48 protein-coding genes are annotated in these 45,834 nt (G+C 63.8%); 21 read left to right on the top strand and 27 right to left on the bottom strand.

Annotated elements, in window-relative coordinates:
• Positions 1-157: 157 nt before the first annotated feature.
• The 7 genes from ACVOLI_RS08450 to ACVOLI_RS08420 form a co-directional block, all read right to left on the bottom strand.
• Positions 158-1,231, bottom strand: a complete 1,074-nt coding sequence (locus tag ACVOLI_RS08450) for a serine hydrolase domain-containing protein (protein WP_481534260.1) — start codon at positions 1,229-1,231, stop codon at positions 158-160.
• A gap of 134 nt (positions 1,232-1,365) precedes the next feature.
• Entirely contained in the window at positions 1,366-2,184 is an 819-nt protein-coding gene (locus ACVOLI_RS08445) for an alpha/beta fold hydrolase (RefSeq protein ID WP_481534259.1), read from the bottom strand.
• Positions 2,185-2,502: 318 nt separating this feature from the next.
• Complete coding sequence (locus ACVOLI_RS08440) at positions 2,503-2,952, bottom strand: nuclear transport factor 2 family protein (protein WP_481534258.1); 450 nt, start codon at positions 2,950-2,952, stop codon at positions 2,503-2,505.
• Between the two features lie 59 nt (positions 2,953-3,011).
• A complete protein-coding gene (locus ACVOLI_RS08435) occupies positions 3,012-3,911 on the bottom strand; it encodes a type 1 glutamine amidotransferase domain-containing protein (RefSeq protein ID WP_481534257.1) in 900 nt (299 codons plus the stop codon).
• Between the two features lie 84 nt (positions 3,912-3,995).
• Positions 3,996-5,018 (bottom strand): AraC family transcriptional regulator, encoded by a 1,023-nt coding sequence (locus tag ACVOLI_RS08430; RefSeq protein WP_481534256.1) that lies wholly within the window; start codon positions 5,016-5,018, stop codon positions 3,996-3,998.
• A gap of 130 nt (positions 5,019-5,148) precedes the next feature.
• Positions 5,149-6,348, bottom strand: a complete 1,200-nt coding sequence (locus ACVOLI_RS08425) for an MFS transporter (RefSeq protein WP_481534255.1) — start codon at positions 6,346-6,348, stop codon at positions 5,149-5,151.
• 32 nt (positions 6,349-6,380) lie between these two features.
• Entirely contained in the window at positions 6,381-7,586 is a 1,206-nt protein-coding gene (locus ACVOLI_RS08420) for an MFS transporter (protein ID WP_481534254.1), read from the bottom strand.
• 133 nt (positions 7,587-7,719) lie between these two features.
• On the opposite strand from ACVOLI_RS08420, the gene ACVOLI_RS08415 reads away from it, so the two are divergent.
• The 6 genes from ACVOLI_RS08415 to ACVOLI_RS08390 all read left to right on the top strand — a co-directional run bounded on the left by ACVOLI_RS08415 (position 7,720) and on the right by ACVOLI_RS08390 (position 14,079).
• Positions 7,720-8,304 carry a TetR/AcrR family transcriptional regulator gene (locus ACVOLI_RS08415; protein ID WP_481534253.1) on the top strand — a complete coding sequence of 195 codons (585 nt, stop codon included), beginning with the start codon at positions 7,720-7,722 and terminating at the stop codon, positions 8,302-8,304.
• Between the two features lie 227 nt (positions 8,305-8,531).
• The gene (locus ACVOLI_RS08410; RefSeq protein WP_481534252.1) at positions 8,532-9,053 is read left to right on the top strand and encodes a sigma-70 family RNA polymerase sigma factor; all 522 of its coding nucleotides are present in this window, start codon (positions 8,532-8,534) and stop codon (positions 9,051-9,053) included.
• A 3-nt stretch (positions 9,054-9,056) separates the two neighbouring features.
• Complete coding sequence (locus ACVOLI_RS08405; protein ID WP_481534251.1) at positions 9,057-10,025, top strand: FecR domain-containing protein; 969 nt, start codon at positions 9,057-9,059, stop codon at positions 10,023-10,025.
• Between the two features lie 136 nt (positions 10,026-10,161).
• The gene (locus ACVOLI_RS08400; protein ID WP_481534250.1) at positions 10,162-12,684 is read left to right on the top strand and encodes a TonB-dependent siderophore receptor; all 2,523 of its coding nucleotides are present in this window, start codon (positions 10,162-10,164) and stop codon (positions 12,682-12,684) included.
• A gap of 76 nt (positions 12,685-12,760) precedes the next feature.
• The gene (locus ACVOLI_RS08395; RefSeq protein WP_296248383.1) at positions 12,761-13,909 is read left to right on the top strand and encodes a PepSY-associated TM helix domain-containing protein; all 1,149 of its coding nucleotides are present in this window, start codon (positions 12,761-12,763) and stop codon (positions 13,907-13,909) included.
• Positions 13,906-14,079 carry a hypothetical protein gene (locus ACVOLI_RS08390; RefSeq protein ID WP_296248381.1) on the top strand — a complete coding sequence of 58 codons (174 nt, stop codon included), beginning with the start codon at positions 13,906-13,908 and terminating at the stop codon, positions 14,077-14,079. Before ACVOLI_RS08395 ends, ACVOLI_RS08390 begins: the two co-directional genes overlap by 4 nt.
• An 81-nt stretch (positions 14,080-14,160) precedes the next feature.
• On the opposite strand, the gene ACVOLI_RS08385 is transcribed toward ACVOLI_RS08390, so the two are convergent.
• Together ACVOLI_RS08385 and ACVOLI_RS08380 are read right to left on the bottom strand one after the other, a co-directional pair.
• On the bottom strand, positions 14,161-14,988 hold the full coding sequence (locus ACVOLI_RS08385) for a hypothetical protein (protein ID WP_481534249.1): 828 nt from the start codon (positions 14,986-14,988) through the stop codon (positions 14,161-14,163).
• On the bottom strand, positions 14,985-15,689 hold the full coding sequence (locus ACVOLI_RS08380; protein ID WP_481534248.1) for an aspartate/glutamate racemase family protein: 705 nt from the start codon (positions 15,687-15,689) through the stop codon (positions 14,985-14,987). The genes ACVOLI_RS08385 and ACVOLI_RS08380 overlap by 4 nt, the downstream gene beginning before the upstream one ends.
• Positions 15,690-16,119: 430 nt before the next feature.
• On the opposite strand from ACVOLI_RS08380, the gene ACVOLI_RS08375 reads away from it, so the two are divergent.
• From ACVOLI_RS08375 to ACVOLI_RS08365, 3 genes are all read left to right on the top strand, one after another.
• Positions 16,120-16,569: a hypothetical protein gene (locus ACVOLI_RS08375; RefSeq protein ID WP_481534247.1), complete on the top strand. Its 450-nt coding sequence runs from the start codon at positions 16,120-16,122 to the stop codon at positions 16,567-16,569.
• A 118-nt stretch (positions 16,570-16,687) separates the two neighbouring features.
• Positions 16,688-17,230, top strand: a complete 543-nt coding sequence (locus tag ACVOLI_RS08370; protein ID WP_481534246.1) for a hypothetical protein — start codon at positions 16,688-16,690, stop codon at positions 17,228-17,230.
• Between the two features lie 191 nt (positions 17,231-17,421).
• Entirely contained in the window at positions 17,422-17,871 is a 450-nt protein-coding gene (locus tag ACVOLI_RS08365) for a hypothetical protein (RefSeq protein ID WP_481534245.1), read from the top strand.
• A gap of 127 nt (positions 17,872-17,998) precedes the next feature.
• On the opposite strand, the gene ACVOLI_RS08360 is transcribed toward ACVOLI_RS08365, so the two are convergent.
• From ACVOLI_RS08360 to ACVOLI_RS08350, 3 genes are read right to left on the bottom strand one after another with little or no spacing between them, the layout of a single operon-like run.
• Entirely contained in the window at positions 17,999-19,207 is a 1,209-nt protein-coding gene (locus ACVOLI_RS08360; RefSeq protein WP_481534244.1) for a low temperature requirement protein A, read from the bottom strand.
• A complete protein-coding gene (locus ACVOLI_RS08355) occupies positions 19,204-19,473 on the bottom strand; it encodes a hypothetical protein (protein WP_282268735.1) in 270 nt (89 codons plus the stop codon). Before ACVOLI_RS08355 ends, ACVOLI_RS08360 begins: the two co-directional genes overlap by 4 nt.
• A 2-nt stretch (positions 19,474-19,475) precedes the next feature.
• Entirely contained in the window at positions 19,476-20,918 is a 1,443-nt protein-coding gene (locus tag ACVOLI_RS08350; protein WP_481534243.1) for an aldehyde dehydrogenase family protein, read from the bottom strand.
• On the opposite strand from ACVOLI_RS08350, the gene ACVOLI_RS08345 reads away from it, so the two are divergent.
• Positions 20,917-21,069 carry a hypothetical protein gene (locus ACVOLI_RS08345; RefSeq protein WP_481534242.1) on the top strand — a complete coding sequence of 51 codons (153 nt, stop codon included), beginning with the start codon at positions 20,917-20,919 and terminating at the stop codon, positions 21,067-21,069. The two genes, ACVOLI_RS08350 and ACVOLI_RS08345, sit on opposite strands and share 2 nt — an antisense overlap.
• On the opposite strand, the gene ACVOLI_RS08340 is transcribed toward ACVOLI_RS08345, so the two are convergent.
• From ACVOLI_RS08340 to ACVOLI_RS08330, 3 genes are all read right to left on the bottom strand, one after another.
• Complete coding sequence (locus ACVOLI_RS08340) at positions 21,054-21,827, bottom strand: SDR family oxidoreductase (RefSeq protein WP_481534241.1); 774 nt, start codon at positions 21,825-21,827, stop codon at positions 21,054-21,056. The genes ACVOLI_RS08345 and ACVOLI_RS08340 overlap by 16 nt on opposite strands.
• A gap of 96 nt (positions 21,828-21,923) precedes the next feature.
• Positions 21,924-22,517 (bottom strand): hypothetical protein, encoded by a 594-nt coding sequence (locus tag ACVOLI_RS08335; protein WP_481534240.1) that lies wholly within the window; start codon positions 22,515-22,517, stop codon positions 21,924-21,926.
• 43 nt (positions 22,518-22,560) lie between these two features.
• The gene (locus ACVOLI_RS08330) at positions 22,561-22,923 is read right to left on the bottom strand and encodes a hypothetical protein (protein ID WP_481534239.1); all 363 of its coding nucleotides are present in this window, start codon (positions 22,921-22,923) and stop codon (positions 22,561-22,563) included.
• A gap of 104 nt (positions 22,924-23,027) precedes the next feature.
• On the opposite strand from ACVOLI_RS08330, the gene ACVOLI_RS08325 reads away from it, so the two are divergent.
• Together ACVOLI_RS08325 and ACVOLI_RS08320 are read left to right on the top strand one after the other, a co-directional pair.
• On the top strand, positions 23,028-23,357 hold the full coding sequence (locus ACVOLI_RS08325) for a hypothetical protein (protein ID WP_481534238.1): 330 nt from the start codon (positions 23,028-23,030) through the stop codon (positions 23,355-23,357).
• A gap of 125 nt (positions 23,358-23,482) precedes the next feature.
• Entirely contained in the window at positions 23,483-24,991 is a 1,509-nt protein-coding gene (locus ACVOLI_RS08320; RefSeq protein WP_481534237.1) for a sensor histidine kinase, read from the top strand.
• A 12-nt stretch (positions 24,992-25,003) separates the two neighbouring features.
• On the opposite strand, the gene ACVOLI_RS08315 is transcribed toward ACVOLI_RS08320, so the two are convergent.
• Both ACVOLI_RS08315 and ACVOLI_RS08310 read right to left on the bottom strand, forming a co-directional pair.
• Positions 25,004-25,741, bottom strand: a complete 738-nt coding sequence (locus ACVOLI_RS08315; protein ID WP_481534236.1) for a response regulator transcription factor — start codon at positions 25,739-25,741, stop codon at positions 25,004-25,006.
• A 121-nt stretch (positions 25,742-25,862) separates the two neighbouring features.
• On the bottom strand, positions 25,863-26,006 hold the full coding sequence (locus tag ACVOLI_RS08310) for a hypothetical protein (RefSeq protein WP_481534235.1): 144 nt from the start codon (positions 26,004-26,006) through the stop codon (positions 25,863-25,865).
• Between the two features lie 58 nt (positions 26,007-26,064).
• Here ACVOLI_RS08310 and ACVOLI_RS08305 point away from each other — a divergent pair, with 58 nt between their 5' ends.
• The 4 genes from ACVOLI_RS08305 to ACVOLI_RS08290 all read left to right on the top strand — a co-directional run bounded on the left by ACVOLI_RS08305 (position 26,065) and on the right by ACVOLI_RS08290 (position 30,292).
• The gene (locus ACVOLI_RS08305; protein ID WP_296251374.1) at positions 26,065-26,340 is read left to right on the top strand and encodes a metal/formaldehyde-sensitive transcriptional repressor; all 276 of its coding nucleotides are present in this window, start codon (positions 26,065-26,067) and stop codon (positions 26,338-26,340) included.
• A 49-nt stretch (positions 26,341-26,389) separates the two neighbouring features.
• On the top strand, positions 26,390-27,499 hold the full coding sequence (locus tag ACVOLI_RS08300; RefSeq protein ID WP_481534234.1) for an S-(hydroxymethyl)glutathione dehydrogenase/class III alcohol dehydrogenase: 1,110 nt from the start codon (positions 26,390-26,392) through the stop codon (positions 27,497-27,499).
• A 94-nt stretch (positions 27,500-27,593) separates the two neighbouring features.
• On the top strand, positions 27,594-28,421 hold the full coding sequence (gene fghA / locus ACVOLI_RS08295) for an S-formylglutathione hydrolase (protein WP_481534233.1): 828 nt from the start codon (positions 27,594-27,596) through the stop codon (positions 28,419-28,421).
• A gap of 452 nt (positions 28,422-28,873) precedes the next feature.
• Positions 28,874-30,292 carry a GGDEF domain-containing protein gene (locus tag ACVOLI_RS08290; protein WP_481534232.1) on the top strand — a complete coding sequence of 473 codons (1,419 nt, stop codon included), beginning with the start codon at positions 28,874-28,876 and terminating at the stop codon, positions 30,290-30,292.
• 289 nt (positions 30,293-30,581) lie between these two features.
• Here ACVOLI_RS08290 and ACVOLI_RS08285 read toward each other — a convergent pair whose 3' ends face one another.
• From ACVOLI_RS08285 to ACVOLI_RS08275, 3 genes are all read right to left on the bottom strand, one after another.
• Positions 30,582-31,259 carry a Dph6-related ATP pyrophosphatase gene (locus ACVOLI_RS08285; protein ID WP_481534231.1) on the bottom strand — a complete coding sequence of 226 codons (678 nt, stop codon included), beginning with the start codon at positions 31,257-31,259 and terminating at the stop codon, positions 30,582-30,584.
• A 3-nt stretch (positions 31,260-31,262) separates the two neighbouring features.
• Positions 31,263-31,601, bottom strand: coding sequence for a hypothetical protein (locus ACVOLI_RS08280; protein ID WP_282272304.1), 339 nt, complete (start codon positions 31,599-31,601; stop codon positions 31,263-31,265).
• 72 nt (positions 31,602-31,673) lie between these two features.
• Complete coding sequence (locus ACVOLI_RS08275; RefSeq protein ID WP_481534230.1) at positions 31,674-32,618, bottom strand: DegV family protein; 945 nt, start codon at positions 32,616-32,618, stop codon at positions 31,674-31,676.
• 249 nt (positions 32,619-32,867) lie between these two features.
• Between ACVOLI_RS08275 and ACVOLI_RS08270 the strand changes: the two genes are divergently transcribed.
• Positions 32,868-33,407, top strand: coding sequence for a DUF924 family protein (locus ACVOLI_RS08270; protein WP_282272308.1), 540 nt, complete (start codon positions 32,868-32,870; stop codon positions 33,405-33,407).
• A 375-nt stretch (positions 33,408-33,782) separates the two neighbouring features.
• On the opposite strand, the gene grxD is transcribed toward ACVOLI_RS08270, so the two are convergent.
• Entirely contained in the window at positions 33,783-34,709 is a 927-nt protein-coding gene (gene grxD, locus ACVOLI_RS08265; protein WP_481534229.1) for a Grx4 family monothiol glutaredoxin, read from the bottom strand.
• Positions 34,710-34,769: 60 nt separating this feature from the next.
• On the opposite strand from grxD, the gene ACVOLI_RS08260 reads away from it, so the two are divergent.
• Entirely contained in the window at positions 34,770-35,549 is a 780-nt protein-coding gene (locus tag ACVOLI_RS08260) for a polysaccharide deacetylase family protein (protein ID WP_481534228.1), read from the top strand.
• A gap of 41 nt (positions 35,550-35,590) precedes the next feature.
• Positions 35,591-36,850 (top strand): DEAD/DEAH box helicase, encoded by a 1,260-nt coding sequence (locus tag ACVOLI_RS08255; RefSeq protein WP_481534227.1) that lies wholly within the window; start codon positions 35,591-35,593, stop codon positions 36,848-36,850.
• A 282-nt stretch (positions 36,851-37,132) separates the two neighbouring features.
• Here ACVOLI_RS08255 and ACVOLI_RS08250 read toward each other — a convergent pair whose 3' ends face one another.
• The 4 genes from ACVOLI_RS08250 to ACVOLI_RS08235 all read right to left on the bottom strand — a co-directional run bounded on the left by ACVOLI_RS08250 (position 37,133) and on the right by ACVOLI_RS08235 (position 40,159).
• On the bottom strand, positions 37,133-37,462 hold the full coding sequence (locus tag ACVOLI_RS08250; protein ID WP_481534226.1) for a DUF6172 family protein: 330 nt from the start codon (positions 37,460-37,462) through the stop codon (positions 37,133-37,135).
• A 79-nt stretch (positions 37,463-37,541) separates the two neighbouring features.
• A complete protein-coding gene (locus ACVOLI_RS08245) occupies positions 37,542-38,240 on the bottom strand; it encodes a class I SAM-dependent methyltransferase (protein WP_481534225.1) in 699 nt (232 codons plus the stop codon).
• Positions 38,237-38,878, bottom strand: a complete 642-nt coding sequence (locus tag ACVOLI_RS08240; RefSeq protein WP_481534224.1) for an SGNH/GDSL hydrolase family protein — start codon at positions 38,876-38,878, stop codon at positions 38,237-38,239. Before ACVOLI_RS08240 ends, ACVOLI_RS08245 begins: the two co-directional genes overlap by 4 nt.
• Before the next feature lie 9 nt (positions 38,879-38,887).
• Positions 38,888-40,159, bottom strand: coding sequence for a pyridoxal phosphate-dependent aminotransferase (locus ACVOLI_RS08235; RefSeq protein WP_481534223.1), 1,272 nt, complete (start codon positions 40,157-40,159; stop codon positions 38,888-38,890).
• A gap of 323 nt (positions 40,160-40,482) precedes the next feature.
• Here ACVOLI_RS08235 and rsgA point away from each other — a divergent pair, with 323 nt between their 5' ends.
• Positions 40,483-41,580 (top strand): ribosome small subunit-dependent GTPase A, encoded by a 1,098-nt coding sequence (gene rsgA / locus ACVOLI_RS08230; protein WP_481534222.1) that lies wholly within the window; start codon positions 40,483-40,485, stop codon positions 41,578-41,580.
• Positions 41,581-41,812: 232 nt separating this feature from the next.
• Positions 41,813-43,069, top strand: a complete 1,257-nt coding sequence (locus ACVOLI_RS08225) for a flavohemoglobin expression-modulating QEGLA motif protein (RefSeq protein WP_481534221.1) — start codon at positions 41,813-41,815, stop codon at positions 43,067-43,069.
• A gap of 6 nt (positions 43,070-43,075) precedes the next feature.
• Here ACVOLI_RS08225 and ACVOLI_RS08220 read toward each other — a convergent pair whose 3' ends face one another.
• Together ACVOLI_RS08220 and gltS are read right to left on the bottom strand one after the other, a co-directional pair.
• A complete protein-coding gene (locus tag ACVOLI_RS08220) occupies positions 43,076-44,317 on the bottom strand; it encodes an FAD-dependent oxidoreductase (protein WP_481534220.1) in 1,242 nt (413 codons plus the stop codon).
• Between the two features lie 88 nt (positions 44,318-44,405).
• Positions 44,406-45,611 carry a sodium/glutamate symporter gene (gene gltS, locus ACVOLI_RS08215; protein ID WP_481534219.1) on the bottom strand — a complete coding sequence of 402 codons (1,206 nt, stop codon included), beginning with the start codon at positions 45,609-45,611 and terminating at the stop codon, positions 44,406-44,408.
• Between the last annotated feature and the right edge of the window lie 223 nt (positions 45,612-45,834).

The raw sequence follows: 45,834 nt of genomic DNA, 5'->3' as shown, positions 1-45,834 counted from the left end.
CCCCTTGGCTGCGCCAAAGGGAGGGGGCTGAAGCGGTAGTGGCGCGCCCAGCTCGGCGGGGGGGTTTAAGGCCACCGCCCAAACCGGGCCCCCCCCCCCCCCCCCACCCCCCACCCCGGTTTACACGTACGCCACCAGCTGCACAAGCGACCGACACCTACTTTATGGTCGGCAATGCGACGTCACGTCCATAGACAGTAGCGACGATGGCTTCCAGGAAAACATTGGTCGGGATGCGCTCGCCATTGGTCGAGTACGCGATCGCCACGTCATCCTTCGGGTTGTAGATGACCCGTGAATGAGAGCCGAGCACGTCTCCGCCGTGGCCAAGAAATCGTTCCTCCCCGTACGTGAACTCCGCAAGGCCCATGCCCCAGCCCTTGCCCACGACCGGCTGCATCTGCTCCACGGTGTCCCTACGCAGGATCCGGTATTGAAACAGGTTGGTAATCAGTGTGTTCAGATCGCGCGTGGTACTTGCGATATCACCAACGCCGATCACATTGGAATAGTCGACATCCTTGATCTCTCCCCACTGGTCCTTGAACGCATAGGACTTGAAGACATTGCTGGGATGAGACTCAAATGACGCGAAGTTTTCGAGGCCCAGCGGCTCTGCAATCTCCTGAGCAACGATCTCGTGATATCCACGTCCATGTACTTTCTCAAGGATCATCCTCAGCAGGAAGTACGCGGAGTTGGAGTACGCGACACGTTCACCTGGCTCGAACGTCGCACCCTGCCTCTTGATCTCCTCCAGGATCTCGCTCTGGCCAAGTGGGTCAAGCACCCAAAGCGAGCCATCCTTTATCGCGAAGTTTCCCAGCCCGCTTGAATGCTCCAGCAGGTTCCTGATGGTGATCTTCTGCGCAGACGGCATATCGGGATAGAAGTCGGACAACCTGTCATCTAGACGCAGACGCCCGTTTTCTATCAGTTTGAACGCCAGAATCGCCGTGACCATCTTGGTTACCGAGGCTATCTGGTACTTGCTGTTCCCATCGTGAGCAACACCAGGTAGATTCCGCTGCCCGAAGCTCCTGGCATAGACCTCGCGGCCGCCCTTGAAGATGGACACACCGCCGATGCCGCCATTGTTGTCCTCGACATGGTTGATGAAGTCATCGAGCCTTTCCGCATGCACTGCTTGTGACGATCGCGGTTGCGCCTGCGCCACTAGCGGAAGCGCCAAAGCCGGAAGAAGCATCAACACGGTAGCCAGTCTCTTCATTTCGGTCGCGTCTCTTCAATCATTCAAGGCGGTGGCGGCACGGCACTGCGATCAATGCCCGCTGCGTGCCGGTGATGGTGAGGTGTTACCTGCGCTTCGCTGTGTACTGGCAGTAGTCCCACGGAGCCGGCAGTTCAACGCCTGCCTGCAATGTCCCTGATCGCGTCGGCAACCGCTGCCGGGTTCTCGCGGTGGATGTTGTGGCCGATGACGAAGTAGCGGTGGAAGCCACGGTCGAAGGCACTGAACAATGCGGCGTGCTGCGCCTTCCACAGCGCTTTGCCGGCAGCTGTTTCCTCGAAAACGAAGGGTTCGGCGGCGACCTGCGTGGCGGTGAGCAGCGCGACCGGAAGGTCCGGCATGACGTTCGGCGTCTGCGCGCCACGCGCATCCAGCTGGGTGATCAATGCCCGGTAGTCGGCGGCCATGGGCGGCGGGAGCATGCCCAGCAGGGCGGCATCATCGACCAGTACGCGTGCTGCATCGGCCTGCTTGAACGCGTGTCGCTGGCCCAGCGTGGCCGGGTCTACGAGGACCAGCGCCTGCAGTTGGTGCGGATGGCGGCGTGCGAACTCGGTGGCCAGCAGTCCACCATACGAATGGCCGACCAGCACGACCTTCTGTCCACCGGCGAGGTCACTGATCACGGCGCCGAGGTCAACGAGGTGGGCGTCGATGTCCTTGGGCTTGCCATCGCTGCCCGACTTGCCAAGCCCCGCGCGGGAATAGCTGATGCTGCGGTAGTCGGGGCCGAGCGCAGCGATCACGTCCTTCCAGGTGTCCTTGCCCTGGCCGAAACCTGACTCGAAGACCACCGTGACCGGTCCGGTTCCCGACTGCTCGGCGCTCAGCTTGTAGGCGCCGCGGTCCACCATCCCTTCGCTGGCCTGGGCCAAGCTGGCGGCGGCCAGTAAGGTTGCCAGCAGCCATACCTGCAATTTTCCTGTGCTCATCGGTTCCCCTGGATGCTGATGTTGTTGGCCCCGCCGCGCTCATGAAGCAGGGGCGGGGGGCGCGTGCGTCGGTCCATACCGTCTCTGGCGGGCGGTGTGTTGATACTATAGTTAGGTATAACACCTATCATCCCTGCCAGAAGTCATGCCGGTCCGCATAGGCAGGGGCGGCCTCGCTGGGCGGGGAGTTGGGCGACGCAGGAAGGGGCGTCCCGCGTGCTGGTTCACGTATCCGGATCCATCGGCAGCACATGGACGAAGCGGCCGGTTTTCACCGGGCGCTTCACCATGCAACTCAGGCGAACAGCAGCGCGCTGCTCAGCTTGCCGGTGTCTTGCGCTTCCCGCTCCACGACTTGCTGACGATCATCCAGTTGCCGTCGATCTTCGCCAATGCCAGGTAGTCCGAGCCGTCCCATGTCGGATAGTCGAGGGTGAGCTTGACCACGGCCGCGCTGTCGGTGACATCCAGGATTCGGTATTGGCGATGACGTTGCGCCTCATCCGGCGCTGGCTTGCCGGGAAACCCTTTGGCCCATTCTTCCGTGGTCTCCATCACGACGGCGCCGCGATTGGACGAATAGCCGATAACCACGCCGTCCTTCCGCAGTACGCCGCTGAGCAGCTTGGCGTCGCCTGCTTCGAAGCCGCGCAGCAGGGTCTGCATGGCGCGATCAACTTCGGCATGTTCGTTGTTTTGTGCCATCAGCGAGGTGGGGAGCAGAAGCAGCGCTGCGGCGAGAACGGTGGATCGGATTGAAGTGTTCATGGGTTTCCTGGGGAGTGTGGATTGTTGATGTGCGTGGAGTTGGACGGGGTTCTGACCGCTCAGTCCCTCCTGGCCGGGCTGGTTTGCGGGTTGGGAAGCTTGCGCAGCGCATCGACCACGGCTGCAGCCAACGGCGCGGCGGAGGCATAGTTCTGGCCCGTCATCACGCGGCCGTCGACTTCGATGTAAGGCGCGTAGCCGTCCACCGCATGGAACAGGCCGCCACGGGCTTGCACGGTCTGCCGGATCAGGAAGGGGAATTCCTTGAAGTAGGCGGCGTCGCGATCCTCGTGTTCTTCCGGGTAGCCGGTGATGCGCTTGCCGGCGAGCAGGCTTTGGCCGCCGGTGAGTTTGAGGTTCACGATTCCGGCCGTGCCATGGCACACGGCCGAGACCACCCCGCCATTGCGTTCGTAGACATGCATGGCGATGTCCTGCAGGACGGGGTTCTCGGCAACCCCGTACATTGCGTTGCTGCCACCGACGTAATAGACGGCGCGGTACAGGCCGGGGTCGATCTGCGCCGGTGTGGCGGTGTTGCGCAGGCCGCGCATGACGCGCTCGTCCTGCAGGCGCGATTCCACTTCCTTGCCCACGTAGGGGTCGAGGATGGGCACGTCGCCGCCGTCGGGGGTGACGAAGTCCACTGCATAGCCGGCTGCCTGGAACGTATCCCAGGCATGGATCACCTCGCCGAAGCTGATGCTGGCCGGGATGCTGGAGCTGCCGTGCACCTTGCTGCTGGCAAGGATGAACAGGATGCGTTGTTGCCCGGCCCGGTTGGTGTCGCCGAGGCCGCTGCTGGCGACAAGGTGATTGCTGCCGGCCTGTTGCGTCGACGGGTCAGTCGAGGACCGCCCCAGGGCGGACCCGGCGCTCGCGGCGGCGTCGGAAATGCCGCCCTGCCATGCGCACAGCAGCAGGATCAGCAGCGGTTTGAGGAGTCGATGTAAGGGCATGGCGCCGGCTCGTTGGGGTGAGCCTGCAGCCTATGTCTTCCCTTTTAAATCAATGTCTTGCTATGCAATTCCGGAGTGCTGGAATCAATTCCAGGAGTTTCCGGCAGCGGTGCGGAACGCCCCCGGCGGCAGGCCCTCCAGCTTTTTGAAGGCGGCGTGGAAGGTGGACATCGATTGGAAGCCAGCCTCCTCGGCGACCCGCTCAAGTGGTTTTGGCGGCAGTTGCAGCAGCAGTGATTTCGCTTCGATGACACGCAGTTGTGCCAGGTATTGCTTGAAGGACGTCTGCTTGTTGTCGTTCAACAGCTGCGACAACCGGGTCTGCGGAATGCCGAGCCGGCGAGCGAGGCGAGGCAGGGTCAGCCCCGGATCGAGGTAGAGGCGCTCGCGTGCCATCAGGTCGGCCAGCGCCTGCAGCTGGGGTGCGGCTTCGTCGTCGGAAATCCGCCGGTCCTGGTAGGGCTCGATCGGCGCCTGGCCGGAACGCAGGCGCAGGTAGACCAGCACGCTCGCGGCCAGGAGGAAGGTGAAGGACAGCGCGCCGACGATGTAAGAGGTGTAGCCCGCGGTGAAATAGGCGGCCCAGATCAGCCACACGCCGAGCAGCGTTCCCAGCAGCAACGCGCCGGAAGGTGTGCCCTTGAGCTGGGCGCGGTGCCGGTACAGCAGTCCACTGGCCAACAGCAGGTAGCCCAGCCAGACATATTGGATGGCCGGGGTGATGGTATGCAGCCACAGCTCGGGATGGCCGGTGTAGGGCAGGAAGACGTTTACCCCGATGGCAACGGCCAGCAATGCGGTGAGGTGCCAGCGGTCTGCCAACCGTGGACCGGGAGTGCCGGCCAGGCTCGAACGCAGTAGAAAGAACAGGCACGGCCCGATCATGAAGCAGGCGGTCAAACCCAGTTGCAGGAACACCCGGGGAATGTCCGGCCAGAAGTAATAAGCAACCGATTTTCCTGTGCGCATGCCCACGACCAGAATCAGCAGCGCCAGCCAGCGCTGGCTGGGCTCACCCTTGGCCCGCCACCACAGGAACGATGCGAGGACGGTGCCAATGAAGGCGCCGAGCATCGCAAAGAAGAACAGGAAGTGTTGGCTCAGCATTGGCGAAGTATTGAGAAAACCAATCCTTCGTCAAGTTGCGGAGGTCATGCGCGAGGCCAGTTAACGCCAGCAGGAGTGTGGGCCGGTCTTGCGTCGCAGGCCACAAGCAGCAGCCTGCGCGGTTGCCCATTCAATCGCCGTCATCGGCTTCTGGATGGTTGTGGCGATCAATGCTGATGGCGCACAGCAGCAGCGCAACGGCTGCGAGCAGCGAGGTCGCCCAGAGCGTTCCGCTGAGGCCAAGCTGGTCCAGCACTCGTCCGCCTCCCCAGGCGCCAAGTGCGATGCCGGTATTGAAGACCCCCACATACAGCGCGCTGTTTACCTCAACGGCGCGTGGCGCTGCCTGCATCATCCAGGTCATCAGCCCAACCGATACCCCGCCGTAGGCCAGGCCCCAGAGCAACAGCAGCGCACCTCCCATGATCGGGGTGTCGCCGATGCAGAGGAACAGGACAGCCGTGGCCAGCAGGCCTGCGGCAACGGCCATTACCGTGGCGGATACGTTGCGAGGAGCGAGGACGCCCACCAGGAAATTGCCGCCGATGCCGGCGACGCCATAGGCAAGCAGCAGCGCACCGATCCATGTGGCGCTCACGCCAGATACCAATTCAAGCAGTGGCCGGACAAAGGTAAAAGCCGCGAAGTGGCCGGCGACCAGCAACAGCGTCAGGACCAACCCACGCTGCACGCGTCGATTGCGCAGCTGCTGGGCGAAGTGGCGCAGCTGCACCGATGCCGAGACGGGTAGCGAGGGAATCACGGCAAGCTGAAGCAACAGCACCGCCGTGCTCAGCAGCGCCATACCGACGAATGCCTTGCGCCAACCGAACATCTCCCCAACCCACGCGCTCAACGGAACCCCGAGCACGGAGGCGGCGGCGACGCCGCCGAAGATGATCGAGGTGGCCAGTCCAATACGTTGTGCGCAGACCAATCGCATTGCCAGGCCACCGGCGATTGCCCAGATCCCGCCCATGCACAGGCCTACCAGCAATCGCGCAGCCAGCATCCACTGCATGGTCGGTGCCAACGCCGAGGCGGCGTTGGCCGCGGCAAGCAGGGCCAGCAGCGCGCAGAGGATGTAGCGGCGGTTGATGCCGCCTGCGGCAATCACCACCAATGGCGCGAACAGTGCTGCCAGCAGGGCCGGTACGGAGATCAGCAATCCGGCGTTGCCGGTGGACGTGCCAAGGTCTTGGGCGATGGGTGTAAGCAGGCCGACCGGCAGCATCTCGGTGGTCACCACCGAAAAGGTTGCCAGGGCGACGGCCACAACGGCCAACCAAGGATGGGCCACGGCGGTTGCCGTCGGGGATTGGGTTTGCATGGTCTGTTCCGGAAGGTAAGGTGTTGGCGGCATCAACAAACGCAGGTGGACTGCTGCTGGCATGGCCTTAGGCGTCGGCTAACCCAGATCGACAGCAGCAGTACCGCCGCACCAGCACCTACGCTGATGGCGAAGCCTGCTTGGGCACCGGCCAGATCCACGAGTTGCCCGGTTGCTGCGGCGCCGAGCGCCACGCCGATATTCAATCCGGCCAACAACCAGGTCATGCCCTCGGTGAGTTGCTGGTCCGGCACGGCGCGCTCGACCAGCGACATCACCACGATCATCGTCGGCGCGAAAAACATGCCGGCCAGCAGCACGCTTGCCGCAAGCGCTGGCAGGCTGGCCACCAGCAGCAAGGGCAGGGTGGTCAGTGCCGTTGCTGCGCCGCCCCATAGCAGTAGGCGATGCAACGGTGCATCGAATTTCAGCGCACCAAAAGCCAGTCCCGCCGCGCAGGAACCCAGGGCATAGGCCGACAACACGATGCTGGCGGCCAAGGGCTGGCCGAGCAGTTCGGCGAAGGCCACGCTGGTGATGTCGATGGTTCCAACGATCATGCCCATTGCGACCATCAGCAGCGCAAGTAACCGCACTTCCGCCAGCGCCATCACCGATCGATTGGGCTGGCCTGCGGCATGCGCGACCAGCTGCGGTTGTGTCGCCTGCTGCATTGCAAGTGCAGCGGTGCCCACGGCCAGCAGCAGCGCGGCCAGCAGCACGCCGGCCTGCGGGAACAGGCCAACGCAAAGGCCAACCGACAGCGGTGGCCCGGCGATGAAACTCATTTCGTCGAACACCGTTTCCAGCGAGTAGGCCGTCTGCAGTTGTGGCTGCCCACGGTAGAGAGCCGTCCAACGGGCCCGGACCATCGCTGACATGCTGGGCATGCACCCGGCTAGCGCGGCGCAGGGAAACAGCAGCCAATCCGGCGCCTGCCAGTAGCTGGCAAGGAGGAGCAGCAGCATGCCGACAACGCTGGCGGCCGACGCCAACGGCAAAACCGTTGCCTGGCCGTGGCGGTCCACCCAACGCGAGATCTGCGGTGAGGCCAGCGCATAGACCAGCACAAAGGTGGCCGATACCGCGCCGGCCAGTGCGTAACTGCCGCGCAGCTGCGCCAGCAAGGTGATGATGCCGATGCCGGTCATGGGCAATGGCAGCCGGGCCAACAGGCCGGCCAGAGCGAAGCCGGAAGTACCGGGTGCAGCGAAGAGGGCGCGATAAGCGTTGGCCATTGGGGTCTCCGGAGCGCTGCGGCTTGCCAAGGTGTCGGCCGGCCACAACAATACATACGAGGTGTATGTAAAAGGCTACATACATACGCCATGAATGTAAATAAACATACGAAGCGTATGAAAGGAGATTGCCGTGGTCCGCCGCACACGCGTTGAAATGGAGGCAACCCGCGCCTTGCTATTGGTCACTGCCCGCCGCGTTTTCGCCGAAAGCGGCTATGCGGATGCATCGATGGATGAGCTGACTGCACAGGCTGGGCTAACCCGAGGCGCGCTGTATCACCACTTCGGGGACAAGAAGGGCCTGCTGGCCGCGGTGGTCGAGCAGATCGATGCAGAAACCGATGCGCGGCTGCAGGCCATCAGCAACGCCGCAAGCGATCCCTGGCTGGGCTTCCAGCAGCGCTGCCGGGCCTATCTGGACATGGCGCTTGAGCCGGAGATCCAGCGCATCGTCCTGCGCGATGCGCGCGCTGTGCTTGGCGGGGCATCGCTGGATTCACAGCGGCACTGCGTGGACTCGATGCAGCGGCTGATCGAGGATCTGGTTCGCCACGGCGTGATTGCCGAGGTGGATGCGCAGGCCCTGGCATCGCTGATCTACGGCAGCCTGGCCGAGGCTGCGTTCTGGATAGCGGAAGGGGCTGATGCCGATGTCCGCCTGCGCAAATGCGCGGCTGCACTGGAACTGATGCTGCGCGGATTGACGCAGCGCTAGCGGAATGCCGGCAGTGGCAACACGGGCCGGGCGGGGGGACCTGCACAGGCGTTGGCCCGCAATGCCGACGTGACGCTGGATGAAGCTGGTTCGGTGAGCCGGCCAATGTTCCCGGCTGATCCGGCCCGGTGATTTGCGCCGGCGAGGCTGCTTGACCATAATGCGAACTATTCTCATTTGTGGGGCGACCTCGTCACAGAGGCGTTCCGTGTGCCGGGCAGGGGTCCGTGGCTGCAATCGAGTTCACCGCACATCGACAGATTGAAACCCTGTATGCCGATCACCATGGCTGGCTGAGCGGCTGGCTTCGGCGTCGGCTGGGCAACAGCGCCGATGCCGCCGATCTCGCGCAGGATGCTTTCGTGCGCCTGCTGACGCGGCCGGTGCCGCTGGCCAGTGCGCCGCAGGCCCGCCAGTACCTGCGCGCCATGGCCAATGGCATGTGCATCGACCTGTGGCGGCGACGCGAGGTCGAGCAGGCGTGGCTGGACGCGTTGGCGGCGAATCCCGAGGCAGTGGAACCATCCGCCGAGGAGCGCGCCATCGTCATTGAAACCCTGTGCAGGGTCAGCGCGATGCTGGAAAAGTTGCCGGAAAAGGTCGCTTCGGCCTTCCTGCTGTCGCAACTTCATGGCCTGCGTTACCGCGAGATAGCCGAACGCCTGCTGGTGTCCGAGCGCATGGTGAAGAAGTACATGGCGCGGGCGATGCTGCATTGCGTGCTGCTTGAAGCCGGCAACGGTTGCTGAGGCATGCCATCGCCTTCTGCTGCTGCCGATCATGCCGCGCTGGAACAGGCCGCCTTGTGGTACGCCACGCTGCTTGATGCCGAAGACGACGCCGACCAGCAGGCGCGGTGGCGGCAATGGTTGCTCGAACCCCGCCACGCCCGCGCCTGGGCGCAGGTGGAAGCCGTCAGCAGCCAGTTCGCGCCCCTGCGCGGCGAGCATCAGCGCGGTGCAGCCGATGCTGGTTTGAAGGCGGCGCGTCGGGTGAGCAGCAGCCGCCGTCGGGTGTTGTCTGGGTTGGCATCGCTGGCCACGCTCGGCGTCATCGGCTGGCAGTATCCGCGCATCCGCCACGAATGGTCGGCGCGTACCGCCGACTACCGTACCACTACCGGGGAAATCCGTGACACCGGCCTGGCCGATGGCAGCCATGTCTGGCTTGCCCCCGGCAGTGCGCTGGACGTGGACTACAGCCCAGAGCTGCGTCGCTTGCGGCTGCACGAAGGCGAGATCCATGTGCAGACCGCTGCCGACACACGGCGTGGCTTCGTGGTCGAAACCGCCGCGGCCCGACTGCGTGCGCTGGGCACGCGCTTCAACGTGCGCTTGCAACAGCAGGCGCTGCAGTTGGCCGTGTTTGAAGGCGCGGTGGAAGTGAGGGCGGCGGGTTTGGTCAGCGTGGTCGAGGCCGGGCAACAGCTGCGCGTCGATGCAGCCGGGTTCGGCCCGACCCAGCTTGCCGACCCGGGCATTGATGCATGGACACGCGGCATCCTGATGGCCGACCAGATGCCGCTTGCCGAACTGGTTGCCGAGCTGTCGCGCTACCGCCCCGGCCATCTGGGCGTCGCACCGGAGATTGCCACTTTGCCGGTGGCCGGCGTATTCCCACTGCGTGACCCGGACGCCGCCCTGGCAATGCTCGAACGCAGCCTGCCGGTGCGCGTAAGCCGCAGTTTGCCGTGGTGGACGACGCTGGAACCGCGGCACTGATACCGGCTGCGGCGGCGTGCTGATGCCGGACCGAGCCGGGGCCGTTTTTTTCAGAAAGTGGTTCCCCTTTTTTCGCCCTCGTCCGATCAACAGGGAAAGCATCGCTATTTCCTGTCCCCACGTTCGAGAGAAACCCATGCATCGCCTTCATCACTCCCTGGCGCCGATCCGCCGACAGCTGACGCTGGCGGTCTGCCTTGGCCTTGCCGTCGCCACCCTCGCTCCGCAGCAGGCAAGCGCGCAGCAGGCGTCGACCAAGCTGCAGCAGGCCAGGTCGTACACCATCCCGGCCGGGCCACTGACCAGCACGCTGAACCGCTTCGCGGGCGAGGCGGGCATCTTCCTGTCTGCTGCCGGCGAGCTGACTGCCGGCAAGCGCAGCCCTGGCTTGAATGGCAGCTACAGCGTGCCGCAGGCCTTGGATGCGCTGCTGGAAGGCAGCGAACTGGACTGGCGTATCGACGGTGACCGCGTCACCCTGCAGCGACGCGCGGTTGCAGCGGCTGGCGGCACCGCAATCCCGGCTGGCACGACTGCGCCGCAGACATCGACGCTGGCGGCACTGCAGGTCAACGGCACCTATCTGGCCCGCAACAGCACCGCCACCGGCTTGAACCTGGACCTGCGCGAAACCCCGCAGTCTGTCAGCGTGATCACTTCGGCGATGATGGAAGACCGCAGGATCGAGAACCTGGCCGATATCGTCGAGCGCACCACCGGCCTGTCGATCAGCCGCTACGAAAGCAACCGCGGCAGCATGTTCTCGCGTGGTTCCAAGATCGAGAGCTACCTGATCGATGGCGTACCCACCACCATCGACGAGCAGTGGAGTGCCGGCGAAATCCTCAGCAATACCGCCATCTACGACCGCGCCGAAGTGCTGCGTGGCTCGGACGGCCTGATGGTCGGTACTGGCAGCCCCTCGGCGGTCATCAACCTGATCCGCAAGAAGGCCGACAGCCGCGAATTCACCGGCAGTGCCGCCATTGAATACGGCCGCTGGGACAAGCGTGGCGTGACTGTCGACCTTGGCGGGGCGCTGTCGCCCAGTGGCTCCACCCGCATGCGCGTGGCCGCCGACTACGACGAAGGCGACAGCCACATTGATCGCCTGCGTAACCGCAACCATGTGGTGTACGCCACGCTCGAGCAGGATATCGGCGAAAACACCCTGATCGCGGCGGGCATCAGCCAGCAGGACAACCATACCGACAGCCCGAGCTGGGGCGGCGCCCCGGCCTGGGCGCTCGGCGCCGACGACAAGGTCGAGCGCATCCGTGGCCTGCACCGCGGCCTCAACACCTCGCCGGACTGGTCGTACTGGGACAGCAGCTACCGCAACTGGTTCATCGACGCCGAGCACCGCTTCAACGCCGACTGGAAGGCCAGCGTGCGGGTCAGCCGTGGCCAGCGTGAGTCCGAGTCCCGGCTGGCGCTGTTCTATCCGTACCCGATCGACCCGAGCAACGGCAAATCGGTGATGGCGATGGAGCTGATGCCGGGCTTCGTCTACAAGTTCCCGGTGCCGGGTTATGCCGGTGTCTACTGGGTGGACAGCGACAAGGATGCCGCCAGTGCGCGCGTCGATGGCGGCTTCGATCTGTTCGGTCGTCATCACGAAGTGCTGGTGGGCTACGACCACTGGAAGGAGCGGGTAGTGGCCGACGGTGCGCCGGGTACCGTCACCATCGCCACCACGCCGAATGTCTACGACTACAACGGCAGCGCGCCGTTGCCGAGCTTCATCGCCCGCCAGAACTACAACAAGCGCGAGGTCACCCAGAACGCGGTGTACGCGGTGGGCCGCTTCTCGCTGGCCGATCCGCTGAAGCTGATCCTCGGCGCGCGCATGGTCGACTACGAAGTGGTCGACCTGAAGACGCCGGCCAACAGCTATTCGCTGGACAACGAAGTGGTGCCCTACGCCGGCCTGGTGTACGACATCAATCGCCAGATTTCCGCGTATGCGAGCTACACCAGCGTCTTCCAGCCGCAGAACTACCGTGATGCCGGCAACCGCCTGCTGTCGCCGATCGAAGGCAATACCTACGAAGTCGGTTTGAAGAGTGCTTTCCTGGACGGTCGCCTCAGCGCCACGCTGGCGCTATACCGCATGCAGCAGGAAAACGTCGCCACGTATGCCGGGCAGGTGCCGGAAGATCCGTCCAACCCGGGCGGTCCGATGCGTTCCAGCTACACCGGCATCGATGGCACGGTCAGCAAGGGCTTTGAAGCCGAAGTGGTGGGCGAGATCCTCGACGGCTGGCAGCTCAGCGCCGGCTACAGCCGCTTCAAGGCCGAACAGGCCAATGGCAGCGACGTGAATACGGTGATCCCGCGCAAGCAGTTCAACCTGTTCACCAGCTACCAGTTGCAGGGCGCATTGCAGGGGCTGACCGTGGGCGGCGGCGTGCGCTGGCAGAGCCGCACGTTCGCCTGGCAACCGGCAGCGCAGGCGCTGGGCATTCCGGCATTGGAACAGTCTTCCTATGCCGTGGTGGACTTGATGGCGCGCTATCAGTTCACCCCGCAATGGTCGGCGCAGCTCAACATCGGCAATGCATTGAACAAGTCCTACTTCGCACCGACCGATGACGGCATGCAGTTGTTCTGGCAGGCACCGCGCAACGCCACCATCAACGTCCGCTATACGTTCTGACCGTGCGCCGCCATCCGGCAGAGGTGCCGGATGGCGGCGTGTGCAGTGACCTCCTGCAGCAACGAGCCCTACATACGTGACTGGCACTTCCCGCACCTACCGTCTGAACCTGTGGCTGCACCGTTGGTGCAGCCTGCTGGCAACGCTTCCCTTCCTCGTGCTGTGCCTGACCGGTACGGTGCTGATCTTCCACGAGGAGATCGACGCGGCGATGGGGGTGATGCCTGCCGCGCCGGGATTGTCCGCTTCGCAGCGGCCCTTGGCCGAATCGGTGGATGCGGTGCTGGCTGCCAGCCCGGACGAGAAGGTCATCTACCTAGGCCTTGATGCGGATCATCATCCGGGTTTGCTGCTGCTCAACACGGTCCCGCACGGTGACAGCGGTTTCGAGCGGGCGAAGCTGCAGTTCACCGATCTGGCAACCGCTGAACGCATGGATGCCAGCGCAGGGGATGGAACAACCTTGACCGGCTTCCTGCTGGAGCTGCACGCACAGTGGTTCCTCGGGCCGTTCGGCGAACTGCTCGGCGCCTTCTTCGCGTTGCTGGTGCTGGTGTCGTTGCTGTCCGGGTTGGTGGTGTATTGGCCGCATGCCAAGAAGGTGGCATTCGGCCTGCTGCGGCGGGGCAAGGGGCCGAGGCTGCGTCAACTGGACCTGCACAACACCATCGGTGCGATCGTGCTGGGCTGGGCATTCGCCGTCAGCCTGACCGGCTTCCTGCTTGGCTTCGGTACCCTGGCGACCGGGCTGTGGTCGCAACAGCAGCTTGCACGTGTGCAGAGCATGCACACGGGCGCGCCCGTCGATCCACGCCATCCGCCCATCGATGCCGACCAGGCGCTTGCATCGGCGTTGACCGCAGCACCAACAGGCTGGCAGGTCAGCTCGATACTGTGGCCGGCCACGGACTTTTCCACGCCGCGCCATTACACCGTATTGGTGGCCGGCAGCGGCCTGGACGAGCGGCTGGTGCGGGTAGTGCTGGTGGATGCTGCCAATGGCGAGGTAGCGGGGACCGCCGAACTGCCGTGGTACCTCAAGGCCATCACCTTGTCCGAGCCACTGCATTTCGGTGACTACGGTGGCATGCCGCTGAAGATACTGTGGACCGCCTGCACCTGGTTGACCTTGTTCATCACCCTCAACGGTGCATGGCTGTGGTGGGACCGTAGGCGCAAGCGGAAGGTAAAGGCACGCGGCGATTTGAAGGAGGTGGCGCCATGACCGGCAAGCGCACGATCATCGTGACCACGGTGCTGGCGATCCTGAGCATGGTTGGCCTGATCGGCATGCTGGTGGTTGAAGGAGGCTGGGACCTCTTCTTCTTCCTGCTGTCGATCCTGCCCTTGCTGGTCGGCGTGTTTGCCTTGTGGCGAAGAAGAACCGTCCGTTGAAGCAGCACCAGACCGGCATCGTACCGGTTGCCGATCAAAGCGAAGTGCGGATGTGTCGCACCGACACCTGCCATGCACGAGCTATCTTGATGCCGTCTCCAGGCTCAGCAATGCCTTGGACTTCTCATCTCCCTGCGCGGCAGCCTGTTCCAGCAGCGCAAGTGCAGCAGTCCGATCGCCTGCGTGGCCACGCTCCATGCGCATGACCGCTGCATTGTAGGCGGCAATCGCGCTACCGATGCCTGCTGCATGTTCAAAGCCTGCCAGTGCTTCGTCTGGGCAGAGCAGGAAGATGTCCTTGCCCGCGGCGGCCAGCATCTGCAGGTTCGCATCGTTTTCGGGGAGGACGTCCTGCGCCTGTGCAAACCAGCCAGCAGCCAGGGACACCAGCAACGCTTCGTCCTTCGGCAGGTAGTAGGAGCCGCCACCCTCGCGCAGCGTGAACGCCTGGCGGGTAGTGCGGCGCGAGCCGTCGCTGCTTAGCCAGAGGAACCCATCCTCACCACTGACGGGAACGCCGCCAAGCGCAGTGGACAGGCGCTGCGCCAGGGAAGGCGTACCAGGCGCGGGCGAAACGGCTGTCCACGAACCGATGAGTTCGACACGCTCCACTTTCCCATTGAGTGACGCCCGGCTTGAGGTTGCAAGTTCCTCAATGGTGAGGATCCGCATATCACCGTCATACACCCGCCACGGACTGGCATGCAGGCCGATGGTGAGGACATCATCGTTGTCGGGTATCGCGCCCATGTACTGATACAGCGCCTTCCCGGCGTAAATGCAGTGCTCCGGGTCCTGCTGCGGTGAACAGGTGGGCACCGTTACCGTACCGGATAGCGGAAGGTGGCTGTTCTCGCAGGCCTGCGCGGCCGGCACAAGCAGGCACAGCAGCAAGGCGGTGACCCTCATGCTGGCGTCCCCAGCGCGAAGTCGACCGCCGCATCAACATGGATCGCGGTTGAATCAAAGCCTGGAAGCGGCAGCTTGTCGGTCTCGAGGATCATGCAGATCTCGGTGCAGCCGAAAATCACCGAGTCGGCTCCCGAGGCCTTGGCCGCTTCCACCAGGGAGATCAGGGCTGCCCGCGATGCATCGAGCACCTTGCCAGCGCAGAGTTCGTCGAAAATGATGTTGTGCGTCAGCGTGCGGCCCGCATCGTCAGGAACCATGACGGATATCCCATGGGTCTGCATGCGAGCCTGGTAGAAGCCATGTTCCATCGTATAGCGGGTGGCGAGCAGCAGCGGCTTGCGGCAGCCGGCATCGAGCAGCCTGCGTGCAGTCTCATCGACGATATGCAGGAAGGGAATGCCGATGGCCTGTTGAACGGCCGGGGCGACCAGATGCATGGTCACCGCGCCGATCATGATGCAGTCGGCGCCGGCCGACTCCAGGCGTCGGGCGATGGCTGCCAGATGGTCGCCGGCCTCCTCCCAGCGGCCTGCCTTCTGCAGGTCTACGATCTTCTGGAAATCGACCGAATACAGCAGGATCTGCGCTGAGTGCAGTGATCCCAAGCGGGTGCGGACCGCTTCGTTGATCAAGCGGTAATAGACCGACGATCCTTCAAAACTCATCCCGCCCAGCAAGCCGATCGTGCGCAGTTCCATTGGGTCACGTTTCCATTCAAGTTCAAAAGGGGGCATGCAGGTGCATTCGCGCGCCGCGGTCATCTGGATAGTAGCGTCTTCACAGCGAATGCATGCCGAGGCTGCCGGCTGGCAGGGCTGGGGGCCGACAGGGAGTGCCTTGAATCATTGCGGGACGCACACTGCATCAGCTACTGGTCTCGGCGCCGCCGATTGCGTTGCCTGGTTTGCGTTGCACGCCGTTTCGAGAGTGCGGGGCTTGGCATCGCATCCAGCGTAGCCAGCGCTGCGGGCGGGATGAGGGTGGACAAGCTTCTCCCATGCGCAGAATAATCCTCGCCTGTACCAGGCTGGGACGAACATGATACGGAAGTCGATCATTGCGGGATCGTTGGCGGTTCTTGCGTCATCTGCAACGTGGAATGGCGGCGCACAGGCGGCGGAGCCGCCGTTGAATGCGACGCAGGCAAGCACGCAAGGCAGTGCCGAGGTGGCACCGCTGGCGCTCCCTGATCTGCAAGGGGTAATGAAAGCGGTCCTGCGCCAGCAGGCGGATGTCGACGCACACCTGGCAACCAGCCGCATGCCGCTGTATGTGTCCATCAGCGACCATGCAGGGCAGGGCATGATCGATCTGTCGTCGGAATCGATCCTGGCGCTCGAACATACCGGTTTCCTGCTCTTGCCTGGCTCAACCTGGCAGCCTCCATCGGACGACACGCGCGTCGGAACTGCGATGCGGTTGAGCTTGGATACGCCTGCAAAGCGCCCCGATGGCGACTACGACGTAGCCTTTGGGTACTGGTGTGGCAAGGCGTGCTCATCGCAGTACGATGCCGTGTTGCGCCACGATGCCTCAGGTTGGCATGTGCTTTCCTCGGCGATGCGCTCGGTACCCTGAGATGGCTGGGCCACATTGAGGTTTCCGCATTGGCTGCATGGACATATCCACATGGCCCGCATGGCCAAGGCCGCTGCATTCGCTGCGGCGCTTGGGCCAGCCCAGGAGTTGATCGATCATGAGAATCCGCAGCCTGTGGCTCGTCGGCCTGCTTCTCTTGCCCCTGCCATCTGTCGCGCAGAGTGGATGGGTGGACATGAAGGGAAAGCCGGTTCCCGAGACGGACTCGGCAAAGTCCCGTGAGGGCTTCAGCGCCACCTTGGTGATTACCCCGGACCAGGACTGGCGGCAGAAGTGGGACACGCCACCCGAGACCATTCCACGCTTTTCCGAAGCGGATGAGGTTGGCGCCGATGGCGAGCTCTTCATCCTCACGTTCCTGGCAAATCCGAAAGTCGACTCCGCGTCCGGAATGACCGACGTTGCGTGCGACTTCGTCATTCTTCGCCCGGATGGGTCTTATTCGACCAGGGAACGCGATCTGCCGTGCTTCGCAGTGAAGCTGCAGGGTGACCCCAGGAACGTCTACCTGTCGACCGCAGCGTTGAAGTACGTGGCCGAACCCACGGACCAGCGTGGCGAGTGGGCCGTTTCGGTGACGGTGAAGGATCGGCTTCGTGGCGTTGAAATACCGCTGAATGCGTCTTTTGTCGTGCGCTGATCACTGGTGTTTCATTTGCGGCTGATGCTGCGTGGAACCTGGGCCAGCCCGGACACTACGAACGGCTGCCGTTGTTTGCATGCCCGACCTTATCGGGATCGCGCCTTTGCAAGGACGCAAGCCACCCTGCAGTGTGCATCGCACAAGGTGCATAGCCTGCCTGAATCCGGGCATCGGCTAGGGTCACACAGATGGAGGTACCAGTCGTGCTGAAGTACGGACCACCGGAACGAGTCCATGTGGAGAACGAGTGGTACGACGGGCCGCGGGCAGGCGTAGCGGACGTCGGCGGTATTTCCCATCGTTTCAAGTCCATTTTCGACGAGGCAGAGGGCAGGTACCTCGAGACGTTCCTGGTGTGGCCAATAGACGAGAAGCTGGTAGCGCTCGAGGTTGAGCAGTGGCGCATTTTTGTGGAATGGAATGTGCTCTACGAGGCAGATGAGGTTGGTGTGGACTCACATCCAGGGCATGGCGGTCGTAGCAGGAGATGGGACGAGATTGAGGCACTGCTGGCGTCAAATCGATCAGAAGTTCCCGCGTTGGCCAGACGAGCCATTGCACAGCTCAGCTACATCAACGGAACAGCACGATATGGACTGGCCGGGCCGGCGTACATGTTGGCTTGGTGCCTGCTTTGAGGCTTGCCAGCTGTTGGCGATACCCTGGCCAAGCGGCCGAGCAGGGCCCGACAAGTGCTTCCAGTCGAACCCATGATCGCTGATCGGTTCGGTTCAGGTGTTCCCTATCGGCTACTGGCCGGATCTTTCATGCCGCATCGCCGTTGCGGCGTGAAAGAAGCAGGCGTGCTTCCCAGAAGCTGACGATCAGCACGACCGCCGTGGTCAGCCAGCCCATCAGCAGCATGTCTGCAACCAGGCCAACCGGCACCAGCGCCAGCAACAGCAATGCGCCAACCAGGTGGGACATCGGTATGGCGCCATAGACAATTCGCTTGTAGGCGGCACTGCCGAGCAGATAGATCGCGGGCCCGGCCAGCAGGATTGCGATCTGTGCGGTGGCCGGATGGGCATGCGGATGTGCCAGCACCAGATCGTTGCCGACCGCCGAGGCGATGACACCTGCGATGAGAATGGCGTGGACGTAGTGGAAGTATGCGCCGATGCGGCCGGGGTCTTCCGAGTGCGAAATCGCGTTGGTCGCATCCTTGCTCGATGTGCCGAAGTACAGCCACCACATGGCTAAGGTGCCGAGGAAGGTGGCCAGCAATGCGAGCACGACCGGGACATCCCATTCGGGGGCACCGGCAAGCGTGGCGCCGCTGGCAAGCAGGGTTTCGCCAAGCGCCACGATCACGAACAGCTGGCAGCGTTCGGCCAGGTGGCCGCCTTCGATGGTCCAATCCCGCGTGTGCGAGCGGCCCATGCCAGGCAGGGCAAAGCCGAACATCGGCGATACGTATTCGCATAGCACGGCGAGCAGCCATAGCAGTGCGCGTGCCTCATGCTGCACCATCGCCCCGGACAACCAGAACACTGTCGAGATCAGCAGCCAGCCCAGCATGCGCCGGTAATTGGGCGCCAGCGGATGGCCGGCCGGCAACTGCAGTGCAATGAAGGCGGTTCGACCCACCTGCATCGCCACATAGGCAGCGGCGAATACCAGGCCTCTGTCGGCGAACGCCATGGGAATGCTCGCGGCCATCACCAGCCCCAGCAGCATGGTCACGAACATCAAGCCGCGGATGCGCGGCGTCTCCGGGTCGAACCAGTTGGTGACCCAGCAGGTGTACTGCCAGCCCAGCCACACCGCGAACCACAGGATCAGCGTTTCGACCGCGCCGGCAACGGTGAGGTTGTGCAGCAGCTCATGGCTGAGTTGCGTCACCGCGAACACATAGACCAGGTCGAAGAACAGCTCTTCGTAGGTCACGCGCGCGTGGTGCCCGTCGCGACGACGCAGCAGCGGATGGCAGGGAAATTGTGCGCCAGGCACGTCGGTCGTCGCGGGCTTCATGACAGTGAAAGCCGCCATGCCACGACGCAGGCGATGATCGCGGGTACGGCGAAGACCAGCACCAGGATGGGCAACTCTTCACGGAAGCTGTACCCGGCATGGGCAACGCCCACCCACATGTTGATCGCTGCAACCACCAGCCAGACCGGAATGAATGCCTTGGCTGCCAATGCCATGCCGGCGGTGGTGGCGGCCCACAGCCAGCCAAACAGGAGGAACAGGCCAAGAAGAACCAGGCCACCGACGATTACCAGAACGACATGCATGCTCACTTCTCCCTGTAACCGGGTTCAGGCGTGGCCGGGCTTGGCCCCGCCTGGCGGTGCGTCTGCGCTGATGAGAATACGCTCAGACTTCCTGCGACGTCCTTGCCACCGTACGGTGGAAACACATCCAGTTCGAGGTCGGGATTCCCGATCAGCATGGCCTTGGTGTTGCTCAATGCATCGAACCCGGCCTTGCCGTAGTACTTGCCCATGCCGCTGTAGCCGACCCCGCCGAAAGGCAGGCTGTCGATCCAGCAGTGCAGGTTGGTCTGGTTCACACAACCGCCCCCGAACGCGAGGCTGCCAAGTACATGGTCGATGTGAGCCTGGTTCTTGCTGAAGATATAGGCGGCCAGTGGCTTGGGTTTGCGCTTGATGGTGGCGATGACCTGTTTCAGGTCGGTGTAGGGCAGGACCGGCAGGACCGGGCCGAAGACTTCCTGCTGCAGTGCCGGGTCGTCCCAGCTCGACGGGTACAGGATTGTCGGCTCCACATAGCGCTCCGGAATGTCGAACCGCCCGCCGTGTACCACCTTGTCGGGCAGGATGTAGGACGCCACCCGTTGCGCTTCGTGTTCGCTGATCATGCGGGCGAAATCGGGGCTTTGTCGCGGATCGTCGCCGTACATCCTGACGGTGGCTGCCTTCAGCTTCTCGATGAACGCATCGGCTACGCTTTCGTGCACCTGGACATACCCCGGCGCGATGCACCATTGGCCGGATATCGCGTTGTGTCCCCAGGCGATCCGGTCGGCGGCAATGTCGAGATTGGCGGTCTCGTCGACGATGGTCGGGTTCTGTCCGCCCAGTTCCAGGATCACCGGCGTCAGGTTCTCGGCCGCCGCGCGCATCACGACCTTGCCGACGGTCGAGCTGCCAGTGAAGAAGATGAAGTCGAAGGGAAGTTCGAGCAGGGCCGCGATTTCCTCGCGCCCGCCGGTGACGATGGCGACGTTTTCTGCTTCAAAGTAGTCCGGTATCAGTCGCTGGAACAGCGCGGCGGTGGCTGGCGTGGTGTTGGCAGGCTTCAACACGACGGGGTTGCCGGCGGCCAAGGCGGCAATGGCCGGATCGAGCAGCAGCAGGATGGGGGCATTGAATGGGCCGATCACCAGGGTTGGCCCGTAGGGCTCCTTCAGGATCAGCCCGCTGTTTCCGGTTGCTTCCAACCCCGCCGGGATCGCGACCCTGCGTGGCGCCATCAGCTCCGTGAGGTTTTCCCGGTAGTAGTTGATGTTGCCAAGCGGAACGGTGATCTCGAACAGCTGCTCGAATGAGGGCTTGCGAAAGTCCTCGTAGAGCGCGGCGCAGAAAGCATCCTGGTGGTCGCGCAGCATGCGCTCCATGCGCTCAAGCTGGTCGATGCGCCAGCCGCGCGGCTTGGTCGCGTCGGTAAGGAAATGCTGTTGCTGTGTATCCAGGATTGATTGGAATCTATTGGCCATGAGCGTGTCACTGGTGATCGTGTCCGTACTGGGCCCGTTCCGGCCAGCCATCCGGCATTACGTCGGTCGCGGAGCAGAAGCGGTGCTGCAGCGTCCCGTGCTTCCGTCTCCGCAACCGCCTTCTTCGCTGAAGGCTTACCGCGTCGTGTAGCCGCCGTTGGCGAAGATCGTCTGCCCGGTGATCCACCAACCGTCCGTCACCAGGAACCTGACGATGGGGGCGATGTCCTCGATATCGGTAAGCCCGGTCTTGCTGTACTTGCTCAGTGCAGCCGCGGACTTGTGATAGGCCACTGCATCGGGCTTCTCCTGGCCGTAGAAGAAGGGGGTATCCATCGGCCCTGGCCCAATGGCATTGACCGAGATTCCTCTGTCGCCGAACTCTTTGGAGGCCGCGCGCGTGTAATGTTCAACCGCTGCCTTGCTGCCGGGATAGATCGCATAGAACGGCGTGTAGGCGGCCAGCAGCGAACTGACGATGGTGACGATGTTGCCGCCATCAGCCAGTACCCGGCCTGCCTGCTGGATGAAGAAGAACGCGGCTTTGGCGTTGGCGTCAAAGCTCTTGTCGTAGTCCGCCTCGGTGATCTCGGCGATAGGTTTCTTGATCACCACGCCAGCGGTGTTGACCGCGATGTCGACCTGGCCAAAATGCGCCTTGGCCTGGTCGAACAGCTGCACATTGTTGGCGACGACCGCCAGGTCACCCTGGAACAGGATGGCGTCCGCCCCCTTGGCTTTCAGTTCGCCGGCCGTTCTCTCCGCATCCGTTCTCGAGGAGTCGCTGTTGTAGTGGATGGCGATCCCACGGGCCCCTGCATCGACAAACTGGTGGGCGACCAGGGCACCGAGGTTCTTGCCGCCGCCTGCGATAACCGCGACTTTGTTTTTCAGGGAATGGTCAGTCATGTGGATGGTCCTCTGATCTGGGAACTGGCTTCGACCTTGGTCGGGGGATTTCACGCGCGGGCTTTCCCTGAAAGGCGGGAGATGCGCGTGGACTCGTCAACGGTTGTTGCACCGTCGATGAATACCTTTGGCGTTGCTCAATGCCGCACGCATCCGTAGAAGCTGCGCGCGGCTTTCCTTGGAGACATCCAGACGGCTGGCGCCGGCATGGGTCTCGGCGGCGCTCAGCCAGGGTCCGGCAGCCGCTCCCAGCGCAGCAGTAGCTGCTTCCCTGATGCATCGTTCCCTGAGTGCGGTCAGCACCGGTTGCAGCTCATGCATGGTTCTCACGCGCAATGGCGGGCATGGCCGTTGCGAAGGATCGGCGAGCAGGGCCTGTTGCAGATGAGTGGCCACATCCTCAAGCAATGCGGACGTTGCAGGGTCCAGCTGCCTGGCTTCGGCAAGGTGTCGGCTGATCCTGTCGATGAGGAGGTTCGCTTCGCTGTCCAGACGCGGATTCTTGGGCATGGCCGACCGGGAGTTCGTTCCTGCAGGTTGGGGTGCCTGGGCGCGGAAGTCGGCAGGCTGTGATGGGAGATCGCAGGTTCGGCTGCCTGTTTCCGGATGATGGAGCGTCCAGTTCTGCCGGCGCACCTGACACGGATCGCCGGAATCCTGGCGTTGCTTGGCCGTGGTCAGGATGCTCATCATTTATCACCGGTTTCATGAGAAAGCATGCGTGTCACCTGCGCTATGGCTGGATATATTCCGCAGCGGGGAAAGGGTCGGCGCAGGAATGGCCAAACGGCTCCGGTTCGAAAGGGAGCAATGCAACTTCAATCGCTTCCAGCACCATCGCGTCGATCCGGTCGCAATGGTCGACGGAGTTGTTCGAGCCATTGATGTAGAGGCTCGCAGCCGATTGCCTGATCTTCTGGAGGATTTCAATTCGACTGCTTGCGTTCAGCGAAATATCGTCCAGGGAATCAATCAGGGTTTTCAATTCATCGATGCTTGCGTGCTTCATCAGGGTGATCCGGAGCGTGAACGTGATGCGGCAATTGGCGAGGAGATGCCGGGCCTGCAGTCCTGGCAACTCGGCAAGAAAATCCAATATCCATGGATGCGGCAGGGCATATGCTTATCTATCCAGTTAGGTCGCTTGGAACGCCTTTCAGTTACCAGCTCCAGCTCGCGGATTGGCCGGAGGTGTGTGTAATGGGGCCGACATTCTCGGAAGAGAAAATCAACGCTGCCCTGAGAGTGGCTGTGCAGGAGCGCACGGCCTCCTCCAGGCCTGTGCCGTTGCCGCGTGGCAAGCTGCGTGGTGAGATGGCTGCACGCTTGTCACTGGATGAATCCTTGAAGGTCATTGTTCTGAACGAGATGATCAAAAAGGATGTCTCGTATCAGTCCCTGTCGCGACGGTTGGACATGCCTGCGGAGTTTGTCAGGCAGCGTTTGGATATCCTGGGCGCGACGGACCTTGAGTTCCTGGAGAAGGTCGCAGGCGTCCTTGGGAAACGTTGGTTCGTGTATATCGCATGAGGCAGTGTCCAGCTGTGGCGTTGCCGCTGTAAAAGCGTCAATGTCTGCGGCAACCCTTGTTCCTCGTATGGGTTACTCCTCCGCGACAGGAAGGAGGTCTTGGACGTAAGCTACAAAAGCGGTTCGTGGAATACACGCATCGTTCTTCACCGGGCCAGGTGAGAAACGATGAGGAATGCCGGAAGGGGACGGACGCCGGTGTCGGTTGCTCCGCGCGTAGGCCAGGTGTCAGGAGATTCCTTATCAAGCAGCTAGCTATTTTCAGGCCGGTGCAGCGCTGGCTTTCAGACATCCCGGTGCAGGATCCGGTCGACCGGCGCAATGCGCCGTTCCTGCAGGTATTGCTGATCTTCCTTGGGGTGTTCATCCCGCTCAACAAGTCGCTGTATCTCTATGCGGTGCTGAGCGGTCGTTGGTCGGCTGATCTGCCGCCACGCAGCGCCATGCTCGCCGACCTGACGACAGACGTGTTGATGACGTCGGCAGCGTGGGCCTGTGTCTGGTTGATCCGAACGGGGCGTTTCCGTCGTGGCATGCACCTGTTCCTCGGCGTGGTGTTGTTGTCGATGGCGGTCATCTACACCGCGACCGGCATGCTCGGTCTGCGCTTCGATCCGATGCCGATGATCCTGCTGGCGCTCGCAGGCCTGGTCCTGGGGCGGCGGACCTTGTGGATCACCTACGCGACCTGCGTTGCCATCCTGGCGGCGACACTGCTTGCGGACTACCTGCGGGCAACGCTCGGAGGTGGCGTGGCGTCGGTCGCGGGGGTTGGCAAGGCGGTGTCGTTGGCCGGGATCTGGTTGATCATTGCGATCGCCCTGGATCGGACCGTGGCTGCATTGCGCAACAGCCTGGAAGAATCCAACGCCCGTGGTCGCGAATTGGAGTTGGCCTACAGCCGGCTCCAGGAGGAGGTCGCCGAGCGTGAACGCACGCGTGAGCAGCTGATTCATGCGCAGAAGATGGAAGCTGTCGGACGCCTCGCCAGCGGTGTGGCACATGACTTCAACAACGTGCTCGGGATAGTCCTCGGTCAGGCCGGGCAGCGGGAGCGACTGGCAGACAAGGGAGCTCCCGCACTCTATGGCGCGCTGGAGGACGTTGAGCTCGCTGCCAAGCGAGGCCTGGCCATCAGCAGGAAGCTGTTGAACTTCAGCAGGCAGGATGTGGCCCGCCCGCAGGTCTTCGATGTGCGCGTTTCGCTCGGCGAGCTGTCGCCGATGCTGAAGCAACTCTTCGGCGGTCGCGTGCAGCTGCAGCTCGACTGCGGTGAGGATGCCTTGCCGGTGCGCATGGATGCTGATCGCTTCGGGCTGGTCATTCTCAATATTGCAGCCAATGCGCGGGATGCGATTCCCGGAACGGGTATTTTCCTGGTCAAAGCCGAGCGGGAAGGAGACGCGTGGGTCTCGCTCACCCTGCAGGATGACGGCCACGGCATGACAGAGGCCATTCGTGCAAGGGCGTTCGATCCGTTCTTCACCACCAAGCCCGTTGGCCTGGGAACCGGCCTGGGCTTGCCGGTTGTGATGGACATGGTCCTTGAGGCGGGTGGAAACGTTGAGCTTGCTGCCCGGCAACCACAGGGCAGCACGGTGAAGATACTGCTTCCGCTGGTCTCTTCGCCCTGATGTCCGGCGGGATCAGGTAGCGAGCAGGTAGCCCTTTCCGCGGACAGACAACAAGGGCAGGGGCGGTGACCCGGGCGCCGAAGTGGCGGCCTTGCGGCGGATCCGGTGCACCAGGGCTTCCAGGCGGTGCGGATCGAAGTCCGAGGCATTGTCTGTCAATGCCTCGATCAAGCGCTCCTTCTCGACCGTCTGGCCACGGTTGGCATTGAGTAGGCCCAGGAGTGCCCGTTCCGGGGTCGTCAGGGCGATGATCCGCCCGGACGGCGGCACAAGGCACCAATCATCGGATGCCAAGGCCCAGCGCGTATTGCCGTTCTGGGCATCGGTGCTGTCCGCGCCCTTTGCTGTGCGCTCAAGGCGGCGTGACAGGCTGTGCAGCGTGGCCGCAATGATGTCGATGTCGACCGGCTTTGACAGGTAGGCATCCGCGCCGTGGCGCATCGCCCGGAGGTGGTTGTCCCGGCTCTCGGTACCCGTCAGCATGACCAGGCCAAGCCCGGGCTGTATCTGGCGGAGGTGCGCCGCAATGCTCAAGCCGTCCTCGCCTGGCAGGGCGATGTCCAGGATCACCACGTCGAACTGTTGGGTCAGCAGGCTGCGGTAGAGCGCGGTGGCGTCATTGAAGCCGTCCACCTTGAAACCATAGTCACGCAGGCCGGGAAGCAGGATGCGTTCAAGCAGCACCGCGTCGTCTTCGGTAATGGCCACCTTCAATGGAAGGGCGGGACTTTTGTCGACTTGTTGGCTCAAGTTGGTGATGCCTGGATTGTCCTGCCAAGACTACTTGAGTGGCGCGGGAATCATCCAGCGGTTCGTGGTGGGGAAGGCGCGGCAACTGACCATGCGCGGCGTTGTGGACATCGCGTGACAGTCAGGTCAGGTTGGTGGGGCGCAGTGACTGGCCCGCCCAGCCTGAATCGGCAGTTTTGAGCAGGTAATGGCCTGTAAAGCCACGGTGGGTGGTGGTGTTCACGTAAGGCGGGGTGGCCCCCAATCGCCGGGGAAACCGCTCCATTGGCATTTTCCAGAGCTGCAAAATATACTATCCCCCAGTACAGGATATTGGCGCCGCCATGCCGCATTCCCCAGAAGAGAAGAAGAAGGTCCTGGCCCGGGTCAAACGCATCCGCGGCCAGTGCGATGCGTTGGAGCGTGCCCTGGAAGCCGGCGCCGACTGCAATCCGGTGCTGCAGCAGATCGCGGCCATCCGCGGTGCAGTCAACGGACTGATGTCCGAGGTGATGGAGGCGCACCTGCGCGAGGAGTTCGGCCAGCCGGCGCGCTCCGAGGCGCAGCGCGCTGCACGCGTTGCCGAGATGTCCAGCCTGATCCGTTCCTATCTCAAATAATTCCGGCGTCGCCTTGCGCCGCCTTCATCATTCCCGCAGGAGAAAATCCATGAAATCACGTGCCGCCGTTGCCTTTGGTCCGGGCCAGCCTTTGCAGATCGTCGAGATCGATGTCGCACCGCCGAAGGCGGGCGAAGTACTGGTCAAGATCACCCATACCGGCGTCTGCCATACCGATGCCTTCACCCTGTCCGGTGACGATCCGGAAGGCCTGTTCCCGTGTGTGCTGGGCCACGAAGGCGCCGGCATCGTGGTTGAAGTGGGCGAGGGCGTCACTTCGGTGAAGGCCGGTGATCACGTCATTCCGCTGTACACCGCCGAATGCGGCGAGTGCCTGTTCTGCAAGAGCGGCAAGACCAATCTGTGTACCTCCGTGCGCGCCACCCAGGGCAAGGGCGTGATGCCGGACGGCACCAGCCGCTTCTCGTACAACGGCGAGCCGATCTATCACTACATGGGCTGCTCCACCTTCTCCGAGTACACCGTGGTGGCCGAAGTGTCGCTGGCCAAGGTCAACCCGGAAGCCAACCCGGAGCACGTCTGCCTGCTGGGCTGCGGCGTCACCACTGGCATCGGTGCCGTGCACAACACCGCCAAGGTCGCCGAAGGCGACAGCGTCGCGGTGTTCGGCCTGGGTGGTATCGGCCTGGCGGTGATCCAGGGCGCGCGCCAGGCCAAGGCTGGCCGCATCATCGCCATCGACACCAACCCGTCCAAGTTCGAGCTGGCCAGGCAGTTTGGTGCCACCGATTGCGTCAACCCGAAGGACCACGACAAGCCGATCCAGCAGGTCATCGTGGAGATGACCGGTTGGGGCGTGGATCACAGCTTCGAGTGCATCGGCAACACCAACGTGATGCGTGCCGCGCTGGAATGCGCCCACCGTGGTTGGGGCCAGAGCGTGATCATCGGCGTGGCCGGTGCGGGGCAGGAGATTTCCACCCGCCCGTTCCAGCTGGTGACCGGCCGCAAGTGGATGGGCACCGCGTTCGGTGGTGTGAAGGGTCGCAGCCAGCTGCCGGGCATGGTCGAAGATGCGATGAAGGGCGACATCGAGCTCGCGCCGTTCGTGACCCATACGATGGAACTGGACAAGATCAACGAAGCCTTCGACCTGATGCACGAAGGCAAGTCGATCCGCTCGGTCATCCATTACTGATCACAGCCCCTCTTGTAGGAGCGGCGTAAGCCGCGAAGCTGGCATTTTCTCAGTCGCAAACATCACGCAACTCAACACCAGGGATTCAAAAACCATGCAACGACTCGAACACCGCGCCTGCTTCGGCGGCTGGCAGGACGTTTACCGGCACGAATCCAAGGTGTTGGGTTGCGAGATGACGGTAGGCGTCTACCTGCCGCCGCAGGCCGAGTACGGCCCCTGCCCGGTGCTGTACTGGCTGAGCGGCCTGACCTGCACCGAGCAGAACTTCATCACCAAGTCCGGCGCACAGCGCTATGCGGCCGAGCACGGCATCATCCTGGTGTCGCCGGACACCAGCCCACGCGGTGATGCAGTGGCCGATGCCGAGGGCTATGACCTGGGCAAGGGCGCCGGTTTCTACCTCAACGCGATCCGTGAACCGTGGTCGCGGCATTACCGCATGTACGACTACATCGTCGATGAGCTGCCGGCCTGGGTTGAAGCTGACCCGGCCGCCAGCGATGTGCGCGCGATCAGCGGGCATTCGATGGGCGGCCACGGTGCCCTGACCATCGCCCTGAAGAACCCCGGGCGCTATCGCAGCGTGTCGGCGTTCTCGCCGATCGTGGCACCCTCGCAGGTGCCATGGGGACAGAAGGCGTTTGCTGCCTATCTGGGTGAAGACCGCGAAGTATGGAAAGCCTATGACGCGACCGAGCTGGTCGCGCATGCGCAGGAGAAGCTACCGTTGCTGATTGATCAGGGCGGCGCCGATGAATTCCTGGAAAACCAGCTGCGCCCGCAGTTGTTGCAGGCCGCCTGCGAGGCTGCCGGGCATCCGCTGCAGCTGCGCATGCAGCCGGGGTATGACCATAGCTACTACTTCATCAGCAGCTTCATCGGCGATCACATCGCGCATCACGCCAAGGCGATGCGCTGAGGAGGTTTTGGTAGAGCCGAGCCATGCTCGGCTGGGGCTCTACCGGTAACGCCTCTGCCGAGCATGGCTCGGCTCTACGCTCTGCTCCCTCCCTTTCGCGTAGCGAAGGGGAGGGCTGGGGAGGGGTTGGCGTTTGCTGGTAATGCCCCTGCCGAGCATGGCTCGGCACTACGCTGTGCTCCCTCCCTTTCGCGTAGCGAAGGGGAGGGCTGGGGAGGGGTTGGCTTTTGCTGGTAATGCCCCTGCCGAGCATGGCTCGGCACTACGCTGTGCGCCCTCCCTTTCGCGCAGCGAAGGGGAGGGTTGGGGAGGGGTTTGTTTTTCGCTTGTGAAGCCCTTGCCGAGCATGGCTCGGCACTACGGGTTGGGTTTCCGTGCCGGGGTGTGGGTCACGTTGTCGTAGCGGCCGTCGCGTTATCGTGCGGGCATAGCGCCTGTCCGATGGGGAATGCATGCCGGTAGTGCTGATCCTGCTGTTCATCGTCTGCCATGCTCTGGTCCTCGCCATCGGCTCAGGTCCCGCTGGCATTGGTTCCTTCATCTTCCTGGTCGCGGCGCCGTTGCTTGCTGCCTGTTGCTGCGTGTGGCGTGCCAGGCGTGACCGGGCGGCATTGGGTTGGTACGCGATCGCGCTGGCGATGCTGCTGTGGTCTGGCGGCATGGCGCTGAACCTGGTCGATGCGCTGGGAGCGGGCCGGGCCGACGTCACGCCGCGCGCCAGCCTTCTGTTGTATGTGCTTTACGCCGTGCCGCTGGTGTTCATCCTTGCCCGCGCGCGCCGCGAGCGCGCCAGCATCAGCCTGATCGATGCGGCGATGGCGGCATTGTTGGGCGTGTTGTTCTTCGTGCATACCAGCTTTTTTGCCGACCGCATCGATGTTGACGAGCAGGCAATGGGCAACATGCGCTACATGTTCGATGTCCAGAACCTGTGCATTGCCAGCTTCGCAACCGTGCGCTGGCTGGCCGGCGATGTACCGGAGTGGCGCAGCTTCTTTCGTGCGCTGGCGCTGTATGCCCTGGCGTACCTGCTGACAGCCGGTTACATCAACCACTTCACCTCGGAAGATTCCTTCGGCGCGTACAACGATCTATTGATCGACCTGCCCTTCCTGCTGCTGGTGTGGCTGGCCGTGCGTCGCGCATCGGCGCCGGTGCTGGTGCCGAACCCGCGCCTGGCGCGGATGGTGCAGGCGGGTGGGCCGATGATCCTGCCTTTGTTGCTGTTGGTCGTGGGTACCCTGGTCGTGGACCATGCGCGGACCCTGGCTGTGGCCGGCTTCGTGGTCGCCACCATTGGCTTCAGCCTGCGCAGCACGCTGCTGCAGATGGGCCTGTTGGAACGACAGGCAGCGCTGGATCAGCTGGCAAGGCAGGATGGCCTGACCGGCGTGGCCAACCGCCGTCAGTTCGATGCTGTCCTGCAGACCGAGGCCAGCCGCGTACATCGCAGTGGTGCCGGCCTGGGGCTGTTGCTGGTCGATATCGACCACTTCAAGGCCTTCAATGATGCCCACGGGCACCCGGCCGGTGATCGTTGCCTGCAGGCGGTTGCAGCACAGCTGCAGGCGAATGTCCGGCGTGCGGGCGATTGTCTGGCGCGTTATGGCGGCGAAGAGTTCGCGGTGATCGTGCCTGACTGCGCGCGGGAAGATGCGATCGCCCTCGCCGAGAAGTTGCGGCTGGCCATTGAATCGCTCGCCTTGCCGGAAGCAGCGGTCAGCATCAGTGTGGGTGTGGCTTTCCTGCAGCCTTCTGCCAAGGCACCGACAGTGCAGCTGCTGGAGGATGCTGATAGCGCCCTCTATGCGGCCAAGCGCGCGGGCAGGAACCGGGTGTCGGTACGCGATGGTGCGGTGGCGTGGTTCTGATGATCGTTCGATGCGGGATCCAGTCTTGCAGGGGCGGGGTAAGCCGCGAAGCTGGGATCCTGAAGGTGGGAGCGACGTATGCGATTGCACGAGGCGCTGTTGTTCTTTCTATCGTGGCTTCGCTGCTTACGCCGCTCCCACAAAAAGCGCAGCCCCGCCTTGTGGGAGGGGCGTAAGCCGCGAAGCTGCCTGAGCTGACATTGCGAGCAGTGCTGCAATTGCATGAAGCGCTGTTGTTCTTGCTGTAGTGGTTTCGCGGCTTATGGCCCGAGGCCACCCGGCGCCGCTCCTACAACTGCAAGGTGAAGTCCGTGTAGGCGTAGCGGTTCTCGCGTAGCACGGTGTCGCCTTGTTCAAGCTTCAACGGAGCGCGGAACATCGGCCCCGCGCTTGCACAGGTGTGGAATTCGCCGTTCTCGCCGCAGGCATCGATGCCTGCTGGCAATTCATCCAGAAAGGCTTGATCAAATACTCGACCCGCAAAACCGGCATCCAGTCGCTGGCTGTCCACACAGCAAAGTTGCGCATGCAGGCCATTCGCAATCATCTGCCGAGCCAGCGCGGTGGTGTCGCGACCAAACAGCGGGAACAGGGTTTGCCAGCCCAGCGTCGCATACTGCTGTTCGCGCCATTGCCGGATGTCTTCCAGCAGCAGGTCACCGAAAGCGATGCTCGCGAGGCGGGGCCAGCACTGTTGGGCTTCGTGCAGGGCTGCTGTCATGCGCTGCAGATACACGGCATTGTCGCAGACCTGCGGTATCCAGGCTTCCAGCAGCGGCAGCCCGGCGGCGTCCGCCTGGGCCAGCAATACCTGACGGCGTACGCCCTGCATCGAGGAGCGGTCATAGCCTTCGGTCAGCGTGCTCAGCAGCGCGACAACCTCGACGTCATCGCGTTGCTGGAGTTCGTGCAGTGCCCATGCGGCGTCTTTGCCGCCGCTCCAGGACAGCAGTACCTGCGTTCTCACCACTCAACGCACATCGCGCAGTTCCCAATGGCTGCCGGCCAGCATGCGCAGGCGCTGCTTGAACAGGTCGCCGGGCAGGCTGGTGCTGGCGACCAGGTCGATGCGCAGGTCGGACTGCTTGCCGGTAACCGTGGCATTTGGATCAACCGCGCCCAAACCGGGGTCCACGTCATCGGGTTCGTCCTGGGTGGCCTTCCAGCGCTCGAACAGCTCCGGTGTGCGCAGTGCAGCCTGCAATTGCTCGGCAAAGGCGTCCGCGCCACTGGCGGTGAATGACAGGCGGGGATCGTTGCCGCGGGCCTTGGCCGGATCGGGCAGCGAGATGGAATAGAGCACGGACATGGGGTACCTCCTTGGTAGAGCGTCAGACTAGCGCGTCAGATGTAGTGATTCTGTCCAGATGATTCGGGTTGATCAGCTGCCGAAGGTATGCGGTTCATCGGCAAAGCCAATGGTCACTGCGCCCTTGCCCACGTTGACCATGCCGGTCAGGCTCATCACCGCTTCCAACAGCGTTACGCCGTGCTTGTCACAGGTGTCGCGCAGCTGTTGGTAGCCGGGCAGGGCGCGCAACTCGTCCAGCGGGCCGCCGTAGCTGACGCAGACCACCGGGGTCATCAGGCCGTGCAGCACGCGTTTGCCGACAAAGTCGAACAAGGCCTGCACCGCGTTGTCGAAGCCCTTGATCTTGGCCACTGGCTCGGTATTGCCGCGGTAGCCGTGCAGCACGGGTTTGATGTCCAGCGCGCTGCCCAGGGCGACGCTGAGCAGGCCGACGCTGCGGTCGCCCTTGTGGCGGGCACGGGCGCGCAGGTAGTAGAGGTCGCGGGTGACCATGTAGCCGTGCACGTTGCTGGCTACCAGCTCCAGCCGTTCGCGCATCTGCGGAACGGTGGCACCGCTGTCGCGCAGGCGCACCGCTTCCACCGCGCTCACCGCCTGTGCGGCAAACAGATTCTGGGTGTCGATGACGCGCAGGCTGAACGGCGAATTGTGGCCGGCCGCCTGGCGGATGGGCTTGTATTCGTTGAGGATGCTGTAGCCGGCCTGCACCGCGTTGTCATGGATGGGGCTGCGGGTGCGGGTGATGGTCATGCAGAACACCTGGTCGAAATCGGTAACCAGGCGGCTCAGGAACAGGTCGCGGATCTGCTCGGGGCTATAGGGGATGGTTTCCGCTTCGGCGCTGCGCTCGCTCAGCGGGCCCTGCAGGAAGGCCAGGGTGGACTCCTCGTCGCGGTGGTCGGGGAGCACCGTGTCGCCGATCCGTACGCTGATCGGGAGCAGCACGATGTTGTTCTGTTGCAGATAGCCCTTGGGCAGGTCGCAGGCCGAGTCGACCACTATTCCTATGCGCATGCTTTGTACCCCCCCAAGGGTCGTAACAGTCCCGAAAGATAGGAACCCTATCTCAAAACCTGGGATGGAGTTGGTGGTTTATGCGGAGACCGTCCCAATCCCGGGTAGGTTTTTTCACCTTTTCCTCATTTCATAGCTTGGGGTAGCCTATTAAGCTACTGCCAAGCAACTGAGGCCCTGTCCGCGGATGCGACGACATCGGTGGGAAGTGTCACCGCCTGCGGGTAGGCGGTGAACCAGGGATCAGTAATGGAAACTGCAAGTTCGGTAGTTGAGTTCTGGCGCGCGGCAGGTCCGCAGCGTTGGTTTGTGCGTGACGAGGCCTTTGATGTGGAGTTCCGGGAGCGCTTCCTGGACCTGCATTACCAGGCAGCCCGGCGTGGTTGTGAGGACTGGCTGGAAAATGCCGAGGGCGCGTTGGCGCTGCAGATCCTGCTGGACCAGTTTCCGCGCAACTGCTTCCGTGGCACCGCGCACTCTTACGCTACCGACGGGTTGGCGCGGCATTACGCCACCCGCACCATCGAGGAAGGTTGGGACCGCGAACTGCCGCTCAAGCTGCGGGCGTTCATATACCTGCCGTTCGAGCACTCCGAGGATCCGCAGGACCAGGAGCGCGCGGTGGCGATGTTCGAGGTGCTGGGCGATCTGGAATACCTGAAGTACGCCGAAGTGCATCGCGATGTCATCCGCCGCTTTGGCCGCTTCCCGCACCGCAACGCGGTATTGGGCCGGATCCCGACCGCCGAGGAACTGCATTTTCTCGCTGAAGGTGGCTTTGCTGGTTGAGCACCCGACAGGGACTGGTGTTGCTGACGGCGTTGTCGGATACACGCCTGTCTGCCAGGTACTGCTCATCGCGGTACGCATGCAGTGCAGCATTGGGTTCGCATGTCATCTGACCACTCAAGTGCTTCGCGGCTGATGTCGCTTCCACAAAAGGGCACAGGCTGCATGCTTCTGGTTTGCATGTGGGAGCGGCATCAGCCGCGAAGCTGACATTGCTGCAGCGCTAGTTGCCTCTGCGATCCGATGTTCTATCAGCTTCGCGGCTGACGCCGCTCCTACAAGGCAGGCAATCAGGTTGCCGTTCCCGCGCTTGTTCAACGCAAAAAAACGCCGGCTGGGGGCCGGCGTTTTTTTGGTTGCTGCAGCGTGTTCCGATCAGTACTTCGGAACGCTGTTGTCCACGTTCTCCGACCAGGCATCGATGCCGCCGGTGATGTTGAACACATTGGTGAAGCCCAGTGCCAGGAACTGCGCGGCAGCCTGCGCGCTGCGGCCACCACGGTGGCACAGGAATGCCAGTGCGGTGTCCTTGGGCAGGGCTTCGAGCTTGGCGCGGTTGTCGCCGTCGAAGGTTTCGAAGCTGCCATTGATCGCGGCGATGGCGCGCTCGTCAGCCGGACGCACGTCGACCACGGTGATCGCACCGGCACGCAGCTGGTCGTCGGCACTGCGCACGTCCAGGTCCTGCACCGGCTTGGGCGCGTTCGGGTTGTTGATCGCCAGGCCCTGGCCGCGGATGTCGTCGACCCAGTCAATGGTGATGCCGTTGGCACGACGCGCGCTGGAGGAATCGAACTGCACGCGCAGGCCGTTGGACTCGGCTGCAATGGCATTGGCGTCGAACGGGGCCAGTTGGAAGTTCGGCTGGAAGCTGGCATCGATGCCCAGCTGCAGGGCCGCGCCCGGGGCGTCGGCCAGTGCGCCCTTGAGCATTTCAACTGCGGCCGGGGTGACGGTGATCGACGGCGGGGTGCGGTCTGGTGCGGCCAGGCCGAGCAGGCTGCTCAGTTCGCCGCTGCTGGCCATCTGCAGGATGATGTCGCTGCCGCCGATCAGCTCGCCGTCCACATACAGCTGCGGGATGGTCGGCCAGTCGCCGTAGGCCTTGATGCCTTCACGGATTTCCTGGTCGGCCAGCACGTTGACGTGGTTGAACTGCACGCCCAGGTCCTGCAGCGCGCCAACAGCCTTGGCCGAAAAGCCGCACTGCGGCATGGTCGGCTGGCCCTTCATGAACAGGACGACGCGGTCGGCGCCGAGGATGGATTCAATGCGCGAACGCAGGGCGGGGTCCAGGGACATCGTGAACTCGTATAGGTGGTCGTAGACCAGCTGATTCTACGCTGCATGGCATCATGGGGAATGACTGCCCCGGAAACCCTGCATCGCATTCCCGTACACCCCTGGCGTTGGCTGCCCTGGCTGCTTGTCTCGCAACTGCTGGTTGCGCTGCTGTGGTGGCAGCTGGGCTGGACCTGGGGCCTGCCGTTGCTGCTGCTCAGCCATGCGCTGTTCATCGTGCCGGTTTTCCTGCCCAACAGCCGTTTCTATGCGCCGGTTGTCAGCCGCGCCCCCGGTCAGGATGTGTGGCTGACGATCGACGATGGCCCGTCTGATGAGACCCTGGCGGTGCTGGAACTGCTCGACCGGCACGACGCCAAGGCCACCTTTTTCATGGTCGGTGAGCGCGCGCAGGCGCGTCCGGAACTGGTGCACGAGGTGTTGCGGCGTGGCCATGACATCGGCAATCACAGCCATTCACACCCGCAGGCGCGCTTCTGGGCACTGGGTCCGGCGCAGATGGCGCGTGAAATCGGCCAATGCCAGCAGGCGTTGACGACGATTGCCGGGTCGCCACCGCGTTGGTATCGCTCGGTGGTGGGCATGACCAACCCGTTCGTGGCGGTGGCGCTCAAGCGCCACGGGCTGGCGCGGATTGGCTGGAGCGCCCGCGGCTACGACGGCGTGAACTGCACGCCGGAGGGCGTGGTCGCACGGATTGCGCCGGATCTGGCGCCTGGTGCCATCGTCCTGTTGCATGAATGCGCCGCCCACGGCCACACCCTGACCATCATCGACGCCGTGCTGCAGCAGCTGCAGGCGCGCGGCCTGCGCGCCCGCCTGCCGCAGCCAACAGCGTAGACTCGCCTCCCCGCCATTGCGCGGCGTACTGGAACCACACCATGCCTTTCTCCCAACTCGGCCTGTCTCCCTACGTGCTGCCCGCACTGCAGCAGGCCTTGCAGCAGGCCGGTTATCTGGCGCCAACGCCGATCCAGCAGCAGGCCGTGCCCTTGCTGCTGAAGGGGCGCGATGTGGTTGCGCTGGCGCCGACCGGTTCCGGCAAGACAGCCGCTTACGTCCTGCCGGCGCTGCAGCGCTTCTTCATGGCAACGCCGCGCAAGCCGCGCGTACTGGCCCAGCTGATCCTGGTGCCGACCCGCGAACTGGCGCAGCAGGTAAGTGACGTGTTTGCCACCTTGGGACGCGAGTTGCCGCGTCGTCCGCATCTGGTCTGTGCGGTCGGCGGTGTGTCGATCAATCCGCAGATGATGTCGCTGCGCGGTGGTGCCGACATTGTCGTGGCCACCCCAGGACGCTTGTTGGATCTGCTGGCGCATAACGCCCTGTCATTGAAGCAGGTGCAGCTGCTGGTGCTGGACGAAGCCGACCGTCTGCTGGAGCTTGGCTTCGGCGACGAGTTGCGGCAGATCCTGGCCGAGTTGCCGGTAAAACGGCAGACCGCCCTGTTCTCGGCCACGTTTGCCGCCGATATCCAGGCCTTGGCTGCGGCGGGGCTGCATGAACCGCAGCGGCTGGAAATCGGCGAGCAGTCGGCGCCGGAGATCGAGCAGCGCGCCATCCACGTCGATAGCGCCCGGCGCGTCGAGTTGTTGCTGTCCTTGCTGGAAGATCCGCAGTGGCAACAGGTATTGGTCTTTGTCGGCAGCATCCGTGACAGTGACCGTTTGGCGTCGCAGCTGCGCAAAGCCGAGGTCAACGCGCAGGCCCTGCACGGTGAACTGTCGCAGGGGCGACGCTTCCGCATGTTGCAGGATTTCAAGGATGGCGAAGTTCGGGTGCTGGTTGCGACCGACCTGGCGGCGCGCGGCATCGACATCACGCGTTTGCCGGTGGTGGTGAACTACGACCTGCCGCGTGCGCCAGCCGATTACCTGCACCGTATCGGCCGCACCGGACGCGCGGGGGAGAAGGGCTTGGCGCTGAGTTTCGTCGATTCGGCGGCGATGGCGCATTGGCGCCTGATCTGCAAACGCCATGGCCTGCAGAGCAGGACCGAGGTGCTTGAGGGCTTTGAGCCGACCCAGGCAGCGCCGGTGGCAAGCGTGGTTGCCGACGACAACGGCGGTATCAAGGGCCGCCGGCCGAGCAAGAAAGACCGGGCGCGGGCGGCAGCCGCGGCGGAAAAAGCCGGATCCTGACAGAGCCCTTGTCGGGAAAGCATCACCTGTAGTGCCGAGCCATGCTCGGCAGAGGCCTTACCGGGAAAGCGTCACCTGTAGTGCCGAGCCATGCTCGGCAGGGGCCTTACCGGGAAAGCGTCACCTGTAGTGCCGAGCCATGCTCGGCAGAGGCCTTGCCGGGAAAGCCCCTGCCGAGCATGGCTCGGCACTACAGGTGACGCTTTCCCGGTAAGGCCCCTGCCGAGCATGGCTCGGCACTACCGGTTGCCCCTTTTGCCTGTGGCAAAGGGGCGTCGGCGATCAATCTTCGAAATCGGTTTCTGCTGCCGGAGCGGCTTCAGCCACCGGGCGCGGGCTGCGCTTGACCGGCTTGCTCAGCACTTCCACGTAGAACTGGGTATTGCCGGCGGCCACCAGCGCGTCGATGGCACGGAACAGTTCGTCGTAGCCCACCGGCTTGGCCGAGGCTTCGTCCACGCCCAGCTTGCTGTCGAAACCCCAGGAATCGGCACCGGCCGGCACTGCCTTGCCGCGCTCACGCTTGGTGTACTTGCGGATGTCGTGCTTGCTGGCTTCCAGCAGGCGGTCGGGGTGCTTGCCTTCGATGGCGAGGCTATAGGTCTTCTTCACGGGAATCTCGTTGCTGCGCCGGCCCGGTTGGGCTGGCAGGGAATGGCACCATTATCGGCGCAAACGGCTTGACCGTGGCTCAACCGCGTTGGGCGATGAGCAGCCAGTTGTTGAAAGGGGTATTGCCGTACAGCGGGCTGAGGCTGACGGTCAGGCCGCATTGTTGCAGTAGTGCACGCAAAGAGTCGGCATCAGGGTAGTAGCGGGGCCTGAACTGCATCCAGCCGATCAGGTTGGCCGCACGGTCGCCAATGCGCGAGATGCGGCCACGCCGGGTGTGGTCGGCCAGCGCCATGCGCATCACCAGCCTTCCATCATCCTCCAGCATCGCCGCCACGTTGCGGAGCAGGGCTTGCTGGGCCTGCTCGGGCAGGTACTGGAGTACATCCAGAATGGCGACACTGCCGCGGTGGGCAGGCAGGGTGGTGGCAAGGTCCATGACTTCGAAGGTGCTGGCAGCGAGGCTGGCGCGTTTGGCCACCTTGTCCGCGCGCTGGATCTTGGCTGCGTCGTTGTCCACGCCGCGGTACGGCATGTGTTGGCCGTCGTGGCGCAGCGCATGTGCAAGCAAGCCCAGGCCGCAGCCCATGTCCAGCAATGGGGCATCGCTGCCGCGTAGTGCTTCGAGCACGCCGGGGTAGAGCGGGTCGCTGCGCAGTTTGCCCAGCGTGTAGTAATAGTCCCAGCGGTTGCCCCATGGCTGCAGTGGAGCAAATGCGCTGGCGATGGCTTTGGCGGCCTCGGCCGGAAAGGCTTGATGGCCGGGATGCCCTGTCACGCGGCGGGGGCTGCCTGCAGCAGTTCCGTCGCGACGGGCAAGGCGGTCTGCATCCAGCGCTGGTACATGGCGGCGGAAGGATGCAGGCCGTCATCGGCCAGCATTTCCGCCGTTTCACCACCGTCGCGGCTGGTCGGGGTGATGTCGACGAAGGCCACGCCGTAGTCGCCGCAGCAGGCGTGTGCGGCGGCGTTGAAATCATCGATCTCGCGGGCGACCTGGGCCGCATCGCGTCCGTTCTGCTGCGCGTAGGGGGTGAAGCCCCAGTCCGGTGTGGACAGCACCAACACCCGCTGCGGGTCTTCGCCAGCCAGGGCGATCGCGCGTTGCAGCAGCTGCTCGAACTGCTGGCGGTACTCGGCCAGCGGCCGTCCGCGGTACTGGTTGTTGACCCCGATCAGCAGGCTCACCAGCGCGTACGGGCCTTGCGGGGCTTCGGCATCGATGGCGGCAGCCAGCTCGTCGGTGGTCCAGCCGGTGGTGGCGATGACCTGCGGGTCGTCCAGCTCGATGCCCTGCGCGCGCAGCGCGGCGGCGAGTTGGAAGGGCCAGGTGCCGGCCTGCGGCACGCCTTCGCCGATGGTGTAGGAGTCGCCCAGCGCCAGGTAGGACGTGGAGGTGGCTGCGTTATCGCTCATCAAGTCCAATCAGCCCACCGCGCTGCGTGGCTTCAGCTGCACCACCTTGGTGACGGCTTCGGCGCGCCGGCTGAGCAGTTTGTCGATGCGACCGAAGACCTCGCGCATCACGCTGGCCTCGGGCAGCAGGGTGACGCGGAAGTGGTTGCGGTAGGGCACGTTGAAGCTGGAACCTGGCACCACCAGCACGCCTTCTTCTTCCATCAGCTGCAGGGCGAAGTCGTGGTCGTCGAAGCCTTGCGCGGCCGGGCCGACGACTGCCGGGAAGGCATACAGCGCGCCGGAAGGCGCTACCAGCGACAGGTGCTCGCTGGCCTCACAGGCCTCGATCACCGCGCGGCGGGTTTCGTACAGGCGACCGCCGGGGCTGCACAGGTCGGAGATGGTGTCCGGGCCATTGACTGCGGCTTCGATCGCGTACTGGCCGGGCACATTGGCGCACAGGCGCAGCGCGCTGAGCAGGTCGAGTGCGGCGCGGAATTCACCCAGCTGCTCACCCGCGCCGGACAGCAGCATCCAGCCCACCCGCCAACCGCAGGCGCGGTGCACCTTGCTCAGGCCGCTGAAGGTCAGGCAGGGGTGATCACCGGCCAGTGGTGCGACCGGCTGGAACTGGGCGCCGTCGTACAGGATCTGGTCGTAGATTTCGTCCACCAGTAGCAACAGGTTGTGCTTGCGGGCGATGGCGACGATTTTCTCCAGCAGCTCGCGCGGGTAGCTGGCGCCGGCCGGGTTGTTCGGGTTGATCAATACGATGGCGCGGGTGCGCGAGGACACCAGCGCTTCCATCTCCACCGGATCGGGCAGGAAGCCGTTTTCCGGACGGCAGCGGTAATACACCGGGCGGCCGTCGTTGAGGATGGTGGCAGCCGACCACAGCGGGTAATCCGGCGAGGGCACCAGCACTTCGTCACCCGGGTTGAGCAGGGCGCGCAGCGACAGGTCGATCAGCTCGGAGACGCCATTGCCCAGGAACACACGGTCTGCCACGGCATCGGGCGCACCGCGACGCGCGTAGGCAGCGGCGATGGCTTCGCGTGCAACCGGCAGACCCTGCTGATGGGTGTAGGGATCCGTGCGGCCCATGTCATCGGCGATGGCGTGCTGCAGGTGTGCAGGCGCACGGAATCCGAATGCACCGGGATTGCCGATATTGAGCTTGATCAGCTTGCGGCCCTGGGCCTCCAACTCCCGCGCTCGTCGGGCCAGTTCACCACGGATTTCGTAGCGGACTTCGGACAGGCGTTCACGGGTAGCTAGCGGTTTGACAGGGCTTGACATTTTCTCAGGGCCATCAAGGGCATGGATTCTGCATGGTAGCCGAATTGTTGCGCTGCGGGGCGGGGCCTTGGGGCCGGGAATGGGGATTCGGGAGTGGGAATTGGTTGCAGGCAAAAACAACCGCCGGAGCAAGGGCAACAGCACCCCTCCCCAGCCCTCCCCTGCGCTATGCGCAAGGGAGGGGGCCAAGCCTTGCCCCCTCCCTTTGCCGCAGGCAAGGGGAGGGTTGGGGAGGGGTGCTCTGGCTTTGGCTTTGGCCCAAGCACCAGCCTCAACTGAACCGCCATTCCCGGCGCCAAGCCCCGCCCCGGTAGAATCCCCCAATGACTGATTCCATCAACTTCGATTCACTGCGCCATATCGGCTGGCCCTGGCCCGGTGCTCCCGAGGACCCGCAATGGCAGGCGGCCTTTGCTGCTCATCCGCAGGCCCGCCCGGGGCGGGTGATCGAGCAGCACCGTTCCGGTTACGTGGTCGCAGATGCGCCCGACAACAGCCTCAAGACCGAGTCGCCGCCGGAATGGCAGCGGCCGCGCTTCCCCAGCCATGAGCGCGCGGCGGTAGGCGACTGGGTGTTGCTGGACGGCAAGCGCATCGTCGCGCTGCTGCCGCGGCATACCTCGATCAAGCGCGGTGCCGCAGGTGAGCACTATCACCAGCAGGTGATCGCGGCCAATATCGATACGGTGTTCATCGTCTGTGGCCTGGATGCCGACTTCAATCCGCGCCGCATCGAGCGCTACCTGCTGCTGGTTGGCGGCGGCGGTGCCTCACCGGTGGTGGTGCTGACCAAGGCCGACCAGACCGAGTACAGCGAGGACGCGCTGGCGGTGCTGGAAGACCTGGCCGCGCAGCAGATTCCGCTGCTGGCGATCAATGGCAAGGACCCGGAAAGTGTCTCCGCCCTGCTGCCGTGGCTGGGCCCGGGCAACACCGTGGTGCTGGTGGGTTCTTCCGGTGCCGGCAAATCCACCTTGACCAACACGCTGTTGGGCGAGGACCGGATGAAGACCAACGAAGTGCGCAGCAATGATTCGCGCGGCCGCCACACCACCACCCATCGTGCGCTGATGCCGCTGCCGTATGGCGCCTGCCTGATCGATACGCCAGGCATGCGCGAGCTCAAGCCGACCGGCGAGGAAACCCTGGCTGAAGGTGGCTTCGCCGATATCGAAGCGCTGACCACGCAATGCAAGTTCCGCGATTGCTCGCACCACAGCGAACCGGGCTGCGCAGTGCAGGAGGCCATTGAGCGCGGTGACATCGACGAAAGCCGGCTGGAGAGCTACCTCAAGCTGCGCGAGGAAGTGGCGCAGGCCGCAGCCAAACTTGCCCAGCGTCAGGCCGAGCAGGCGACCGAACGCAAACACAGCGGGCGTGGTGCGCAGTGGCGGCCGATCAACAAGGGCAAGCGGCGCTGAGCGTAGCGCTTGCTGCTCCGGCTCCCTCCCTTTTGCGTAGCTAAGGGGCTGAAGAAGGCCCGCTTGCGCGCCACTGGCGCGCGGCCTGATGAACGAACGAAGGCTATGCCTTCGGGCCGGGCGGGTTGGGGAGGGGTAAGCTGTTCGCAGTGTCAATGCGATTATGGCTTCGCGGCTTACGCCGCTCCCACAGACGAGTGCTGGAATTGCGTTTTATTTGAATGGAGCGGGCATGGCCATAGTTGATACCCACAACGATCCAGCCATCAGCCATCACGCTGCGCTCGATGCGCGAATGGTAGCGGCGGTCAAAGGCATCCGCTTGCTGAGCCTGACCAGTTGGCCGGCAGATACGCAGGCGCCGTTCCTGGAAAGTGTGGCGCGCGGTAACCCGGTACTGCCGCAGGTGGACTACCCGAAACTCGACTTCAGCGAAACGCGGCGCGAACTGGCGGCGGTAATGGACGAGGTGGACGCCAGCCATCCACTGGGCAGTTACATCCACGATTCGGCGCACAGCTGGGATCTGGCCGCCAGTCTGTTGGAAGGCCTGGGTACGCGCGCGGTGGACGACTATTCCACCCAACTGTTCGGCGTGCCCGAGCAGCCGATGCCGGGCAATGGCCCGACTACCCGCGATGCGGCACGGCACTTCATCCAGATCGCGCAGGAACTGGACCACGAACTGCTGGCCCCGGAGGAGCAGGTGCCGGTGTCGGCAACAGCCTTGCAGTTGATGCTGCAGAGTGACCTGGATGAGTTCTTTGCCGGGCGCATGATCAGCGTGGAGCTGGACCCGGAACTGATCGCCAAGGCCGCTGCGGGGGCGACCCGCATCCGCCTGCGCACCCGCGCCACCTTCAGTGCCTATGACCGTGCGCAGCTCTACCACCACGAAGCGCTGGTGCATTCGCTGACGGCGCTCAACGGACGCGATCAGGTGGTGTTGCCCAGCCTGGCCTTGTCCTCGCCACGCATCACCGCGACCCAGGAAGGCCTGGCGACGTTTGCCGAACAGATCACCGGCAGCATCGACATCCAGCGGCTCAAGCGCATCAGCCTGCGCATCGAGGCGATTGCGATGGCCCGCGATGGCGCCGACTTCATCGAGGTCTTCAGCTACTTCCGTGCTGCCGGACAGACCGCCGAGGAAAGTTTTTCCTCCGCACAACGCGTGTTTCGTGGCGTTCCCACCAGCGGCGGCGCGGCCTTCACCAAGGACACGGTCTACCTGCGCGGGCTGGTCTCGGTGCACACCTTCTTCCGGCAGATGCTGCGCGATGAGAAGCTGCAGACCTGTCGCTGGTTGTTCGCCGGCAAGATGACGCTGGAAGACGCACAGGCGCTGACGCCGTTGTTTGAAGCTGGGGTGCTGGCACCGCCGCGTTGGTTGCCGCAGTGGATCAACCGCGCCAATGGCCTTGCTGGCGCATTGGCGTTCTCGCTGTTCGCCAACCGCATCCGCATGGACCAGATCAGCGAAACCTGAGTTGGTTCAGTGCGTGCCCAGCAACTGCTGCACCGCGCGCTCGCCACTGCCCATCGCCAGCGTCCAGCCGAGCATGCCGTGGCCGATATTGCAGGCCAGGCCGTCGCCGAGGTTCCTGATGATCGGTGAGGTCCACGGCGTGACCGGGCGCAGCCCGGCCCAGCTGCTTTCGATGTGCCCATAATCGGCGGCCTCGGGCAACGACGCGCGTGCCTGCGCGATCAGCGTTGCCAGCCGCGCCGGTTCGGGCGCGGGGTTCCAATCGTTGAGGTCAGCCAGGCCAGCGACGCGGATGCGCTCGCCGAGGCGGCAGAACACCAGCTTGCGCTTGGTGTCGGTGATGCTGACCTTGGGTGCATTGCTGCCCAACGGTGCGGTGAACGAGTAACCCTTGATCGCCATCACCGGCATGCGCAGGCGCAGCGGCTTGAGCAGGGCAGGGCTGTTGATGCCGGCGCAGACCAGCACGCGCGCTGCCTGCAGCGTGCGGCCATCGTGGGCCTGCAGCTGCCAGTGTTCACTCGCGCGGCGCAGTGACTGCGTATCGAATCCGAACAGCGCCTGCACGCCGTAGTGCTGCTGCACTACCTGCAGCAGGCCTTGGCTGAAACGGTAGGGGTCGCCGGCTTCCTCCTCGGGCGAATAGACGCCGCCGGCCAGCCACGGCGCGCCGCTGAGTGCAGGCTCGATGGCGGTGGCTTCGGCCGCGTTGACCAGCCGTTGCTGCACGCCATGGCCGCGCTTGAGCGCGATCATCGCCGCCGCTCCCTGCACGCCTTCGGCGGAGGGGTAGAGGTGCAGCTTGCCGGAGACCTCATGATCGAAATCGATGGGGTGGCGTTGCAGCAAGGCCTGCATGGCCTTGCGCGATTCCAGTGCCAGTTCCAGCGTGGCCAGGGTATTGCGCTGCAGGCCTGCCGCGTTGGCCTGGCGCAGGAAGGCCAGGCCCCAGCGCAGGAAATCCGGATCAGCCGACCAGCGTGTGCGGAAAGGCCCGTTGCGGCCGAATGCCATTTCCGGCAGTTGCGCCCAGGTTGCCGGGCCGGCCATCGCATCGGTGTAGGCGTAGCTGAGCTGTGCGCCGTTGGCGAACGAAGTGCCCAGTGCCGGGCCGGCATTGCGATCCAGCAGCAGCACCGAACAACCGCGCTTTGCAGCGGCATACGCGGTGGCCAGGCCCACCACGCCAGCGCCGATGACGACCAGGTCAGGGCGGGAAGAAGGGGCGGGCACTGCGTTGGATGTCATCAGCGGAGCGGTGCTACAGGGCGAGTAGGGCCCCATTGTCGCGCCAACCCGTGCACAACGCACGGGTATGGCGCACGGAACCGGCAGCTTAGTGCGGCCAGAAGTTCAGGAAGCCGGTGATGATCAGCGCATTGATGAAGTCGATGAAGAATGCGCCCACCAGCGGCGCCACCAGGAAGGCGCGCGGCGCCGGCCCGTAGCGCTGTGCCAGCCGGCGCATCACCGCCATCGCGTTGGCGGTGGTGCCGAGCATGAAGCCGATGAAGCCACCGCCCATTACCGCAGCGTCGTAGTCACGGCCCATCAGCCAATAGATCGGCACCGCGAACAGCGCCACCACCGAGACCTGGATGATCAGGTTGACCAGCAGCGGCAAGCCCATGCCGGCCAATTCCCAAAGTTTCAGATCCATCAGCGCGATGGACAGGAACAGGGCCAGGCTGATGTTGCCGATCAGGTCGGTGGTCGGCACCGACAGCTTGATCCAGCCGGTGTAGTCGTCGATGTTGCGGATCACGGCGCCGACCAGCATCGCGCCGATATAGGTCGGCAGGGTCAGGCCGATGCCTTCGAAGCCCTTGCCCACCCACACGCCCAGCCACATCGCCATCAGCAGCACGACGATGCTCTTGAGCGCGTCGAACTCGCGGGCCGACTCGCTGGGGTAGCGCACGGTGACCGCTTCGTCCTCACCGAGCTGCGCGCCGGTGGCCTTCTGGCTGGGGTGCTGCACCTTGAAGCGCTGCATTAGCACGGTGATCACCGGGCCGCCAACCAGACCGCCGCAGATGATGCCGGCCATGGCCGCCGTCACCGCCAGGCTTTCCGCGCCAACCAGGCCGGCCTGCTCGAAATGCCCGGCAAAGGCCAGGCCGGTGGCTGGGCCGCCGGTCAGCGTTGCCGAACCAGCCAATACGCCGAACATCGGGTTCAGGCCGAACAGCTTGGCGACACTGATACCGATCAGGTTCTGCAGCACCGCGAAGATGCTGCCGATCAGCAGGAACAACATCACCTGCTTGCCGCTGACGCGTAGCAGTCGCAGGCTGGCGTTGATGCCCAAGGTGGTGAAGAACGCCACCATCAGCGGTGTCTTGAGCGTGGTGTCGAGTGTGAACAGGGTGGTCTGCTGGCCATGTGCCCACCACACGGCCAATGCCACCAGCAGGCCGCCGACCACCGGTTCAGGCAGGTTGTAGCGGCGGAAGAACGGAATGGCACGGCACAATGCGTAGCCGGCGAACAGGGTCAAGCCCGCGAAGGCGACCGTCTGTACGGCGTCAAGTTGAATCATAGGGTTGGGGACCTTACACCAGCGAAGGGCGAACCGTGTCGTTCCTTACGCACAATAGCAACCGGGCCTAAAGGCACTGGCTGGGCATGAAGGTCAGATCGGAGCCAAGAAAATGGGTAGTGGGCCCACCACCAAGCCAGACCAAAACACAAGACACAAAAAACAACACAAAAAATAGCCACAAAAAACACACCCAGCACGGCGCACGACAGAAGCCCAGAAA

It is taken from the genome of Stenotrophomonas sp. STEN029, from assembly GCF_056760015.1.
Note: the sequence above shows the minus strand (reverse complement) of the source record. Positions and strands in the feature narration are given on the sequence as shown.

What these genes read in the sequence shown, in the direction of transcription:
- ACVOLI_RS08450 (WP_481534260.1), bottom strand. Translation starts at nt 1,231, where the DNA reads ATGAAGAGACTGGCTACCGTGTTGATGCTTCTTCCGGCTTTGGCGCTT.
- ACVOLI_RS08445 (WP_481534259.1), bottom strand. Translation starts at nt 2,184, where the DNA reads ATGAGCACAGGAAAATTGCAGGTATGGCTGCTGGCAACCTTACTGGCC.
- ACVOLI_RS08440 (WP_481534258.1), bottom strand. Translation starts at nt 2,952, where the DNA reads ATGAACACTTCAATCCGATCCACCGTTCTCGCCGCAGCGCTGCTTCTG.
- ACVOLI_RS08435 (WP_481534257.1), bottom strand. Translation starts at nt 3,911, where the DNA reads ATGCCCTTACATCGACTCCTCAAACCGCTGCTGATCCTGCTGCTGTGC.
- ACVOLI_RS08430 (WP_481534256.1), bottom strand. Translation starts at nt 5,018, where the DNA reads ATGCTGAGCCAACACTTCCTGTTCTTCTTTGCGATGCTCGGCGCCTTC.
- ACVOLI_RS08425 (WP_481534255.1), bottom strand. Translation starts at nt 6,348, where the DNA reads ATGCAAACCCAATCCCCGACGGCAACCGCCGTGGCCCATCCTTGGTTG.
- ACVOLI_RS08420 (WP_481534254.1), bottom strand. Translation starts at nt 7,586, where the DNA reads ATGGCCAACGCTTATCGCGCCCTCTTCGCTGCACCCGGTACTTCCGGC.
- ACVOLI_RS08405 (WP_481534251.1), top strand. Translation starts at nt 9,057, where the DNA reads ATGCCATCGCCTTCTGCTGCTGCCGATCATGCCGCGCTGGAACAGGCC.
- ACVOLI_RS08400 (WP_481534250.1), top strand. Translation starts at nt 10,162, where the DNA reads ATGCATCGCCTTCATCACTCCCTGGCGCCGATCCGCCGACAGCTGACG.
- ACVOLI_RS08390 (WP_296248381.1), top strand. Translation starts at nt 13,906, where the DNA reads ATGACCGGCAAGCGCACGATCATCGTGACCACGGTGCTGGCGATCCTG.
- ACVOLI_RS08385 (WP_481534249.1), bottom strand. Translation starts at nt 14,988, where the DNA reads ATGAGGGTCACCGCCTTGCTGCTGTGCCTGCTTGTGCCGGCCGCGCAG.
- ACVOLI_RS08380 (WP_481534248.1), bottom strand. Translation starts at nt 15,689, where the DNA reads ATGGAACTGCGCACGATCGGCTTGCTGGGCGGGATGAGTTTTGAAGGA.
- ACVOLI_RS08370 (WP_481534246.1), top strand. Translation starts at nt 16,688, where the DNA reads ATGAGAATCCGCAGCCTGTGGCTCGTCGGCCTGCTTCTCTTGCCCCTG.
- ACVOLI_RS08365 (WP_481534245.1), top strand. Translation starts at nt 17,422, where the DNA reads ATGGAGGTACCAGTCGTGCTGAAGTACGGACCACCGGAACGAGTCCAT.
- ACVOLI_RS08360 (WP_481534244.1), bottom strand. Translation starts at nt 19,207, where the DNA reads ATGAAGCCCGCGACGACCGACGTGCCTGGCGCACAATTTCCCTGCCAT.
- ACVOLI_RS08355 (WP_282268735.1), bottom strand. Translation starts at nt 19,473, where the DNA reads ATGCATGTCGTTCTGGTAATCGTCGGTGGCCTGGTTCTTCTTGGCCTG.
- ACVOLI_RS08345 (WP_481534242.1), top strand. Translation starts at nt 20,917, where the DNA reads ATGAGCGTGTCACTGGTGATCGTGTCCGTACTGGGCCCGTTCCGGCCA.
- ACVOLI_RS08350 (WP_481534243.1), bottom strand. Translation starts at nt 20,918, where the DNA reads ATGGCCAATAGATTCCAATCAATCCTGGATACACAGCAACAGCATTTC.
- ACVOLI_RS08340 (WP_481534241.1), bottom strand. Translation starts at nt 21,827, where the DNA reads ATGACTGACCATTCCCTGAAAAACAAAGTCGCGGTTATCGCAGGCGGC.
- ACVOLI_RS08335 (WP_481534240.1), bottom strand. Translation starts at nt 22,517, where the DNA reads ATGAGCATCCTGACCACGGCCAAGCAACGCCAGGATTCCGGCGATCCG.
- ACVOLI_RS08325 (WP_481534238.1), top strand. Translation starts at nt 23,028, where the DNA reads ATGGGGCCGACATTCTCGGAAGAGAAAATCAACGCTGCCCTGAGAGTG.
- ACVOLI_RS08310 (WP_481534235.1), bottom strand. Translation starts at nt 26,006, where the DNA reads ATGGAGCGGTTTCCCCGGCGATTGGGGGCCACCCCGCCTTACGTGAAC.
- ACVOLI_RS08305 (WP_296251374.1), top strand. Translation starts at nt 26,065, where the DNA reads ATGCCGCATTCCCCAGAAGAGAAGAAGAAGGTCCTGGCCCGGGTCAAA.
- ACVOLI_RS08300 (WP_481534234.1), top strand. Translation starts at nt 26,390, where the DNA reads ATGAAATCACGTGCCGCCGTTGCCTTTGGTCCGGGCCAGCCTTTGCAG.
- fghA (WP_481534233.1), top strand. Translation starts at nt 27,594, where the DNA reads ATGCAACGACTCGAACACCGCGCCTGCTTCGGCGGCTGGCAGGACGTT.
- ACVOLI_RS08290 (WP_481534232.1), top strand. Translation starts at nt 28,874, where the DNA reads ATGCCGGTAGTGCTGATCCTGCTGTTCATCGTCTGCCATGCTCTGGTC.
- ACVOLI_RS08280 (WP_282272304.1), bottom strand. Translation starts at nt 31,601, where the DNA reads ATGTCCGTGCTCTATTCCATCTCGCTGCCCGATCCGGCCAAGGCCCGC.
- ACVOLI_RS08275 (WP_481534230.1), bottom strand. Translation starts at nt 32,618, where the DNA reads ATGCGCATAGGAATAGTGGTCGACTCGGCCTGCGACCTGCCCAAGGGC.
- ACVOLI_RS08270 (WP_282272308.1), top strand. Translation starts at nt 32,868, where the DNA reads ATGGAAACTGCAAGTTCGGTAGTTGAGTTCTGGCGCGCGGCAGGTCCG.
- grxD (WP_481534229.1), bottom strand. Translation starts at nt 34,709, where the DNA reads ATGTCCCTGGACCCCGCCCTGCGTTCGCGCATTGAATCCATCCTCGGC.
- ACVOLI_RS08260 (WP_481534228.1), top strand. Translation starts at nt 34,770, where the DNA reads ATGACTGCCCCGGAAACCCTGCATCGCATTCCCGTACACCCCTGGCGT.
- ACVOLI_RS08255 (WP_481534227.1), top strand. Translation starts at nt 35,591, where the DNA reads ATGCCTTTCTCCCAACTCGGCCTGTCTCCCTACGTGCTGCCCGCACTG.
- ACVOLI_RS08240 (WP_481534224.1), bottom strand. Translation starts at nt 38,878, where the DNA reads ATGAGCGATAACGCAGCCACCTCCACGTCCTACCTGGCGCTGGGCGAC.
- ACVOLI_RS08235 (WP_481534223.1), bottom strand. Translation starts at nt 40,159, where the DNA reads ATGTCAAGCCCTGTCAAACCGCTAGCTACCCGTGAACGCCTGTCCGAA.
- rsgA (WP_481534222.1), top strand. Translation starts at nt 40,483, where the DNA reads ATGACTGATTCCATCAACTTCGATTCACTGCGCCATATCGGCTGGCCC.
- ACVOLI_RS08225 (WP_481534221.1), top strand. Translation starts at nt 41,813, where the DNA reads ATGGCCATAGTTGATACCCACAACGATCCAGCCATCAGCCATCACGCT.
- ACVOLI_RS08220 (WP_481534220.1), bottom strand. Translation starts at nt 44,317, where the DNA reads ATGACATCCAACGCAGTGCCCGCCCCTTCTTCCCGCCCTGACCTGGTC.
- gltS (WP_481534219.1), bottom strand. Translation starts at nt 45,611, where the DNA reads ATGATTCAACTTGACGCCGTACAGACGGTCGCCTTCGCGGGCTTGACC.